Annotated in this window: 41 protein-coding genes, 1 tRNA gene, 18 pseudogenes and 1 riboswitch (1 of these 61 only partly in view); of the genes and pseudogenes, 13 read left to right on the top strand and 47 right to left on the bottom strand. The window is 54.5% G+C overall.

All coding sequences use genetic code 11. The annotated features are described in order from the left end of the window. Together A0V43_RS06260 and A0V43_RS06265 are read right to left on the bottom strand one after the other, a co-directional pair. A pseudogene (locus A0V43_RS06260) lies at positions 1-15 on the bottom strand (glutathione peroxidase); it reaches 461 nt to the left of the window's first position. A gap of 60 nt (positions 16-75) precedes the next feature. Next, positions 76-591: a hypothetical protein gene (locus A0V43_RS06265; RefSeq protein ID WP_033006157.1), complete on the bottom strand. Its 516-nt coding sequence runs from the start codon at positions 589-591 to the stop codon at positions 76-78. 118 nt (positions 592-709) lie between these two features. On the opposite strand from A0V43_RS06265, the gene metA reads away from it, so the two are divergent. The 3 genes from metA to A0V43_RS19735 all read left to right on the top strand — a co-directional run bounded on the left by metA (position 710) and on the right by A0V43_RS19735 (position 2,218). Beyond that, positions 710-1,618, top strand: coding sequence for a homoserine O-acetyltransferase MetA (metA, locus tag A0V43_RS06270; RefSeq protein WP_011231279.1), 909 nt, complete (start codon positions 710-712; stop codon positions 1,616-1,618). A gap of 167 nt (positions 1,619-1,785) precedes the next feature. Then, positions 1,786-1,884 (top strand): YjcZ family sporulation protein, encoded by a 99-nt coding sequence (locus tag A0V43_RS18760; protein ID WP_011231280.1) that lies wholly within the window; start codon positions 1,786-1,788, stop codon positions 1,882-1,884. A gap of 184 nt (positions 1,885-2,068) precedes the next feature. Then, the gene (locus tag A0V43_RS19735) at positions 2,069-2,218 is read left to right on the top strand and encodes a hypothetical protein (RefSeq protein WP_011231282.1); all 150 of its coding nucleotides are present in this window, start codon (positions 2,069-2,071) and stop codon (positions 2,216-2,218) included. A gap of 234 nt (positions 2,219-2,452) precedes the next feature. Here the strand turns inward: A0V43_RS19735 and cobO are convergent, their stop codons facing one another. The 21 genes and pseudogenes from cobO to A0V43_RS06375 form a co-directional block, all read right to left on the bottom strand. Then, the gene (gene cobO / locus A0V43_RS06275; protein WP_063192652.1) at positions 2,453-2,998 is read right to left on the bottom strand and encodes a cob(I)yrinic acid a,c-diamide adenosyltransferase; all 546 of its coding nucleotides are present in this window, start codon (positions 2,996-2,998) and stop codon (positions 2,453-2,455) included. Further along, a pseudogene (cobA, locus tag A0V43_RS06280) lies at positions 2,979-3,748 on the bottom strand (uroporphyrinogen-III C-methyltransferase). Before cobA ends, cobO begins: the two are co-directional and overlap by 20 nt. Further along, positions 3,745-4,803 (bottom strand): nicotinate-nucleotide--dimethylbenzimidazole phosphoribosyltransferase, encoded by a 1,059-nt coding sequence (gene cobT, locus A0V43_RS06285; protein ID WP_128577988.1) that lies wholly within the window; start codon positions 4,801-4,803, stop codon positions 3,745-3,747. Before cobT ends, cobA begins: the two are co-directional and overlap by 4 nt. 217 nt (positions 4,804-5,020) lie before the next feature. Next, on the bottom strand, positions 5,021-6,523 hold the full coding sequence (locus A0V43_RS06290) for a cobyric acid synthase (RefSeq protein ID WP_063192653.1): 1,503 nt from the start codon (positions 6,521-6,523) through the stop codon (positions 5,021-5,023). After that, positions 6,516-7,883, bottom strand: coding sequence for a cobyrinic acid a,c-diamide synthase CobB (locus A0V43_RS06295; RefSeq protein WP_063192654.1), 1,368 nt, complete (start codon positions 7,881-7,883; stop codon positions 6,516-6,518). The genes A0V43_RS06290 and A0V43_RS06295 overlap by 8 nt, the downstream gene beginning before the upstream one ends. Further along, positions 7,829-9,027, bottom strand: a pseudogene (locus tag A0V43_RS06300) (cobalt-precorrin 5A hydrolase). Before A0V43_RS06300 ends, A0V43_RS06295 begins: the two are co-directional and overlap by 55 nt. Before the next feature lie 9 nt (positions 9,028-9,036). Continuing rightward, positions 9,037-9,801 (bottom strand): annotated as a pseudogene (cobM, locus tag A0V43_RS06305) (precorrin-4 C(11)-methyltransferase); the annotation flags it as partial. Beyond that, positions 9,798-10,499: a precorrin-2 C(20)-methyltransferase gene (gene cobI / locus A0V43_RS06310; RefSeq protein WP_033025426.1), complete on the bottom strand. Its 702-nt coding sequence runs from the start codon at positions 10,497-10,499 to the stop codon at positions 9,798-9,800. The gene cobI and the pseudogene cobM, both read right to left, overlap by 4 nt. Then, positions 10,496-11,700 (bottom strand): annotated as a pseudogene (gene cbiE / locus A0V43_RS06315) (precorrin-6y C5,15-methyltransferase (decarboxylating) subunit CbiE). The gene cobI and the pseudogene cbiE overlap by 4 nt, the downstream one beginning before the upstream one ends. A gap of 343 nt (positions 11,701-12,043) precedes the next feature. After that, positions 12,044-12,783, bottom strand: a pseudogene (locus tag A0V43_RS06320) (cobalt-precorrin-5B (C(1))-methyltransferase); the annotation flags it as partial. Positions 12,784-12,789: 6 nt separating this feature from the next. Next, complete coding sequence (locus A0V43_RS06325) at positions 12,790-13,437, bottom strand: precorrin-8X methylmutase (protein WP_014195898.1); 648 nt, start codon at positions 13,435-13,437, stop codon at positions 12,790-12,792. Positions 13,438-13,595: 158 nt separating this feature from the next. Beyond that, entirely contained in the window at positions 13,596-14,372 is a 777-nt protein-coding gene (gene cobK / locus A0V43_RS06330; protein ID WP_063192655.1) for a precorrin-6A reductase, read from the bottom strand. A gap of 21 nt (positions 14,373-14,393) precedes the next feature. Next, positions 14,394-15,224 (bottom strand): sirohydrochlorin chelatase, encoded by an 831-nt coding sequence (locus tag A0V43_RS06335; RefSeq protein ID WP_063192656.1) that lies wholly within the window; start codon positions 15,222-15,224, stop codon positions 14,394-14,396. Between the two features lie 35 nt (positions 15,225-15,259). After that, on the bottom strand, positions 15,260-17,041 hold the full coding sequence (gene cobJ / locus A0V43_RS06340) for a precorrin-3B C(17)-methyltransferase (protein WP_063192657.1): 1,782 nt from the start codon (positions 17,039-17,041) through the stop codon (positions 15,260-15,262). A 64-nt stretch (positions 17,042-17,105) separates the two neighbouring features. Continuing rightward, entirely contained in the window at positions 17,106-17,903 is a 798-nt protein-coding gene (locus A0V43_RS06345) for an energy-coupling factor ABC transporter ATP-binding protein (RefSeq protein ID WP_033025435.1), read from the bottom strand. After that, positions 17,900-18,625 carry an energy-coupling factor transporter transmembrane component T family protein gene (locus A0V43_RS06350; RefSeq protein ID WP_033025438.1) on the bottom strand — a complete coding sequence of 242 codons (726 nt, stop codon included), beginning with the start codon at positions 18,623-18,625 and terminating at the stop codon, positions 17,900-17,902. The genes A0V43_RS06345 and A0V43_RS06350 overlap by 4 nt, the downstream gene beginning before the upstream one ends. Continuing rightward, positions 18,609-18,902 (bottom strand): energy-coupling factor ABC transporter substrate-binding protein, encoded by a 294-nt coding sequence (locus A0V43_RS06355; RefSeq protein WP_033025440.1) that lies wholly within the window; start codon positions 18,900-18,902, stop codon positions 18,609-18,611. The genes A0V43_RS06350 and A0V43_RS06355 overlap by 17 nt, the downstream gene beginning before the upstream one ends. Before the next feature lie 4 nt (positions 18,903-18,906). After that, a pseudogene (locus A0V43_RS06360) lies at positions 18,907-19,649 on the bottom strand (energy-coupling factor ABC transporter permease). Next, positions 19,650-20,048, bottom strand: coding sequence for a (2Fe-2S) ferredoxin domain-containing protein (locus A0V43_RS06365; RefSeq protein WP_063192658.1), 399 nt, complete (start codon positions 20,046-20,048; stop codon positions 19,650-19,652). Positions 20,049-20,232: 184 nt separating this feature from the next. Then, positions 20,233-20,426, bottom strand: a riboswitch (cobalamin riboswitch). A 58-nt stretch (positions 20,427-20,484) separates the two neighbouring features. After that, positions 20,485-20,969, bottom strand: a pseudogene (rraA, locus tag A0V43_RS06370) (ribonuclease E activity regulator RraA). Between the two features lie 236 nt (positions 20,970-21,205). After that, positions 21,206-21,277: transfer RNA gene (locus A0V43_RS06375), tRNA-Gln, on the bottom strand. Positions 21,278-21,504: 227 nt separating this feature from the next. On the opposite strand from A0V43_RS06375, the pseudogene A0V43_RS20890 reads away from it, so the two are divergent. The 3 genes and pseudogenes from A0V43_RS20890 to A0V43_RS06390 form a co-directional block, all read left to right on the top strand. After that, positions 21,505-21,699 (top strand): annotated as a pseudogene (locus A0V43_RS20890) (IS1634 family transposase); the annotation flags it as partial. Between the two features lie 26 nt (positions 21,700-21,725). Continuing rightward, on the top strand, positions 21,726-22,607 hold the full coding sequence (locus tag A0V43_RS06385; RefSeq protein ID WP_206501587.1) for a glycerophosphodiester phosphodiesterase family protein: 882 nt from the start codon (positions 21,726-21,728) through the stop codon (positions 22,605-22,607). A gap of 114 nt (positions 22,608-22,721) precedes the next feature. Next, positions 22,722-23,165, top strand: a complete 444-nt coding sequence (locus tag A0V43_RS06390; protein ID WP_063192661.1) for a GNAT family N-acetyltransferase — start codon at positions 22,722-22,724, stop codon at positions 23,163-23,165. Between the two features lie 68 nt (positions 23,166-23,233). Here the strand turns inward: A0V43_RS06390 and A0V43_RS20895 are convergent, their stop codons facing one another. Genes A0V43_RS20895 through A0V43_RS06400 form a run of 3 tightly spaced genes read right to left on the bottom strand, consistent with a single transcriptional unit; the run spans position 23,234 to position 26,292 of the window. Next, positions 23,234-23,467, bottom strand: a complete 234-nt coding sequence (locus A0V43_RS20895; protein ID WP_335339934.1) for a topoisomerase C-terminal repeat-containing protein — start codon at positions 23,465-23,467, stop codon at positions 23,234-23,236. Then, positions 23,362-25,389 carry a DNA topoisomerase III gene (locus A0V43_RS06395; RefSeq protein ID WP_236930968.1) on the bottom strand — a complete coding sequence of 676 codons (2,028 nt, stop codon included), beginning with the start codon at positions 25,387-25,389 and terminating at the stop codon, positions 23,362-23,364. Before A0V43_RS06395 ends, A0V43_RS20895 begins: the two co-directional genes overlap by 106 nt. Before the next feature lie 12 nt (positions 25,390-25,401). Further along, positions 25,402-26,292, bottom strand: coding sequence for an aldo/keto reductase (locus A0V43_RS06400; protein WP_063192662.1), 891 nt, complete (start codon positions 26,290-26,292; stop codon positions 25,402-25,404). Between the two features lie 89 nt (positions 26,293-26,381). On the opposite strand from A0V43_RS06400, the gene pepF reads away from it, so the two are divergent. Further along, entirely contained in the window at positions 26,382-28,238 is a 1,857-nt protein-coding gene (gene pepF, locus A0V43_RS06405) for an oligoendopeptidase F (protein ID WP_063192663.1), read from the top strand. Between the two features lie 143 nt (positions 28,239-28,381). Here pepF and A0V43_RS06410 read toward each other — a convergent pair. The 7 genes and pseudogenes from A0V43_RS06410 to A0V43_RS20900 all read right to left on the bottom strand — a co-directional run bounded on the left by A0V43_RS06410 (position 28,382) and on the right by A0V43_RS20900 (position 37,437). Then, positions 28,382-29,849, bottom strand: a pseudogene (locus A0V43_RS06410) (nicotinate phosphoribosyltransferase). 86 nt (positions 29,850-29,935) lie between these two features. Next, positions 29,936-30,487: a cysteine hydrolase family protein gene (locus tag A0V43_RS06415; protein ID WP_063192664.1), complete on the bottom strand. Its 552-nt coding sequence runs from the start codon at positions 30,485-30,487 to the stop codon at positions 29,936-29,938. Positions 30,488-30,652: 165 nt separating this feature from the next. After that, complete coding sequence (gene yidC / locus A0V43_RS06420) at positions 30,653-31,402, bottom strand: membrane protein insertase YidC (protein WP_013145258.1); 750 nt, start codon at positions 31,400-31,402, stop codon at positions 30,653-30,655. A 42-nt stretch (positions 31,403-31,444) separates the two neighbouring features. Then, on the bottom strand, positions 31,445-31,714 hold the full coding sequence (locus A0V43_RS06425) for a hypothetical protein (RefSeq protein ID WP_063192665.1): 270 nt from the start codon (positions 31,712-31,714) through the stop codon (positions 31,445-31,447). A gap of 84 nt (positions 31,715-31,798) precedes the next feature. Beyond that, a pseudogene (locus tag A0V43_RS06430) lies at positions 31,799-35,954 on the bottom strand (tetratricopeptide repeat protein). Positions 35,955-36,098: 144 nt separating this feature from the next. Beyond that, positions 36,099-36,849: pseudogene (locus tag A0V43_RS06435) on the bottom strand (alpha/beta hydrolase). A gap of 85 nt (positions 36,850-36,934) precedes the next feature. Beyond that, positions 36,935-37,437: pseudogene (locus A0V43_RS20900) on the bottom strand (metal-dependent hydrolase). A 171-nt stretch (positions 37,438-37,608) separates the two neighbouring features. On the opposite strand from A0V43_RS20900, the pseudogene A0V43_RS06445 reads away from it, so the two are divergent. Together A0V43_RS06445 and narI are read left to right on the top strand one after the other, a co-directional pair. Then, positions 37,609-38,661, top strand: a pseudogene (locus A0V43_RS06445) (molybdopterin-dependent oxidoreductase); the annotation flags it as partial. Positions 38,662-38,833: 172 nt separating this feature from the next. Continuing rightward, entirely contained in the window at positions 38,834-39,538 is a 705-nt protein-coding gene (narI, locus tag A0V43_RS06450; protein WP_015374920.1) for a respiratory nitrate reductase subunit gamma, read from the top strand. 176 nt (positions 39,539-39,714) lie between these two features. Here the strand turns inward: narI and A0V43_RS06455 are convergent, their stop codons facing one another. Then, complete coding sequence (locus tag A0V43_RS06455; RefSeq protein ID WP_236930970.1) at positions 39,715-40,236, bottom strand: hemerythrin domain-containing protein; 522 nt, start codon at positions 40,234-40,236, stop codon at positions 39,715-39,717. A 156-nt stretch (positions 40,237-40,392) separates the two neighbouring features. Between A0V43_RS06455 and A0V43_RS06460 the strand changes: the two are divergent. After that, positions 40,393-41,567, top strand: a pseudogene (locus A0V43_RS06460) (ISL3 family transposase). A gap of 195 nt (positions 41,568-41,762) precedes the next feature. Here the strand turns inward: A0V43_RS06460 and A0V43_RS06465 are convergent. From A0V43_RS06465 to A0V43_RS20355, 5 genes are all read right to left on the bottom strand, one after another. Further along, on the bottom strand, positions 41,763-42,566 hold the full coding sequence (locus tag A0V43_RS06465) for a uroporphyrinogen-III synthase (protein WP_063192667.1): 804 nt from the start codon (positions 42,564-42,566) through the stop codon (positions 41,763-41,765). A gap of 207 nt (positions 42,567-42,773) precedes the next feature. Next, the gene (locus A0V43_RS06470) at positions 42,774-43,019 is read right to left on the bottom strand and encodes a hypothetical protein (protein ID WP_013145247.1); all 246 of its coding nucleotides are present in this window, start codon (positions 43,017-43,019) and stop codon (positions 42,774-42,776) included. Between the two features lie 158 nt (positions 43,020-43,177). Then, positions 43,178-43,690 carry a M6 family metallopeptidase gene (locus A0V43_RS20345; RefSeq protein WP_236931021.1) on the bottom strand — a complete coding sequence of 171 codons (513 nt, stop codon included), beginning with the start codon at positions 43,688-43,690 and terminating at the stop codon, positions 43,178-43,180. Next, positions 43,690-43,941: an immune inhibitor A domain-containing protein gene (locus A0V43_RS20350; RefSeq protein ID WP_063192669.1), complete on the bottom strand. Its 252-nt coding sequence runs from the start codon at positions 43,939-43,941 to the stop codon at positions 43,690-43,692. Before A0V43_RS20350 ends, A0V43_RS20345 begins: the two co-directional genes overlap by 1 nt. Positions 43,942-43,974: 33 nt before the next feature. Next, positions 43,975-44,256, bottom strand: a complete 282-nt coding sequence (locus A0V43_RS20355) for a hypothetical protein (protein WP_063192670.1) — start codon at positions 44,254-44,256, stop codon at positions 43,975-43,977. Between the two features lie 264 nt (positions 44,257-44,520). Between A0V43_RS20355 and A0V43_RS06490 the strand changes: the two genes are divergently transcribed. Both A0V43_RS06490 and map read left to right on the top strand, forming a co-directional pair. Continuing rightward, the gene (locus tag A0V43_RS06490; protein ID WP_063192671.1) at positions 44,521-45,825 is read left to right on the top strand and encodes an ATP-binding protein; all 1,305 of its coding nucleotides are present in this window, start codon (positions 44,521-44,523) and stop codon (positions 45,823-45,825) included. 242 nt (positions 45,826-46,067) lie between these two features. Beyond that, a complete protein-coding gene (map, locus tag A0V43_RS06495; RefSeq protein WP_013145244.1) occupies positions 46,068-46,817 on the top strand; it encodes a type I methionyl aminopeptidase in 750 nt (249 codons plus the stop codon). 150 nt (positions 46,818-46,967) lie between these two features. Here map and A0V43_RS06500 read toward each other — a convergent pair whose 3' ends face one another. After that, on the bottom strand, positions 46,968-47,369 hold the full coding sequence (locus A0V43_RS06500; protein ID WP_063192672.1) for a secondary thiamine-phosphate synthase enzyme YjbQ: 402 nt from the start codon (positions 47,367-47,369) through the stop codon (positions 46,968-46,970). 90 nt (positions 47,370-47,459) lie between these two features. Here A0V43_RS06500 and A0V43_RS06505 point away from each other — a divergent pair, with 90 nt between their 5' ends. Further along, positions 47,460-48,467, top strand: coding sequence for an MBL fold metallo-hydrolase (locus tag A0V43_RS06505; RefSeq protein WP_013523837.1), 1,008 nt, complete (start codon positions 47,460-47,462; stop codon positions 48,465-48,467). 43 nt (positions 48,468-48,510) lie between these two features. On the opposite strand, the gene A0V43_RS06510 is transcribed toward A0V43_RS06505, so the two are convergent. From A0V43_RS06510 to A0V43_RS06540, 7 genes and pseudogenes are all read right to left on the bottom strand, one after another. Further along, on the bottom strand, positions 48,511-49,359 hold the full coding sequence (locus tag A0V43_RS06510; RefSeq protein ID WP_063192673.1) for a TIGR03943 family putative permease subunit: 849 nt from the start codon (positions 49,357-49,359) through the stop codon (positions 48,511-48,513). A gap of 15 nt (positions 49,360-49,374) precedes the next feature. Beyond that, a pseudogene (locus tag A0V43_RS06515) lies at positions 49,375-50,240 on the bottom strand (permease). A gap of 118 nt (positions 50,241-50,358) precedes the next feature. Further along, positions 50,359-52,226, bottom strand: a pseudogene (locus A0V43_RS06520) (PTS fructose transporter subunit IIABC). A 25-nt stretch (positions 52,227-52,251) separates the two neighbouring features. Continuing rightward, positions 52,252-53,163 carry a 1-phosphofructokinase gene (gene pfkB / locus A0V43_RS06525; RefSeq protein WP_063192674.1) on the bottom strand — a complete coding sequence of 304 codons (912 nt, stop codon included), beginning with the start codon at positions 53,161-53,163 and terminating at the stop codon, positions 52,252-52,254. Continuing rightward, the gene (locus A0V43_RS06530; RefSeq protein ID WP_063193824.1) at positions 53,160-53,912 is read right to left on the bottom strand and encodes a DeoR/GlpR family DNA-binding transcription regulator; all 753 of its coding nucleotides are present in this window, start codon (positions 53,910-53,912) and stop codon (positions 53,160-53,162) included. Before A0V43_RS06530 ends, pfkB begins: the two co-directional genes overlap by 4 nt. 332 nt (positions 53,913-54,244) lie before the next feature. Further along, positions 54,245-55,608: pseudogene (locus A0V43_RS06535) on the bottom strand (ISLre2 family transposase). Between the two features lie 197 nt (positions 55,609-55,805). Then, positions 55,806-57,659 (bottom strand): diguanylate cyclase, encoded by a 1,854-nt coding sequence (locus tag A0V43_RS06540; RefSeq protein WP_063192675.1) that lies wholly within the window; start codon positions 57,657-57,659, stop codon positions 55,806-55,808. Positions 57,660-57,671: the final 12 nt, after the last annotated feature.

A 57,671-nucleotide genomic window follows, 5' to 3' on the forward strand; every position in this document is an offset into this window, starting at 1 on the left:
TTCATATACACTCATGATTTTTCACCTCATCCCTATCATAGCGGATTTCACCGTTTGTTTCCACTTTTTGCGCCACTACTGCCCGGCGAACAGCTGCAATTGTTCAAGTGATGAAACCATATACGGCACCATCTCCGGCAAATCGGCGGCGTTTTCCTCATAAATGAGGCGTGCAAATTCGACCACGGCTTCATTTTCATACGGGCCGTGTTCATGCGGAAACGGAAAGCGGAGCGTTTGCCGGATGATTCGCTCCTTGCCCCAAATCGTCCGCAGCGTTCCTTCAATGAGCGCACAAACGGACGAGCGGCGAACCGGAAGGGTAAACAGAAGAGCGAGCCGGCAGCCGGCCCGGCCGTGATAGAGCCGCTCATTGACCAGCTCAGCAAAATCAAGCGAAAGCCGCGCGGTGCAGACGACGAGCGGATCGGGCGCATCATTCAGCCGAAATGAAATGGCGTACTCCCGGAACAAACGAGCCAAATCGACAAGGTCGCGGCGATCGACCACGGCAATGCGCCCTTGCAAGTCCGCGTCATATATCGCTCCTTCCAACACCGTTTTTAAATTGTCAAAGGCGGTCGGATCCAATCGGGATTCCCCTTTTTGTTCACAAGCTGTTTTAAGGTCAAAAAATCAATTGAAGAATGTTGACAAAGTTTTTATAATTAAGGTATTTAGTAACGAGACAGAAACGGAGGGGACACCATTGCCAATCAACATTCCAAAAGACTTGCCGGCGAAAGAAATACTCGAACAAGAAAACATTTTCGTGATGGACGAAGAACGGGCGTATTCGCAAGACATCCGTCCGCTCAACATCATCATTTTAAACTTGATGCCCGAAAAAGAAAAAGCAGAGACACAGTTGCTGCGGCTGCTTGGCAACTCGCCGCTGCAAGTGAACGTCACCTTTTTGCGCCCGGCGACCCATGAGCCGAAAACGACAAGCAAACATCATTTAGAACAATTTTACACGATTTTCCCGCACATTCGCCATCGCAAGTTCGACGGGATGATCATCACCGGAGCGCCGGTCGAGCAAATGCCGTTTGAAGAGGTCAACTATTGGGGAGAATTGACGGAAATTATGGAATGGACGAAAACGAACGTCACGTCAACGTTGCACATTTGTTGGGGGGCACAAGCTGGCTTATACTATCACTACGGCATTCCGAAATACCCATTGCCGGAAAAATGCTTCGGTGTGTTCAACCATACGGTGGAAGTGAAAAACGTAAAACTATTGCGCGGTTTTGACGATGTGTTCCGCATGCCGCACTCCCGCCATACAGACGTCAAGCGCGAAGACATCGAAAAAGTGCCGGATCTCACCATTTTGTCCATGTCTGACAAAGCCGGCGTTTGCCTCGTCGCATCGAACGACGGGCGCCGCATTTTCTTAACGGGCCATCCAGAATATGATGCGACAACGCTCAAAGAAGAATATGAACGCGACTTGGCGAAAGGGCTGCCGATTCACATCCCGGAATCATACTTTCCCAATGATGACCCAAGCCAGCCACCGCTGAACACATGGCGCTCGCATGCCAACTTGCTGTTTGTCAACTGGCTGAACTATTACGTGTATCAAGAAACGCCTTATGAATGGGAATGAAATCAATATATGCAATCATGTTGAACCATCCCGAAAAAACGCCTTGCTGAAACATATGCAAGGCGTTTTTCTCATTTTGGCCGATTGTTTTCGTGTTTCGACAATCGCCCTGTTCTTTTCGTTTTTTTGACATACAATACGATAGATTCCACCAGGAGGTGAACATGATGGGCGCTTGGCATGGAAACAGCTTTGCGTTGATTGTCGTTCTGTTTATTTTGTTGATTATTGTTGGATGTGCCTGCTTGGGCGGATATGCCTACTAACCGAAATCACTGATTGCCTTCATCCGGCCGCCGTGTTTGCCAGCATCCGGCCGGCTTGCAGCGGGAAAGCGGGAACACGAACGCTTCCCGCTTTTTTATGCTGGGCTGTAGACAACCATGCATAGGAATGAAGGCATCGTCCATGCTAAACGTATGACAACAGCAGCCAAAGGAGGTGGAGCTCATGACGAAACGCCCAAACAACGGCAGCCGCAATCAAAACGCGCCAACGCAAGATCCGATGGCCTTGCTTCGCGGCCCGGTTTCCGGCGATAACAGCAAAGGACGGCGGCAAAACAAAATCCAAAATGACAAAACCGATGAAAATGCCTAACCCACAAAAAGAAGAGGGTGTCCCAAAAGGATCGAGACACCCTTTCTCATTACCGTATATAGGTATAAAACAATCATTAAGAAACAATATGTTGTGTTTTGTTAAAGAAAATTACCCTTTTGGGTCAGCCCCTTTGCTTATTACTGTATATATACGCGCAAAATGCTGTCCGAAAACCATATATTGTACTTTATCGAAAGAAAACCAACCTTTTGAGACAGCCTCTTTTTGCTTCTAAAATTCAATCCCTTTCATCGCGGTTCTTCCTTGTTCATAGTCATGCTTGATGAGCTTCATTTCCGTCACGATATCGGCAGCCGCCATCAGCTCCGGGCGCGCCGCGCGCCCCGTGATGACAAGATGGAGCGACGGCGGGCGCGTGCGGATCAGCTCGAGCACCTCGCCGACTGATACGATATCTTCAATGGGAAAGCGGTCAATGGCCAACACATTGTTCAGTTCATCGAGCACAATCATGTCATACCGTCCGGAATACACATATTCTTTGGCCACCGCCCAGGCACGCTTCAATGCTTCGCGGTGGATGTCCGGCGTTTTCGTCCATGTGAAGCCGGCGCCGAGCTGACGGACGTCGACGCCAAGGCGCTCTAGGGCCAACTGCTCGCCGTATGTCCGTTCCGGCGATTTCACAAACTGCAAAATCGCGACGTTCATTCCCCGGCCAACGGCACGCAGGGCAAGCCCCAATGCGGCCGTCGTTTTTCCTTTTCCGTCGCCCGTATAAACGATGACACGCCCGCTATGACGAGGCGTCGGCATCGACCACGCCCCCTTGCCGCTCCGGAAACCATTGGAGCGTCTCACGCAGACGAACGACATCGCCGATGATGATGATGGCAGGATGGGAAATGCCCGCCTGTTCCGCCTCGTCTGACAGCGTCGAAAGCGTCGCCGCCACCGTGCGCTGCCGCTCGGTCGTCCCCATTCAATGATGGCCGCCGGCGTATCCGACGGCTTTCCGGCCGCCATCAACCGGCCGCAAATATCCGGCAAATTGGCCGCTCCCATGTAGACAATGATCGTATCGCATCCTCGAGTCAGCGCCTCCCAATCGATCCGCTCACTCCGATGCCCGCTGACGATCGCCACCGAGGCGGCGTAATCACGGTGGGTGACCGGAATGCCGGCGTACGCCGGCACAGCAATGCCGGATGTCACCCCTGGAACGATTTCAAACGGAATTCCGGCTTTCGCCAACACTTCCGCCTCTTCACCAACGCGGCCAAAAATGCACGGATCGCCGCCTTTTAAGCGGACGACCGTTTTTCCTTGTTGCGCATGCCAAACGAGCAGCTCATGAATTTGTTCTTGAACCGTGTCATGTTTTCCCGGCTCTTTGCCGCAGTAAAGAAGCTCAGCGTCCGGCTTCGCGTAGCGCAGCAGCTTCCGATTGATGAGCCGGTCGTAAATAATGACATCCGCCCGCTCTAGGCATTCGCGGCCGTAAACCGTGATGAGCTTTTCATCGCCCGGCCCGGCGCCGACTAAATACACTTTGCCGATGGTCATTTCCCGTTCTCTCCTTTCGCATCAGCGGTGGAAACGCCTGCCGAAGCGAATGTCGCCATTTCGTTCACCATCGCCGTTGCGGACACCAAGAGCGGAAACGCTACCGCCGCGCCGCTTCCTTCGCCAAGGCGCATGCCGAGATCCAAAAGCGGCTCCTTCTCTAGCAAACGAAGGGCTATACTGTGCCCCGGCTCTTCGGAACGATGGCCGGCAATCATATAGTCTGTGACGTTCACGGCAAACTGGCGGGCCACAAGGGCAGCCACCGTGCAAATAAAACCGTCAAGCAAAATCGGGATGCGCCGTTCGGCGGCTGCCAGCATCGCCCCGGCCATAGCAGCGATCTCCAACCCGCCGATTTTCGAAAGCCATTCAAGCGGCTTCGCCGGATCCGGTCGATGAAGCAAGAGCGCCCGTCGGATCACGTCCTGTTTATGGGCAAGCATTTCCTCCTTAATGCCGCTTCCTTTGCCAACGATGCGCTCAAGCGGCTCATCGGTCAACGTGGCCAATAAGGCGCTCGCGGCGGTCGTATTGCCGATGCCCATTTCGCCGACAATGAGCGTGCGGACGCCTTGTTCAATGATGGACGCCGCCTGTTCGTAACCGACATGAAGCGCCTGTTCAGCCTCGGACGGCGTCATCGCTTCCGTTTGGGCGAAATTGTTCGTTCCCGGGCGCACCTTTTTCTGAATGACGCGCTCATCAGCAATCGGCACGGCGACACCGACATCAATCACCTGAAGCAACGCGCCGATTTGCCGGCTGAAGGCGTTGATCGCCGCTCCGCCGTTGGCAAAGTTGTACACCATTTGCGCCGTCACTTCGGCCGGATAAGCAGACACCCCTTCTTCCGTGACGCCATGGTCGGCCGCAAACACGAGCACTCCGGGCGGAGTGACGCGTGGAAGCAGCTCCCCGGTCATGCCGGCAAGCGCAGCCGCCACTTCTTCAAGACGGCCGAGGCTGCCGGGCGGTTTCGTCAGCTGATTGATGTAATCACGCGCTTGTTCCACCATTTCACGGCGGATCGGTGGGATGGAAACATTCATCATGGGCGCACCATATCCCCATCAAGCGGGAATAGGCGCTTCCTCCTTTCTCGTCTATGATTGAGGGGCGAAAAAGCAGCTTTCCCCGTCACGATTTAGCGCAGAGGGAGGCCGGACGCCCCGCTTTACAGGAGGAATTCGCAGCCCCTAAACCGAGCCAATCGCTCGGAAAAAACGGGCCATATCGGCCGTTCCTCCGCACCACCATTTTCCATATCGATCACAGCCGCTGAAATTGACGCATCATCTGTTCGATCCGTCCGACGTCGACATGCTCGCGGACATGGGCGGCAAGCCGGTCAAACATCGCTTCCTTACGGGTGTGAAACGATACAGCGCCGTGCAACGGAGCTCCCTTTTCGCGGCGAATAACGTTCAAAAAAGCGGTGCGGAACGCATCGTTATGAAACAAATCGTGCATGTACGTGCCCAGCACCCGCTCATCACTGTGCTTCGCCCCTTCATGACGGCCGTCCGCCTCAATAAGCGGCGCATAGCCAGGAAGCGGCGCCGAGCGGCCCATATGAATCTCGTATCCTTGCACGGCAAATCGCTCTCCGCCCCATGTAAGCACTCCTTCGGAACGGATCGTGATTTTCGTCCGCTCAAGCGTCGTTTCAATCGGCAGCAAACCAAGCCCTTTTACTTCCGGGAGCGGCGTCTCGACTCCATACGGATCGCGGATGACGGCGCCAAGCATTTGGTAGCCGCCGCATAAGCCGACGACTCTCGCTTTTCCTTCATTGACAAGCGACACAATGCGGGAAGCGAGTCCTCTTTTCTTCATATAAATCAAGTCTTCGATCGTGTTTTTGCTGCCGGGAAGCACGATCACATCCGGCGCGCCAAGCTCATCGGCGTGCGTGACCAACCGGACGCGGCAGTCCGGTTCGGCCAAAAGCGGGTCGATGTCGGTGAAATTGGCGATTTTCGGACAGCGGATGACCGCGACATCAATCGCTTCCTCTCCCCCGACAGATGAAGCAAACCGCTCAAGCGACAGCGAATCTTCAGCATCGATCGCCAAATCAGGCAAATAGGGAACGACGCCAAGCACCGGCACGCCGGTGTGCTGCTCAAACCAATCAAGCCCCGGCTTAAGCAGCGCCACATCGCCGCGAAACTTGTTAATGATGACCCCAATGACCCGCTTTCGGTCCTCAGGCTCAAGCAGCGACAGCGTTCCAACGAGGCTCGCGAACACCCCGCCCCGCTCAATATCGCCGATCAACACGACCGGGGCGTTGGCGAGACGGGCGATGCGCATGTTGACGAGCTCGCGGTCGTTTAAGTTTACTTCCGCCGGGCTTCCCGCTCCTTCAATGACAATCCGGTCATACTCGTTCATCAACGTTTCGAGCGACTGACGGATGACGGCCAGCCCTTGGTGGAAAAACTCGTTCCGGTAAGCGAACGCCTGCATATTGCCGTACGGTTTGCCAAGCACAACGATTTGCGATTCATGCTCGCGGCTTGGCTTAATCAAAATCGGATTCATCTCGGCGCGCGCCGCCACTCCGGCCGCTTCGGCCTGAATTCCTTGCGCCCGCCCGATTTCGTTTCCGTCCGGCGTCACGTAGGAGTTTAACGACATGTTTTGCGACTTGAACGGCGCCGTCTTCCAGCCGTCTTGGGCGAACATGCGGCAAAACGCGGTGGCGATGACGCTTTTGCCGGCATCAGAATGGGTGCCTTGAAACATAATCGGCAGCGCCTTAGCCATTGATGGTCACCTTCTCGCATTCGGCGAGCCACCGCTCAACCATCGCCGGGGCGGACGCGAAATGAAAATGGACATAGCCGGCGACAAGCCGGTGCGCCAAATAACCGTCAGGCTTTGTTCCTTTCCGGCCGCTCGTTTCGTAGGCAAACGGCACCTCGCCCCGCGGTTCGTACACGGAATAGTGAAATTCATGCCCGCGCGCTGTTTCTCCTTCCGGCAATAGAAAATTCCCTTTCCGCCCGCGCACTTCGCGATACCCAAGCGCCGCGAGCTTCGTCTTCATCACGACCTTCCCCGGGATGACGCCCGCCATCTCATAGGCCGCACCGTCCGTCGCAACAAGCTGTTCGGTGAGAAACATAAACCCGCCGCATTCGGCCAACGTCGGCAACCCGTGTTCGATGGCGGCGCGGATCGACTGTTTGACCGCGGCTTGCCTGGCGAGCTCGGCGGCAAACTCTTCCGGAAACCCGCCGCCGATATACAATCCGTTCACCCCATCCGGAAGCGGCTCGCCGGCGAGCGGGGAGAAATAAACAAGTTCCGCGCCATAGGCGGCCAATATCTCCAAGTTTTCTGGATAGTAAAAGTGGAAGGCGGCATCCTTCGCCACCGCGATGCGAACCGGATACGTCCGGCTTGGCTGGACAAGCGGCGCAGGCGCCTCCAGAGGCGGAGCGGACTCGGCGATTTGAAGCAGCGCCTCCCAATCGACTGTTTCCGCTACTTTTTCCCCAAGGGCGGCAAAAAAAGCATCCAATTCGCCGCGCTCCACCGACGGTACGAGCCCTAAATGCCGCTCGGGCAACGTCAGAGCCTCGTCTTTTGGCAAATAACCGACCGCCGGGATGCCGCACATTTGCTCGATGGCCGCCTCAATCAGCCGGAAATGCCCTTCGCTGCCGACGCGGTTGGCAAATACGCCGGCGATGCGGACATCCGGGTGAAACGTTTGAAATCCGCGGACGATGGCGGCGGCGCTGCGGGCCATGCCAGCGGCGTCAATGACAAGCAGCACCGGGCTTTCCGTCAATGCCGCAATATCGGCTGTCGATCCTTCATCAGACAGCGGCTGCTTGCCGTCAAACAGCCCCATCACCCCCTCGATGATGGCGAGATCCGCTCCTTGGCAGCCGTTCGCCAACATTTGGCGCACGTTCGCACGGCCGGCCATCCAGCTGTCCAAGTTGCGCGCCGGCCGGCCGGTCACAGCCGTATGGTAAGTCGGGTCGATGTAGTCCGGACCGCATTTAAACCCTTGCACCGTATATCCTTGCTGCCTCATGGCCGCCATCAACCCAAGCGTCACAGTCGTTTTGCCGGCGCCGCTTCCCGGTGCGGCGATGACAAGCCGTCGCATGCCTCTTTCCCCTTTCCCTGCATGGTCGCTTTCTTTTGATGATCGATGAGCGCCACGGAAATCGTCACATTGCCGGACTTCTTTTTCACCAGCGCCAGCCGATCGGCCCCGCTGTACAATTTCGCCGCGGGCTCGCTCACCCCGTAGGCGCCGGTGTAGCGGAACACGGTCTCCGACGGCGCTTCGATGGACACCGTGTTTAGCTCTTCCGGCGTATACGCAACCAATTCCCATCGATATTTGTTGACTACCTCCAAAAGGCCTTGTTCATCCTTTTTCAAGTCAATGGTGCACACCGCTTTGACGCTTTTCATCGAAAAGCGCAGCTCATTGAGCGTCTCATGGATGACCGCTTCGATTTCGTCAGCCGATGTGCCGCGGTTGCAGCCGATGCCAAGGGCGATCACTTTCGGGCGATACAAGACGCCGTTTTGCAAAATCGCTTCTTCTTCCGGCGCAAGCAGCCGGTGAGTGACCACAAGCGCCGCCGTCGGGCGGGCAGCGAGCGCTTCCGCGATTGAGCCGTACACGGTGATGTTTTTCGGCAGCGTCCGGCCCTCCGGCCACCAATCGGGTTCCCCGACTCTTGCACGATCGCCACCGGCTCTTCATTCACGACCGCGGCGCTCACCGGTGTCAGCTTGTCGGCCGATTCCCATTCCCAGCCGAACTGGCGACCGAACAGATCGACGGCGATCGTCTGCTGCACGTCAGAAGCGGTCGTAATGACCGGGCGGGCGCCCAATATGGCGGCCACACGCCGCGTCAGTTCGTTCGCTCCGCCCAAATGGCCGGAAAGAACACTGATCACATGTTCAGCCTTATCATCGATCACCACGACCGCAGGATCGGTCTTTTTGTCTTTTAACAGCGGAGCGATCATCCGCACGACAGCGCCGAGCGAAATGATGCAAATGAGTCCGTCATAGCGGGCGAACAACTCCGGCAACAAGGCCCTGACGTTGCCGGAAAACAAGCGGATCCCGTGCTTGGCTTCATCGCCGCGGGCGAATTTATCCGTATAATAAACGTCCGCTCCCGCAAGAGCGCCTCCAAGGCGTCGGGCGATCTCGACCCCGTGTTTCGTAATGGCCACGACAGCATAGGCGCCGTGTCTTTCGTTGTTCGCGGCAGCAGCCCCCACCTTACTTCTCCCCTTTCGATATCCGTGCGTAAACGTGCGGTCGTACAGCTTCGAACGGTAGCCGCGCTCATGAATATGGGGATCGAGCGCCCAACCGGCCAACATGATCGCGTGTTTCGTCACACCATGGCGCCGCATATCGTCAGCCATTGTGGCAACGGTGGAACGAATCACAACTTCATCCGGCCATGTCGCCTTATAGACGATCGCGACAGGCGTATCACCGCTCCAGCCCGCTTCAAGGAGCGCCGCGCTTACTTTTTTGGCAAGCGTCGCGCTTAAAAAAAGAACGAGCGTGCAATGATGCTGCGCCAGCTCCTGCAATTTCTCACGCGGCGGCATCGGCGTCCGCCCCTCGGCGCGGGTGAAAATGACCGTCTGCGTCAATTCCGGAACGGTGAGCTCCGCCTGCACGGCGGCCGCAGCGGCAAACGCCGAACTGACGCCGGGGACGATTTCCACTTCAATTCCTTCTTCTTTCAACAAGGCGATTTGCTCGAGCGTCGCCCCGTAAATCGATGGATCACCGGTATGGACGCGCACGACGAGCCGGCCTTGTCTCACCTTGTCGGCCATCATCGCCACCATTTGCTCCAAATGCATGCCGGCCGTATGAAACACCTCCGCTTCCGGCTTCCGGTAGCGCTCGATCAATTCCGCGCTCACTAGCGAGTCTGTGTAAAAAATGGCGTCGGCAGCAGCGAGAAGCTCGGCGCCGCGAACCGTGATCAAATCCGGCGCTCCCGGCCCCGCTCCTACGATATACAGCTTCACTTTCTCACCACCATCAATGTCAAATATTCGAGCTCCGCTCCGTCGAGCTCCTCGACCTTCCACACGACTTCCTCACCGGACGTCACTTTCGTCACAACAGCGGCGCGATGAAGCAAATCGAGTTCCCGCAACAGACGAACCAGCAAATCGATCACTTTCGCCACTTTAAAAAAGACAACGCAATCGTGACGAAGAAGCACTGCTTTCATCGCCTCAACATCGTCGCGGGCGGGCACGATCGCCACAGTTTCATCACCATCCGCCAGCGGCAGACGAAGCCTAGCGGCAGCAGCGTTGGCCGAACTGACGCCGGGGACGACTTCAATCGGCGCTTCCGGATAGCGGCGCTCCATCACGTGCATCAAATGAATGAACGTGCTGTACAACAGCGGATCGCCTTCGGTCACAAACGCGACATCGCGCCCGGCCGACAGCTCCGCCCAAATGGCGTCCGCCGCCTCGTTCCACTTCGGCTCCAGCACGGCTCGGTCTTTTGTCATCGGAAAATGCAGGCCGAGCCGCCGTTTTTCCTCTGGCGCAAAATACGCATCAATAATTTGTTCCGCATAGCTTTTGCTTTGCCGCCCTTTTTTTGGATAGGCGATGACATCCGCTTCTTTTAGGCGGCGGTATGCTTTCACCGTCATGAGCTCCGGATCGCCCGGGCCAACACCGATGCCGTACAACGTGCCGGTCATTCGTCTCCCTCCCGCTTGGCTGTCATGATATACACCGGATTGAGCGCCTCAAAGCGCGTCAACTCTAAAATGGGCTTGCTTCGCGACACTTGCGCGAGCGTGATGTCAACATGAAAACCACGGCTGCGCAACTCCCGAGCCGCCTCAGCAAGCGTCTCAACCGTTGCCGCGTTGATGACGATGCGCCCGTTTCGTTTCAAGCGGCGGCAGCACACATCCAGCAATGGCGCCATCGCCCCTGACGTGCCACCGATAAAGATGGCGTCCGGGTCGGCAAATTCGTCGAGCCGATCGGGCGCCCTGCCGTGCACAAGCGTGATGTCAACGCGGAATTTGCGCAAGTTTTGCCGGCAGATCTCAAGGTCGTATTCATTTTTTTCAATCGCAAACACCGCCCGTCGCGGGCGATTTTCGCCGCTTCAATCGCCACCGAACCGGTGCACGTCCCAATGTCCCAGACGACGCTGTCCGGGCGCAAGCGCAAGGCGCTTACGCTTAAGACGCGAATTTCTTTCTTTGTAATCAGCCCTTTGTCCGGCTTGCGTTGGAAAAATTCATCATCGTCAATGCCGAGCGGCCAAACCGGACCGGGAGCGGTTTGCCGCAAAATGACTATATTTAATGGAAGAAACTCGGTTTCTGCCATTTCTTCTAGCTTGAAAAACCGGCATCGCTCGTTCGGCCCGCCGAGCTCCTCGCCGACAAACGCCTCATATTCCGTCATGCCGTACTCGAGCAAATAGCGGGCGATGGCGGCCGGCGAGTTCGTCTCATCGGTTAAGATGGCGACTTTGCGCCGCCCGTCGATCCGCTGAGCCAAGCCGGTGAGCGGCCGGCCATGGACGCTGACAAACGCCGCGTCTTGCCAAGACTCGCCCATTTTCGCAAACGCCCATTGCACCGAGCTGACGGCCGGATACACGTCGATCGGCAATTTGCCGGCCAAATAGCTGCCGATGCCGTAAAAGAGCGGATCGCCGGAAGCAAGCACGACCGTGTTGCGCGTCTCATGGCGGAGCCGCTCCACCAGCTCCGCCAGTCCGCGGCGGATGACCATCGTTTCTCCTTTGTATTCTGGAAACATCGCCAGCTGCCGTTCGCCGCCGACAAGCAACTCGCTTTCATCAATCCAGCGTCGATACAGCTCCGGAAGACTTGCTTGCCCATCAGCACCGACACCGATCAACTTCATCGTCCCCATCGGTCTGCACCGCCTTTCCTAATCGTTGTCCGTTCATGGTGTAAATGGACGTCGCCACCGTCAGGCCGCCTCCCACTTCGTGAAGCGCCGCCTGGCAGCACGCTTCGCACAACAGCTCGAAAAACTTCGTGCAACCAGCCTCTTGCATCATGTCGCCCACTTGCGCCGCCGTATTCGCGCCGCGCACCGCAGCCACCAGTTCTGGACCAGCACCTGCCTGCTCGGCGATGGCAGCCAAAAAGCCAAAGTCGACCGGGGCGCTTTTCGAGTGCACCATCATCACTCCTTGAGCGACTTTCGAAAATTTCCCCATCATCCCGACCATCGACACCATCTTGATGCCAAGCCGTTTGCATTGTTTCAGCGTAAAGCCGACAAAATCGCCCATTTCGATAAACGCTTCTTCCGGCAAATGTGGATATTCTTGCATGGCGTATTTCTCGCTCCGTCCCCGGTCGTGATGACAACATGGCGGCAGCCGTTCGCTTTCGCCACTTGAAGCGCCTGCACGATGCTCGCCCGGTAGGCGGCGGTGGAGAACGGAACGACGATGCCGCGCGTCCCCAAAATCGAAATGCCGCCAATGATGCCTAGTCTCGGGTTCAACGTTTTTTTGGCGATTTCCTCGCCGCCGGGCACAGAAATGACGACCTTCACCCCGCGATGTAGACCGTATTGCGTCAGCACTTCGTTGACTGCTTCGCGGATCATTTGCCGCGGCACTGGATTGATCGCCGCTTCCCCGACCGGCACCGGCAGCCCCGGTTTCGTGACGCGTCCGACCCCTTCACCGCCATCGATATGAACGCCCGGCGACGAGGTCCACGAGACAGTGGAAACGATGAGCGCGCCGTGCGTCGCATCTGGATCATCGCCGCCATCCTTCACGACCGAGGCCGTCGCCGTTTCGCCATCGAACGAACAAGAGGCGAGCGAAAAGGTCACCACCCGCCCGATCGGAAGCCGGATCGTCGCCTCCGCCTGCACTTGGCCAGTGATGAGCGCCGTGAGCGCGGCTTTCGTGGCCGCTGTCGCGCACGATCCGGTCGTATACCCTTCACGCAGCGTTTTTTTCGTTTCCATCGTTCGTCACGCCCGCTCGGCGAGCAGCGATAAAGCATTCAAGGCGGCGACAGTCACGGTGCTTCCTCCTTTGCGGCCGCGGTTGGTGATGAACGGCACATCGAGCTTCGCCAATTCTTCTTTCGATTCCGCCGCCGAGACGAATCCGACCGGCAAGCCGATCACCAATCCCGGCCGCGCCTCTCCTTCTTTGATGAGGCGAATGAGCTCCAATAATGCTGTCGGAGCGTTGCCGATGGCAAAAATGCCGCCTTCCGCTTCTTTCACCGCTTTGCGCATCGCCACAATCGCCCTCGTCGTATTCAACCGTTTCGCTTCCGCGATCACGTCTTCATCAGAAATATAGACGCGCACCGCGCTGCCGAACTTCGCAAGCCGCGCTTGATTGACGCCGGCTTGCACCATTTGCACATCGGCGACGACGAGCTTGCCGCTGCGAATGGCGTCAATGCCTGAGCGGATCGCATCCGGGTGGAAAATGAGGCTTTTGCCCAGCTCAAAATCAGCCGATGCATGGATGACGCGCTGAACGATTCGGTATTGTTCTTCCGTAAATGAATGCTCGCCGATCTCTTCATCAATGATTTGAAAGCTGCGCGCTTCAATTTGTTCCGGCTGCACCGTCGCCGGACGAAATGTTGTATGGAAGTCCATGACAATTCTCCTTTCTTCATGATCGCTTGCATGAGCGGCCGCTAGAAGCCCATTCCTTCCATCCGTGCGCTTCGCTTCCCGCATGAAGGCAACAAGCTCAGACGCATGGGACGCCATTGGCGCGAAAAACGTTTTGCTGTTTTTTCTGAAAACACGTTTTACACGGTTGGAAGCGGCGCATGTTGCTTCAACGCATCGAGCACGCCGGCAAAATCGTGATGCACGATGCCGTATGACAACCGTGGGCGGCGGATGACGATGACCTCGATGCCGAGCTCCTCGGCGGCAGCGATTTTCTCATCGACAAACCCGACTTTGCCGCTTTCTTTCGTGACGACGACCGTGACGCCGAAATGGCGGTATAGCGCCCGATCGAGCTCTTTCGTAAACGGCCCTTGCATCATGACGATCTGCTCTTGGGAAAACCCAAGACGCTCGCATTTGTCCAAATTGTCTTTTCGCGGGAGCATCCGGGCGATCACCTTCACGTTTGGGCGCCCGAGAAGCCGGGCGGCGAAAATGTCGATCGTTTTGCTGCCGGTCGTCAGCATCACGACGCCGCCTTTTTCCGCCGCCAAGTCAGCCGCTTCTTCATAGCTGTCGACAAATGTCACCTTCTCGGATGAAAACGAAGACGCCTGCCGCTCGTAGCGAATGTAGGGCAACCCGGCGTCTGCTGCCGCTTGCATGGCGTTTTTTGACGCCTCTTCAGCAAATGGATGGCTCGCGTCCACAATCGCTTTGGCCCCCTCGGCTTTGGCCAGATCGGCAAGCTGGGACGCATCCAAGCGGCCGACATAGGCGCGAATGCCGGCCGATCGGAGCTGTTCGGCCGCGTGATCGGTGACGACCGTCGCGGTTACGTTATAGCCGGCTTGTTGGATCATCACCGCCAATTCGCGGGCATCGCTCGTCCCTGCCAACATCAAAATCATCAGCGCTCCCCTTTTTGTTTTTTAGTGATGATGGTGATGGTGATGATGATGGTGAGAAACGTGCAGCCGGTATTGACAGACATCGCAGTTCATCGCCACCGTTTGATCGAGCACTTCTTGCAGGCGGTCAAGCACGATCTCCTCAAGCTTCGGATGAAATCCAAAATAGCCGGCAAGCGCAAACGAGATATGCGAGTGCTCAGCTTGGTATTGCGCCACTTGCTGCTCAAGCCGCTTAATCAGGATGCCGGTGAATAAAAAATACGGAAGAACAATGATCCGCCTAGCTCCGAGCATGAGACAGCGGCGGACAGCATCATCAAGCGACGGCGTCGTCACGCCCATAAACGCCGGCTCGATGAGCGCATAGCCGGTCTGTTCCCAAAAGAGGCGGGCGATTTTATACAAGTCGCTGTTCGCATCCGGATCGCTCCCGCCGCGGCCAAGCAAAATGACCGCTGTTCCGTCGTCCGGCTCTTCCGGCCGCTCGCCGATTTCTTGCAATCTCTCTTTTAAAATCGCAAACGTCTCTTCGTGAACACCGATCGGCCGTCCATATCGAAACGTGATGTGCGGATAGCGTTTTTTCGCGTCATCGATTTCCGCCGGGATGTGCAGCTTCGAATGCCCAGCCGGCAATAAAATGAGCGGAATGACCGCCACTTCCGCCGCTCCGGCCTCAACGCACCGCGCGATTCCTTCGCTGATCGATGGGCGGCCAAACTCTAGAAAACTCGTTTCAACATGGAAAGAAGCAGAAAGACGCGGCCGCAGGCGGTCGACAAACTGCTGTACTTGCTCATTTCCTTCCGGGTCGCGGCTTCCATGGCCGACAAACAAAATGGCTCTCATGTTCGTTCTCCTCTCTTATATCGCTCCATCCGAGGTTACTCACCGCATGCCGGCGTTTCGATCTTCGCCGCTGTCTTGGCCTCCTCATACGAAAAGCGGCCGATTTGTTTCACACGGGCAAAAAATTTATGAAATCGTTCGTTCGGATGAGCATGTTCTTTGTACTGTTCAATGATGTCCGCCACAATGGCCACCATCTCTTCCGGCGGGATGCCTTCCGCAACGAGCTGACCAGGATGGGCGTTGCGGCCGACCGTTTTTCCGCCTAAAAACAAGTCAAATTTCCCTTTCCGGTACACAAGCCCGATGTCTTCGCGCACCGCGCCGTAGCATGCCATGCCGCAGCCGTTGATGCCAAGCTTCAACTCTTTCGGCAGCGCCATGCCGCCAAATCGCCGCGCCAATTCCTCGGCATATGGAATCGCGTCTTTTTTCTCTCCATCGCAAAAGTCGCATGCCTTCACCGTCAGCACATCACCAACCGGCATCACCATCAGTCCGACAGCAGCGAGCCGATCGACAAGCCCTTTTGGATTCTCTGTCACCCGCTCGATTTTGATATAATGATCCGGCGTGTACGTCATTTTCCCGTCCGGTCCGACCGCTTCGGCGAGCGCGATGAGCTGTTCCGGGGTGAACTGCTTGTTGGCCACCCCTGGGCTCACTGCCGCTTCGAACAGCACGGCGGACGCCTTCTTTGTCGTTCTTCTTTCCAATGCTGCAAGCGCGTCCTCCGCTGTTTCTCTCACCCGATGCAACAGAGTGGATGACGGCCGGTTTTCCATTTGGGCGAATGGCTCCTCCGGCAGCGGAAAAGCGGAAGCTGCCGGTGCCAATCCAGCTTCCTTCGCCGCCGCGTCCACAGCTGGCGGCAAAACCGCAACGGCGGCAAAACCACGGTCTTTCTCGTCGTCGAAAGCGGAGGCAGCTGTAGCAAACGGCTGAAGCGCTCCTCCGTTCCCTTCATCCGGCTCTCTCAGCGGCTTCGTCTGGTCGAGCGCCCATGGCTCCGCCTCTTTGCGCAGCCGCTCATGCGGCTTGAGCGGCTGGACGGCGGCTGCTAGTTGATACTTGCGCTGGTAGCCGCGCGGCGTGATCATCACGCCGTCATGGACGAATGTCGTTGAGTTGCCGATAATCACCGTCGTCAACATGCCGATTTCATGGTCCAGCATATGCGCCAAGTCGGTGAGGACGATATGCTGCCGTTCGCGGTACGCACTTTTCACGAGTCCAACGGGCGTTGTCGGCGCACGATGGCGGAGCAGGATGCGTTGCGCCTCCACAATCTGCCGAGTGCGCCGCCCGCTTTTCGGATTGTACAACGCAATGACAAAATCGGCCGCCGCCGCGGCGTCAATCCGCTTTTCAATCAGCTCCCACGGCGTCAAATGGTCGCTCAAGCTGATCGTACAGGCATCGTGCATAATCGGCGCTCCAAGCAAAGCGGCGCACGAATGGATCGCGGAAATGCCGGGGATGACCTCGACTTCAATCGAGCTGTCTTTCGTCCACCCTTTTTCAATCAACACTTCATACACGAGCCCGGCCATGCCGTACAACCCGGCGTCGCCGCTGGAGATGACGGCGACCGTTTTGCCGCGCTCCGCCCACTTCACCGCCGCTTGGGCGCGGCTCACCTCTTCCGTCATGCCGGTGCTGATGATTTCCTTTCCGACAATCAGATCGCGCACAAGTTCGATGTACGTTTTGTAGCCGATGATGACGTCGCTTTCTTCAATCGCTTCCCGAGCCCGTTTCGTCATATGGTCGACGCTTCCCGGGCCAAAGCCGACAATGAGCAATTTGCCGCTCATCATGATCCCTCCTTTTGCCGCCTAGCCCCCATTTTTCACACCACATTCGCCGCTCATGTCCCTTTCACGGCGCAACACATCGGGGGACGATCTTTTCCTCTGGCCGCCACGCTTGCCAAAGCCGCACAAACAGCGGAACATCCAAGCGAATGTCCAGCAGCCGCTGGCGGTCGGCGAATACGTCCTCGGGCGCCCCCTGCATCACGATCCGCCCTTCGTGCATGACCGCGACGACATCCGCCCACTGCCAGACGAAATCCATGTCATGGGTGGCGATCAACACGGTCGTCCCCGCTCGGTGAATGGCATCAATTTGTTTGAGAAACTGCTTTGTCTGATGCTGATCCAAATAGGCGGTCGGTTCGTCCAATACGAGCAAGTCCGGTTTGGCCGCCATCGCACAGCAGAGCGTCAGCCATTTTTTCTGTCCCAGACTGAATTGATGGGTCGGGCGGTCCAGCCAAGATTGAAGATGGTATTCCGCCGTAATCGCGGCAAGCGCCTCCCCCATTTTTTCTCGATCGATTCCGGCATGGACTAAGCTGATCGCCAATTCATCACGCACGAGCGGGGCGAGGATTTGGTGCTCCGGGTTTTGGAAGACGATGCCGACTTCACGCCGCCATTGCGCCCAATCGGCGCCGCGTTCGTACATGTTGCGCCCTTTCCAATACACCGCTCCTTCCTGCGCCCGCAGCAGCCCGTTCAAATGAAGAAACAACGTCGTTTTGCCGCAGCCGTTTGGCCCGATCAAGGCGCATTTTTTTCGCTCTGGAATTTCCCAATCAATCCCATTCAGCACATACCGTTCTGCTTGATAAGCGTATTTCACTCGTTCCATCCGCAGCAGCAACGTTTTCACCCTTTCCACCATGTCCACCCAAGCAGCAAAGCCATGATGATGCCGGCCGCAACATCGACAAGAGGCACATGCGCTTTTTCCCGCTGATGCGTATGCCCGGCCGACGCGACGCCTCCACGCGCCGCAAGCGAACGGCTGAACGCTTCATACGACTGCCACGTTTTCACCCACAGTTGGTACATCAGCATCCCGCCATGCCGCCAATGCGTTCCTCCGCTGCGGGCCCGCAATGCCAGCATCAGCTCTGCGGCCGCCTGCTCGAGCAAAAAGATAAAGCGATACATAAGAAAACAAAGTTCCACGAGCGCCGCCGGCAGCCGCATTCGCCTCAGCACCGCAATCAAGTCCGGCGCCGGCGTCGTAATGAGAAGGAAAAACAAGCACGACCAGGCGGCAAGGGAGCGAACGGCGAGCTTTGCAGCCGGCTGCAGCTGGCTGTCGATGAAAGTTATTTGAAAAGGAACCGACACGGACACAACGAGCGTCAGCAGGCTGAGCCCTAAAAAAACGGAGGCGGCGAGCATCGCTTTTCCATACACGGAAAACGGCACTCGTGCACGAGCGACAATCCAATACGCCATTCCGATGAGCACAAGCCATTGTTCGCGCCAGCCGCCCATCATGACAACGGCAAGCATAACAAACGCCACGATCAGCTTCCACTCCGCCCGCCATGCCCGCAGCCGGTTGTCATACGCCCAACGGTCAAACTCGCGAATCATGGTTGTTTTTCCGCTCCGAACGCCCTTTGTACAACCCGACGACGTAGCCGATCACGCCGGCGCCAAGCGCGGCTTGCAGCGAGAACAGAAGCGTTTCGACTTCGCCGCCTGGAGGGGTGAAGATCGACTCAAACCACGGCCGGTAATGCGGGTTGAGCGTTTGAATGGCTTTTTCCGCCTGATCGTCCGTTCCACCGAATTCCGATCCGCGCGCCCACCAAAGCGGAATGATGACAAGCAAAGCAGCCAGCAACACGAGCAAGCCATTTTTCTTCATCGCATTACGCCCCCTTTTCCTTTTGGAACAGCGGAGAAGCTTGATAGGAGGAAAGCCAGTTCCAGACGATTACCGTTATGATGCCTTCCGTCACCGCCAACGGCACTTGAGTAATGGCAAAAATGCCGGCGAATTTCAAAAACGAGGCGGTGACTCCCCATCAGGAGACGGAAACGCCAAGGCAAGCTGCAGGGACGTCATGACATATGTAGCCAAATCAGACAAACAAGCGGCAAGAAACAAAGCCGCTCGATTGGATACCGCCCCTTTTCGGCACAGTTGATACACTCCGTACGCGACGAACGGGCCGACGATCGCCATCGACATCGCATTGGCCCCAAGCGTCGTCACTCCTCCGTGGGCAAGAAGCAGCGCTTGAAAGAGAAGAACGACTGTGCCGATCACCACCATCACCCATGGTCCAAACAAAACCGAGCCGAAGCCGATCCCGGTCGGATGCGAGCTGCTGCCGGTGACGGATGGAATTTTCAACGCCGACAATACAAATGTAAACGCGCCAGCTAACGCCATCAGAAGCTTATGTTCGGGGTGCTGCTTCAGCGTATGCACAAGCCGCCGCAATCCGAACACAAAGAACGGCAAAAACAGCAGCCACCAAAACAGCGCCCATTTGACAGGCAAAAATCCTTCCATAATATGCATGGCATACGCTTCATTTTCATTCGTCAACAAAAAATAGGAAACGAACAAAGCCGCCATTCCGCTCCATCGAACCGCTCTCTTCATTTATCCCTTCACTCCTTTCGCAGCATGTTCCGTTTTCCGTTTTCCGCTTGGCGCCTCCCGTTCGCCGGCCGGCGTCAACACCAATTGGCCTTCGTATTCATACGTCGCCCATTCCAAAAGAGGCAGCCCCTCATCCAAATGGGCGCGCACAACCTCCTTTGCCCGCTCCGGCGTCATCTGTCGATACCAAACGCCTTGTGGATAGACGATCATCACGCACGCGTCTTGACATCGTCCGTTGCAGCGCGTCCTTGTTGTATGGACAGCGTCGTCAAGCCCGAGGCGGGCGATCTCCTCGCGCACCGCCGTTGTCACGTCATCCCCGCCATGGCGGAGGCACGTCCCTCCGTTGCAAATGAGCACATGATGCTTCATTCCCCGCAAATCCCATGTCGCCACCGAATCCCCCTTTTTGGCTAGAATGATAGAATTTAGACGCAGACAGACGGGCAGGTTTTCGGCAAAAGAAAAAGCACCTCTACAGCAGAGGTGCAGAAAAATGTATACGAAAGCCGTAAACGGCCCAAACAGGCCCAATGCAGCCATCATTCTCCCGCACGTCTGCCTATAGTCCCGTAGGCATCCGTCCGATCCAAACAAGGCAGGTCTCCTGACTTAGGATCATCGCTTGGCGGCGTCTTCCCGAAGCATCCTTCAGTGACTTGCTGCCGCAAAGCTCCCCATCACAGTGGCGGGCACCGTGCCGGACTTTCACCGGGCTTCCCTTTTCACCCAAGCCTTTAAGCAGGCTTAGGCACCTTGTTTGTTTCTCGCCTATTGATCTTGTCATGGAACAAGCATCCGTTTTCATCGTAGTACAACTTGACGGCGGCCGTCAACCGTTTTTTGCCGACAAATCTTCGCGGGCGACGACAACGCCGTCGGCATCTGCGTACACGTATGCCCCGGCTCCCAGCGGACGCCGCCGAACTCAAGCACAACGTCGCGGGCGCCTTTTCCTTCTTTTTTGCTTTTCACTGGGCACGTGCCGATCGCCATGACCCCAAGCGGCATGCGGCCGATTTCCGCCGAATCGCGAATGCAGCCGTGGATGATGATGCCGGCAAGCCCCCGGTCGCAGGCGATTTGCGCCAACCGGTCGCCTAATAGCGCCACGCGGCGCGAGCCTTTTCCATCAACCACGAGCACCGTCCCCGGCGGCACCGTCTCGAGCGCTTCACGGACAAGGACGTTGTCCTCAAACACGTCGACCGTCGCGATCGGCCCGGAAAACGCCCGCTTTCCGCCGTACGATTGGAACGGCAGTTCGCATACTTGCAACTCGTCTAAAAATTGATCGCATAAATCAGCTGTTTTCATGATCCTCTCCCCTTTCGTTTTTTTCATTCGTCACCATTCGTCAAAATCCTGCCGACTCCACATTTTTTGCGGCGTTGCTTCTGTTCGGGCATCGGATGCGTGTCCTTGCGGGGCCGCTGAAAACGATAAAAAGATGTTCTCGTCCCCGCTTTCCGGCGAACGAAAAAACGGCCCCGCACAACATGGCGAAAGCCGTTTTGGCTGCCGGGACGAACGAGCCCCGTCCGGCGATTCAGCTGGGCTAGCTGGATTCGAACCAGCGCATCACGGAGTCAAAGTCCGTTGCCTTACCGCTTGGCTATAGCCCAACGTTTTGTTGTCGTTTACAGTATGCGGCATGATAACGCACTTTATGCATCAAACTGAATCCCGAGTTCGACAGTTTTGAAGTCATTTTAGGCAAATGGAAATGACCAAAATGCTGTTATATCAAGGGTTTCGTGATGTGGATCCTAGGAAAAAACGCTGGATTTCATAGGCACGCGATTTATTAATTTTTTTCTTTTAAAAATAAAGTATATGTTATAATATAGGCATGTACATACGACCAGTCACACGCAAAAACAAGGATGGAACAACCGTTGCTTATCTCCAGCTTGCTCACAATGAATGGGATCCAAAGGCCAAATAGGCGAAAGCGAAGGTGATGGATTCGTTCGGGCGCGAAGATGAAGTGGATCGCGCCGTCTTGGAACATCTGGCCAAAAGCATTTCGCGATTCCTTTCTCCTATGATACTGGAAGGGGAGAGATGTATATGCGCCCGATCACGGTTTTTCGCTTCTATCTTTGCGCATTGTTTTGGTTATCGCTGCCGATCGTCTTAGCGGCCACAGCTGCCTGGCAGCCATCCAGCCAGCCGAAAACCGCCGTCATCGCCCACCGCGGCGCGTCCGGATACGCGCCGGAGCATACGCTCTCATCCTACCGCCTCGCCGCCCGCATGAACGCCGACTATATCGAAGTCGATGTGCGGTCAACGAAAGACGGGAAGCTCGTTGCCCTGCATGATGCAACGCTCGCCCGGACGACAAATGTCGAAACAGTTTACCCGCACCGATCGCCATGGCGGGTCAGCGATTTTTCATTGCGTGAGCTCAAAAAATTGGATGCCGGATCGTGGTTCGATCCACGCTTTGCCGGCGAGCGCGTTCCGACGCTTGATGAGGTGGTTCGGATGCTGAAAGCGGAGCGTGTGGAAGCCCCGTTGTACATCGAAACGAAACAGCCCGGCATCGAAGAGGCGGTCGTCCATCTATTGAAAAAACACGGATTCCTGCAACAGCGCCGCGTCATGTTCCAATCGTTTCACCCGGAAAGCTTGCAAGCGCTCCGCCCGCTCATCCCGCGCGGCGTCCCGCTCATTCAATTGGTCGGCGAAAAGGAAGCGCACAGCGGCGGCGACGAGCTGCTGCAACAAATCGCCGTCTATGCCGATGGCATCGGCTTGCCGCTCTCAGCCGTCACCGAAGAGTGGGTGCGCGCCGCCCATGGCCGCGGGCTCATGGTTCACGTCTATACCGTCAATGAACCACACGATCTCGCTCGCCTATGCGCCATGGGCGTGGACGGTGTGTTTACCGACTACCCTGACCGCCCAGCCCGCATCGCTTCCTGCTACCGACCTGCCATTGACTAGCCTTTAGGGAGACGTCCGGGATTTTAGTTTACATAACATTATTATGGTTTAAAAGCAAAACCGTTTCCATTTGATCCGATTCGGTGTATCATTTGTGAAAAAGGAGGCCGGATCATGTGGACGATCGCCGACTACCAAAACGGACCGTTTACCGTCACGACGGACCGCAGCCGCGTTCAGCTTGAGCGCGTGTTTGGCTTCCTCGCCCGTTCGTACTGGGCGAACGGGCGCAGCCGCGAAACGATTGTCAAATCGCTCGACCATTCGCTTTGCTTTTCCCTTTTTCACGGCGACAGGCAAATTGGTCTGGCGCGCGCCATCACCGACAGAGCAACATTTGCCTACCTTTGCGACGTGTTCATCGATGAAGCGTACCGCGGGCAAGGTCTCGGGAAATGGCTGTTATCATGCGTGCTCGCCCATCCTGATGTCGCCGCTGTCCGCAAGGTGATGCTCGCGACCAAAGACGCGCACAGACTGTACAGGCAGTTCGGCTTTGCCGCGCCGAGCGAGCCGGAATGGTTGATGGAGCGGATTCAAAAGCCGCGCACGGAATAAACGGCAAAAGGCGGGCCGCATCGGTCCGCCTTTTGCCAAGCGCTCCATCTTTTTCTCCCCGCCCCTTGTCACCGCTTCGAAAATTGAAACGACAACTTCTTCTCATTCCCATCCCAAACAAGCGCAGCGTCAAACGTTTTCCCGCCTTTTTTGAATCCTTTGATGACATTCGTTTTTCCTTGGGAAAGCAGTTTTTTCACATTGGCTGTCGAAATCGATTTGCCGAGAATGCGTTTGGAGATCGTAAACGGGCATTTTGTTTTCGCGTACTGGTCGCAGCCGTACAACGTTCCCTTATCCACAACTGTCCCGCCGCAAAGCGGACATATCCCGAGTTTTTCGCCTGCTGTTTTTTTCGCCTTCCCCGCTGAATCGAAGCGGTATCGAGTCCGCTGAATTTCCAGCTTGGCGCGGCGGCGATGGCGTCAGCGACCACTTTTTGCGCCAACTTTTTCACTTGTTCCATAAAGGCGGCGGGAGAGGCGCTCCCTTCACCGATTTCGCTTAAGCGCTGCTCCCATTTCGCCGTCATTTCCGGCGAGGCGAGAATCGTGCCGCCGAGCGCCTCGATCAATACTTTCGCCTTATCGGTCGCATATACGAGGTTGTTTTTCACTTCAATATACTTCCGCTCTTTCAGCATGGTAATGATCGCCGCCCTTGTTGCTTCCGTGCCGAGCCCTTCCGTTTTGGCGAGCACTTTTTCCAGTTCCTCATCGTCCAAAAATTTTCCCGCCGTTTTCATCAAGGTGATGAGTTCGCCTTCTGTATACCGTTTCGGCGGCTCGGTTTTCCCTTCTTTCACCCTTACAGCGGCCGCTTCCCCCGCCTCCCCTCGCTCAAGGAGAGGCAGCGCAGCATCTTTCTCCTCCTCATGCGGACGGATGACCGCACGCCACCCCTCCTCGACGACCTGCCTTCCTTTCGAAACGAAGCGAGCCCGACCGTCAACGAGCGTCGTGACGGTCGTATAATCGATGACCGCCGCCCGGTGGTGGGCGGCAATCAAGCGGCGGACGACCAAATCATACACCTTCCGCTCGTCGTCCGACAGCTTCTCCGGGGCAACAACTTGTTCAGTCGGGATGATCGCGTAGTGGTCGGTGACTTTTTTCTCGTTTACATAACGTTTATTCTGTAAAATCGACGGCTGTGGCAGCGGAAAATACGGCGCGTACGCTGGAAACGATGACAACTTTTGCAAAATGGCAGGGAACGTTTCCGCTTCCCCTTTCGTCACATGCATCGAATCGGAGCGCGGGTACGAAACGATCCCTTTTTGGTAGAGCGATTGCAGCACATCAAGCGTCTTTTTCGGTGAGAAGCGGTACAGCTTGTTCGCCGTCGCCTGCAGCGTCGATAAGTTGAACAACAAGGGCGGCTGATACGTTTTCCGCTCCGTGCGGACGTCGGCGACTTCCGCTCGTTTTCCTTGGCAAAAGACAGCGATTCTTTTCGCCATCTCCTCGTCCTTGAGGCGCGTTTGCCCGTTTTCGTCCGTCCATTTTCCTTCGTAGCGCTTGTCGCCAATGGCAAACGAGGCGACCACCTCCCAAAACGGCTCAGGGCGGAACTGCTCAATTTCCCGCTCACGCCGGACGATCAGCGCCAATGTCGGCGTCTGCACGCGTCCGACGGAAAACACATCATTCATCCCGCGCTCTTTCAGCAACAGGCTGTACACGCGCGAGGCGTTCATGCCGACGAGCCAATCCGCGCAGGCGCGGGCGTACGCTTCTTCATAGAGCGGTCGCGTCGTCTGCTCATCGAGCAGGCGGCGGAACCCTTCCTCGATCGCCTTCGGGGTTAACGATGACAACCAAAGCCGCTTGATCGGCTTGTTCACGCCGCTTAGGCGGATGAGGTTGCGCACAATGAGCTCCCCTTCGCGCCCCGCGTCGCCGGCATGGATGATTTCCGTCACTTCCGGCTTTCGCAACAGTTCCTTGACCACTTGAAACTGTTTCGCCTTCGCTTTTTCGATCTCATACTCAAACCGTTCCGGGATGATCGGCAACGTGTTGAGCGTCCATCGCTTCCACTCCGGCCGATACCGCTCCGGCGGGGCGAGCTGGAACAAATGCCCGATCGCCCATGTCATATACGCCCCGTCGGGAAACAAGTCATTCGGCAAAATTTCGATATAGCCTTGCCGTTTTTTCGTCCGAAAAATCGAGGCGAGCGTCGCCCCTTGGTCCGGCTTTTCCGCGATAATGACTTTCATCGCCCTTTCCCCTTACGGCACATCATGCCCCATGGAGCTTTGTAAGATAGCGAACCATTGCTCGCGGGAAAGCGGAAGCGACAACGCCCGCACCGCCCGCTCGATGCGTTCTCGTTTTCCCGAGCCGACAATCGGCATCATCCGCGCTGGATGAACGAGAAGCCACGCGTACAACACTTCGTCGATCGTCTCGGCACCGAGTTCCTCTTGCACTTGTTCAAGCGTCCCGCGCAACCGCACCGCCCGGTCATCGTCAGCGGAAAAAATCGCTCCACCGGCGAGCGGCGACCATACCATTGGCGGAATGCGCTTCTCAAGGCAAAGGTCAACGGTGCCGTCTTCAAGATTTTCCAACCGATACGCCGATACTTCGATTTGGTTGGTCACGAGCGGAAACGGCAAATACGACTGAAGCATTTCCCACTGCGAACGTTTAAAGTTGGAAACGCCAAAATAGCGCACTTTTCCATCCTGCTTGAGTTGGAGAAACGCCTCGGCCACCTCTTCCGGGTTCATAAACGGATCCGGGCGGTGGATAAGCAATACATCAATATAATCGGTATGGAAGTGTCGAAGGGATTGCTCAACCGAAGCGATGATATGATTTTGGCTTGTATCGTATAATTTCATCCCGTACTTCGATGGCAGCTTGATGCCGCATTTCGTCACGATCTCGATCTGACCGCGCAAGCTTGGCTTTAACGCCAGTGCTTCGCCAAAGCGCGATTCACACGTATAGTCGCCGTAAATATCAGCATGGTCAAACGTCGTAATGCCGCGCTCAAGACAAAATTCAATGAGCGACAGCAGCTGCTCGCGCGAATAGCCCCAGTCCGCAAGCCGCCAACAGCCGTGAATGAGGCGGGAAAACGTCAAATCGTCCGCCAACCGAATTCGTTCCATTGATTGTCTCCCTTTCTTTATTTTTGGCTAAAATCGTTCCGCTTGCGCATACTACCAACAAGAGGAAAAAACGGAAAGGACGTGATGATATGAAGCGCTGGCTTCTTGGGCTCGCCGTTGTGCTTCTTTTCGCCTCCCCATGGCCGGCATCAGCCGCCGAAACTGCATACGAATGGAATGTGGCCGACATTTACCCATCCGAACACGAATGGATGCGCGACTACAAGGCGGTGAAAAACGCCTTGCCGAAACTGGCGGCGTTTGAAGGAAAACTCGATGATGCAAAGACGATCGCCAAACTGTTCGCCCTCAACGAACAAACGGCCCGCAAGCTCGAAAAACTGTCGCTTTACGCCCATTTAAAACGCGATATCAACATTGAAGATGAAACGGCGGCCCGGCTCGGGGCAAAAGTGGAAGCGCTCGCCGCCCAATATGCGGCGAAAACAGCGTTTATCGAGCCGGAACTGCTCGCCCTACCCGAGCGGACGCTCAAGAAGCTCCAAACGAGCAAAGAGCTGAAAGCGTACCGCTATTACTTCCATGAGTTGCGCGAGCAAAAGCCGCATACGCTTACGAAACGCGAAGAACGACTGCTCGCGAAACTATCGCCGGCGCTCGGCGAGGCGGAGAACATTTATGACCACGCCGCCCGCGGCGATTACGAGCCGCCGTCTGTCACGATGCCGAATGGAAAAACAGTGACATTGACCGACGACCAATACGCCGCCATGCTCGAGCACCCGGACCGCCGCTATCGAAAGGCGGCGTTTGAAGCGAAAGCCAAAAGTTATGAAGCCATGGAACAAACCGCAGCCGCGACGCTGTACGCCTCGGTCAAAGCGGATGAATTGTATGCGAACGTGCGCCGCTATCCATCCGGCCTGGCCGCCGCGCTGGCCGCCGACGATGTCCCGAAGGAAGTGTTCGACAACTTAATCGCCGTCACCCGCCGCCACTTGCCGGCGCTTCACCGCTATGTCGAACTGCGGCAGCGCGCGCTCGGGCTTGACCGCGTTCACAGCTATGATTTGTACGTGCCGCTTGTCGGCGAAACAATGAAACCGATTCCGGTCGAAACGGCGAAGACGCTCATAGTGGAAGGACTCAAGCCGCTCGGCGCCGACTATATCAAACAGGTGCACCGAGCGTTTCAAGAACGATGGTTGGATGTCTACCCGCGCCCAAAAAAATATACGGGCGGCTATAACACCGGAGCGTATGACACCCATCCGTTCATCTTGCTCAATTACAACGGTTCGCTTGACAGCTTGTTGACGATGGCCCACGAACTCGGGCACGCCATGCATTCCGTGTACACGAACCGCGCGCAGCCGTACCATTATTCCGGCCATTCAATTTTCACCGCGGAAGTGGCATCAACGGCGAACGAATGGCTGATGCTCGATTACTTGTATGCCCAGGCAAAAACAAAAGAAGAAAAACTCCGCTTGCTCATCGAACAAATCGAGCAAATCCGCGGCACGTTGTACACGCAAGTGATGTATTCCGAATTTGAACAGATGATTCATGACAAAGTGCGCCAAGGCGGCAGTCTGACAGCGGACGAACTGAACCATCTTTGGCTTGGCCTGCTGAAAACGTATTACGGCCCGGCGTACGCCGCCGATCCCGGCGCCGCGCACGGCTGGCTGCGCATCCCGCATTTTTATGACGCCTTTTATGTATACAAATATGCCACTTCGCTCGCGGCGTCGTACACCATTGTGAGCGACATCCAAACCGATACAAGCGGCAAGGCGGTGAAGCGGTACAAACAATTTTTGCGCTCCGGCGCATCCGATGATCCGATCCGTCTGCTCAAGCGAGCCGGAGTGGATATGACAAGCCCCGAACCGATCGAGCGGGTCTTAGGTCATTTCGCCGAACTCGTTGACGAACTCGATCGACAGCTGCCAAGCCAAAACCGTCAGCGGTCTACATGAAAGAGGTGTCCCGTGCCGTTCGGGACACCTTTGTTATTGCGGCGGAAAAAAGAATATCGCTTTGCGCTGCAACGCGCCGGACCGGTTAAGGCGGTCGATCGCGCGCAAAGCGACACCATGCGCTTGCCCCGCAGCCAAGGCGGTTATTCACTTAAAGATGCGCCGGCAATTTTTTCTTTCACCTTGCGGATGTTTTCCATCTTATTGTCCCAGCACGCTTGGCTCAAATCGACGGGATATTGCTCGGGATTGAGCGTCCGTTTGTACTCCTCCCAAAACAAGCGCAAGCTTTCTTTCGCATACGCTTGAATGTCCGAAAGCGGCGGCGACGTATACACCAGCCGGCCGTTGTCGAAGATCGTCACATGCAAGTCACGCGCTTCGAAATTGGTGACGAATTTGCTGATGAACGTGTACACTGGATGGAACATTTTCAGCCGCTCTTCTTGCTGCGGGTTTTCGCTCTCTAAGGCGATGTAGTCGCCTTCCGCTTTATGGTTGATTTTGTTGACGATGCGGTACACCCGCTTCAGCCCCGGCGTCGTCACTTTTTCTGGATTGCCGCTGATTTTGATTGTATCGACCATCTCACCGCGTTCGTTTTCGATCGCCACCATTTTGTACACGGCGCCGAGCGCCGGCTGATCGTACGCCGTAATGAGCTTTGTGCCGATCCCCCACACATCGATTTTCGCCCCTTGCGACTTCAAGTTTAAAATCGTATCTTCATCCAAATCGTTCGAGGCGAAAATTTTCGCGTTCGGAAATCCGGCTTCATCGAGCATTTTCCGCGCTTCCTTCGACAAATAGGCGAGATCGCCGCTGTCGATGCGGATGCCGATAAAGTTGATTTGGTCGCCCAGCTCCTTCGCGACGCGAATGGCGTTTGGCACCCCGGACTTTAACGTATCGTACGTATCGACGAGAAATACGCAGTCTTTATGACGGCGTGCATACTTCAAAAAGGCCGTGTATTCATCCTGATACGCTTGAATCATCGAATGGGCGTGCGTTCCGGCGACCGGAATGCCAAACAGCTTCCCGGCGCGCACGTTCGATGTCGCCTCAATCCCGCCGATATACGCTGCGCGCGCCCCCAAAGCGCCGCATCCATCTCCTGCGCCCGCCGGCTGCCGAACTCCAAAGCCGGTTCGTCCCCGAGAATATGCTTAATGCGCGACGCTTTCGTGGCGATGAGCGTCTGGAAATTGATGATGTTTAAAATAGCCGTTTCGATGAGCTGCGCCTCGGCGAGCGGCGCCTCAATGCGCATAATCGGTTCGTTGGCAAACACCACTTCCCTTCGCGCATCGAACGGACCGTGCCGGTGAAGCGAAGCGTCCGCAAATAGTCTAAAAAATCGTCGCGGTAACCAAGTTCTTGGCGCAAATAGTCGATGTCGCTGTCAGAGAATCGGAACTGTTGCAAAAACTGAATGACGCGCTCCAACCCAGCGAACACCGCATAGCCGTTGCCAAACGGCAGCTTGCGGAAAAACACTTCAAACACAGCGCGGCGCTCATGCATACGATCTTCCCAATACGTCTCGACCATGTTGATTTGATATAAGTCCGTATGAAGCATCAAACTGTCATCAGCATATGTCTTCATGAATGTGCAACCTCCAACACACGAATGACGGCGCCGCCGAATGGAGAAAAAGAACATTCATCGTCTATTTTATCATGTTTTCTCCATTATTCCACTATTTCTGCGCCTAGCGTATGGCGAAAATGGCGGAGCGCCCATTCGTGTCCCGCCGCGTCGAAGCTCGCGACCGCCCGCCGGTGGACGACGATGCGAAAGCCTTTATTGTATGCATCGACCGCCGTATGAAGGACGCAAATATCGGTGCAGCAGCCGACCAAATGCACTTCCGTGATGCCTCTTTCCCGCAATTTCAGCTCCAAATCGGTCCCGGCGAACGCGCTGTAGCGCGTTTTGTCCATCCAATACACATTGTCTTTATGCTTATTTGCTTGATACACCTCTTCGAGCTTCCCGTACAGCTTTCGTCCCTCCGTCCCTTCAATGTTATGCGGCGGAAACAGCTTCGTTTCCGGATGATAGTCGTCTCCCGCCACATGCTTGTCAATGGCAAAGACGACAAAATCACCGTTGTCAATAAACTGTTTCGTCACCCGCACGAGCTCTTTTTCAATCGCCTGCCCCGGTTTCCCGCATGTAAGCGCGCCATGATCGGCGATGAAATCGACGGTGTAGTCGATGTTAATGAGCGCCTTGTTCATTCCCGTTCACTCCTTTTCCTCTTCCTGCATGGTCGGGTTGCTGTTTTTTCATCCCGCCTACATCTTGTTGGGCTTTTCTACCATTATACCATAGCAATATGGACAGCAGACAAGACAACAAATCCCCTGCCTGCTCGAAGCGGACAGGGGATTGTCGATGTGGTTTCAGCTGTTTTCCGCCGTTTTCGCCGCTTTCAGCTGACTGCGCAAAATGAGCGACTGGATGATCGAGAAGCAGCCGCCAACCACCCAGTAAAGCGACAGCGCCGATGGGACGGAGCTGGCGCCGATAAAGATCATGACCGGCATGATGTACGACATCATCGCCATTTGCGGCATTTGTTCTTCGGCCATCGACGGCGAGAGGCGGAGCGAGATGAACGTCGTCAACGCCGCCAAAACGGGCAAAATGAAATACGGATCGCGGTGGCCAAGCTCGACCCATAGGAACGAGTGGGTTTTAATTTCTTGCGTCCGCGAAATCGCGTAATAAAGCGCCATAAAAATCGGCATTTGAATTAACACCGGCAGGCAGCCGCTCGCCGGATTGACGCCGTGCTTTTGGTACAGCTGCATCATTTCTTGTTGGAGCTTGCGCTGCGTTTCCGGGTCTTTGCTTTTATATTTTTCTTGCAGCTTCAACAATTCCGGGCGCAGCTTTTGCATGGCGAGTGATGCGCGGAACTGCTTCAAAATGAGCGGCAGCAAGCAAAAACGGACGATGAGCGTCAGCACGATAATGGCGATGCCGTAGTTGTCGCCAAACCAGTGCCCAAGCGTCAAAAGGAGCTTCGACATCGGGTAGACAAAATAATGGTTCCAAATGCCTTGGCTATGTTCATTGATCGGTTCGTTGCGGTTGCAGCCGGAAAGAAGCAAAACGGCGCCAAGCAGCACCAATACCCATTTTTTCATGAAAAGCCCTCCTTCAATATCATGTTGCAAAATCATGCCGTTTCAACATAAAGGAAAGGGCCTTCCATCCTCATCCGTTCGGCTTGTCCGTTCCCGAACGGGAATTTTCCGCCGTTGCGGCAAAAACAGCGGGCGCCATGGAAGCGCCGCTCGTTCGGCGCCTCCTCCCGCCTCCCGCTCGCGAACCGAGGCCAACGCCGGTTCATAAAACAGCGAGCCTGCCATCCGGCGCGCGCTCATATGTCCTTTCATGATGATCCATAACGCGCCGACAAGCGACATATACACAAGCAAATCAATAGGCGCTTCCATGCGTCCCGTCCACCCCTTTTGCCCCGTCCATCTTCTCTTCTCATACAATAGCAAACTTTCCATCAAAAGAAAAGCAACAATTGATCACATCTGCTCCAAGCGGTGAAATGCCGGCTCGTCAGCTGCCAACAGGGCGAGCTCCCCGCTTTCATCAGTCGAAAATGCCGCCTCAAGCTCTTGCTTCGCCTCATCGAAGCGTCCAAGCAGCGCAAGATAGCGGGCTCGTTCGTAGCGAAGTCGGGCATCTTTGGCTATATGGGCGCACCGTTCAATGGCAGCCAACGCCCGCTCAATGTGCCCTGCCGCTTCATAAGCAGCCGCGAGCTGCATATTCAGCTCTTCATCCTCAGGATACCAATCGGCGTAGCGCTCCCAAAGCGCCGCCGCTTCCTGATAGCGGCCCGTTTCCATATACTGTTCGCCAAGCAACATGAGCGCCTCACGGGCGAGTGGTTCTTCCGCCACGATCGCCTCCAGCTGCCGCTCGGCTTTCTCGTGCTGCCCTTCTTGAAGCCAAACGACCGCCTGCAACACGCGCAGTTCGACATCGTCCGGGTCATCAGCCAGCAGCCGCTCCAGCCAGCGCTTCGCTTCCTCGCGTTTTCTTTCCTCATCGGCGGCCAATAAATATTCCACAAATTCCTGCGCCAAAGACGGATCCCAAACGCGGGCGAGCGCTTTGCGCCACGTTTTCACGGCGTCGCTGTCCAATTCGAGCGCGGCATATAAGCGGGCGAGCCGCCCATAGGCTTCCGCATCGCTGCGGTTGAGGCGAATCGCTTCGTCGTATAAATCGGTCACAATCGAAAACAAGACAACGGTGCCGACCCATTCTTTCGCTTTTGTCCACCATCGCACCGGTGCGTCATGCTCCCCTGCTCCTCGCCAAAATACGGGAAAAGAGCCGAGGCGGTGTTCCGATACATCACGCTTTTCGCCTCGCGGCTTGCCTTCAGCCGCTCGAGTCGATGGCGCAGCTTCCCTAAGCCGCGCATCGTTTTCGGAAAGAGAGCCACATACAACGGGTACAACGATTCATCGTCCGGATGGCGCACCATCAACTGTTCGAGCAGTTTCGCCGCCTCTTTTTGGCTTCCTTCCGCGATCAGCACCATCGCCCAATGGCGGAGCACTTCAGGATGGTCCGGGTCAAGAGCAAGCGCCTTCTCGACCACCGCCTTTTCTTGATCGCGGCGTCCGAGCGCTCCATAGACATATCCAAGGCTGTCGTAATACCACGCCTCCCCTGCATGCGGACGGGCATCAGCCAAAGCGCGGAGAAGCGCTGAAGGCTCCGCGATCGCGGCAAGCTGCTCCATATCGACGCGCTTCGGGGCGAGACGGACCGCCTGAAGCAAATGCGTATGCTGCCGCTCTTCGTTTCCTTCTGCCTCATAGAGCGCAGCTAAGCGAAAATGGCAGAGGACAAACGATGGATCGGCTTTGAGACACGTCTCATACTGTTGTTTCGCCTCTTCGTGGCGTCCAAGTGAGGCGCACAGCTCCGCCAGCCGGAAGAGTGAAAGCGCATGGTCCATGGCGGCGGCTTCGCGGTACAAATCCATAGCCTTCGACGGCCGTCCTTGCCGTTCATAAAGGGCGCCGAGAGCGGAATGGGCCGAAGCGAGTGTCGGGCGAGCTGAGACAAGCTGTTCTAAAAACGCCCGGCCGCGTTCGAAAAGAGTCGGCGTTGTCAACAGCTCAAGATAAAACTCATACGCTTCTTCGGCATCAAACTCAGCAAGGCGCAGCCCTTCCTCCAACCACGACAGCGCCGTCTCGCGTCCTTCCCCTCATCAGCGAAACCGTGGGCGATGAGCCATTTGCCTGCATTGAGCCAATATTCGCTGTTGTTGGCAAAACGGGCGCGCTGCTCGATCACATATCGACGCGCTTCATCCATATCCCCGCGTTCTGCAAGGGCGGCCGCCAAGCCGAGATGGGCGAACACGTCATCGCTGTCATGACGGATCGCCTCTTCGTAGCACGAAACCGCTTGTTCCGCCTCTCCTTCCTCCATATAGAGATCGCCAAGGCGGACGTAAAGCGGCGCCAAACGCCAAGCAACAGCCAGCCCCTCTTCCAGCACCGCTTTCGCTTTTTCCCGATCGCCGTCGTCATCATACAAGTCAGCCAACATCAAATACGGGTGCGGTTCCTGCGGGTCGAGCGCTTTCGCGACGCAAAAGCCGCGTTCCGCCTTGCGCCGGCGGCCAAGCTCCATGTCGCAGCGGGCCCGCTCATACCAAAGCTGGGCATCCTGCCGCTCGCGGCGCACAAGACGGTCAAACCATTCGCGCGCTTCGGCGAACCGCTTCGCGTGGAACAACAGCACACCGTGGTTCGTTTCGATAAACAAATCGCCCGGATACAGGCTGACCGCCACGCGCGAAGAGATGAGCCCTTTTTCGATATGACCGGCGTACGCCGAGGCGAGCCCGAAATAGCTCCACACTTCCGGCTGATCTGGGTCCAACTGGAGCGAGGTGCGAAAATAGCGTGCCGCCTCTTCGTAGCGGCTGGCAAAAAAGGCAATGCGGCCGCGCAAATAATGGTAGAGCGGGCTTTGCGCCTTTCCTTTCACCCGTTTGAGAACGTCTTCGGCCTTCTCCATTTCTTGCGTGTAGACGTACGCTTTCGCCGCCATCAGCAGCAAGTCGTTATGTTCGGGATACTCGCTCAAGACGCGCCCGGTGTAATCCAACACAAGCGGCTTCGCCTCATCGCTGCTAAAATGCTTCATGACATACAGCCATGTGTACGGGATGTGCTCATGCTTGCGCAAAAAGGCGACAAACACGGCGAAATGCGCCTGCTCGTCCTCATCCATCTTTTCGGCCAACGCATGCAATTCGCGGAAATAGCGGTCTTCCTCTTCGGGGAGCTCGGCGGCGAGCGCCGCTTTTTCCCGGGGAAGCGCCACAATCGACAAATAATGCGTCCCTGCATACCATTTGGCAAGCTCGTCCTCGGAAACAACAAACGGATCAAATAGATTCGGGTCTTGCACGTACAACGCCCCAAGCCGCTCGTCATAGCCAAACAACACCTGCACGTGCGATGACTGTTCATAATCGACGCTTAACAGCACCGGAACGCCCTCATCAATCAGCCGCTTCCAGCGCGTCGGCGAGCCGACGAAAAAGCGGCAAACAAAGCCAAGCTCTTCCAAATAATGAACCGTCGTCGACAATTTCGATCCGCGCACATCAAAAATATGTTGGGCCACTTCATCCTGCGTGCGGGGGAAGCCAAGCAATCGAAGCATCATTTCCAAACTCGCCGGCACGCAATAGTTATGCTTTTGCACGACCGGCACAAGCGGCAGCACCACCGACCGTTTCCTTTGCCGACCAAGCGCTCGGGCGTACGGCGTTTTTTCAAGCTGCGGCTCCGCTTTCACAAGCGATTCAAGCTTCTCCCATTCGTCAAGCTGGTAATACAGTTCGGCGCGCAAATGGGCGAAATAACGGCGATGCATATGAAGCGGATTCAGGCGGTCCAGCTCCTCCATCGCCATAAGCGCCTCCCGGTAAGCGCGCACATCGCGCAAGCGGCGCACGCGCTCAGCGTAAAACGCCAGCACTTGGGGAAAACGCTGCCCTCCTTCCTCCAGAACGGCAAGCGCCTCGTGGTGGCGGCCGTCAAGCGCGTACAAATCCGAAAGCAGCAAATAGCACATATCGCCGCGCTCCGGGTCGTCGAGACCGGCGCGAACCGCCTGTTCGGCGTTCTTCCGGTCGCCGGTTTCGATATAAAAATAGCCCCACTTGTCATGCATCGGCACCGTCTCATAGCGGGCAACCACATCCATCCATTCCCGCGCCTCATCGATCCGCTGCATATCCAATAAAGCGCGCACCAACGCAAACGCCGCCCGGGCGATCGCTTCCTTCGGCTCCTCCACCCGGCCTTCGAGCGCTTCTGTAAGACGCGGGGTGAGCGCCTCTTCCACATCGAGCGGCCGGCGGTTCTCGAGCCACTCATCGCACACCCAAGCGAGCGTCTGCAGCGTGTTGAACTTCCGGTGGGCGTACCGCGCGACAAGCCCGCTATGCCGGTACATGAGCGCATAATCGAACAGGCGGATGAGCGTCCGAAACGGTTCGATCTCGTCCCACGAAGCCATGAGCGGCCGCCACTGAAACAATCCTACGTTTTCCAAATACGGTTTTACTTTGTTTAGAGCCTCTATAATTCTCTTTTCTTGAACGAGCAACGAAATTTGTTCTATCATCATGCAACAGAAAGCCCCTTTATCATTTTTCACTATCACTAGTTTAGAACAAGCTGACGAAAACAGCCACCTATTTTTTTAGAAAAATAACGACAACAAAAATTGCCCTGCCCTGTTTTGACAGGACAAGGCTCAGAACAGACGCGCTCAATCCGCATGCTTGGCGAAAAATTCGAGCGATCGTTCGATAATGACGGATTGATCATAGTCAAGCGTCGCCACATGGTAGCTGTTTCGGAGGCGAACGATTTCTTTGTCCGCCGACCGAATGCCGCGGAAAATCACGTCAGCGTTCTCAGGCGGCACGACATGGTCTTCGTTCGAGACGAAAATTAAAATCGGGCATGTCACACGTTCCAGTTCGCCTTTCACTTGCTCCATCAGCCTAGCCAGCTGAAGAAGCGAAGCCGTCGGCGTTTTCTCGTACGCCAGCTCTTTCACATCCGGATTTTTCAAATCCGAACCGATCGAATCGAGATATCTTGGCAGCTCACCCCGGCCGCCATCCCAGCGCGAATGGCCGGAATGTCAATCGCCGCATTGATCAAGACGATGCCGCGGATGGACGGATAACGTTCCGCCATGTAAAGCGTCAGCGTTCCCCCATCGACAGCCCAGTGACAAAAATCGTCCCGCACCGTTCCCTCAGCCATTCGTATCCTTCCTCGACCGAATCAATCCAATCATGGAACGTCGTCCCTTCCATCTCTTCATAATGCGTCCCATGGCCTTTTAAACGCGGCAGACAAACGGTATACCCCGCTTTCGCATACGCCTCAGCGAGCGGGCGCATGCTGTGGGGCGTGCCCGTGAATCCGTGCACGAGCAGCACCCCGACCGGCCCGTTTTCGGCGTAAAACGGCTCGGCGCCAGGGAGCACCGGGTATTGTTCGCTCATCTTCCTCTCCCCTTATCTAGTCAATTCGTTTCTTTCACCATATTCGCCGCCGCGCCTCTTTTTTCCTTTTTTTTATCGGGCGCCGTTACCACATCGACAACCATGACCGCCACCATTCGTGAAACAAGCCGTTGAATCCAAAATAGACGAACGCGATCCAAGCGATGCCAACCAATGCTTTTTCCATCCCCTTTCCCGTCCGATAGAGCGGCACTTTCCACCGCTTGGACGAAAACGGCCAAAACAGCGGCACTCCCTGGACGGAAAAAAAGTCTTCCACAATGTGAAACAAGTAGCCGAGCACGAGCCCCGCGGCAAACGGCGACGCCGAATCTCGCCAGACGAGGGCGGCAAGCACCCCCAGACGATGAGCGAATGCGTCATGCCGCGATGGCCGAACGCTTCTTTCACTTTGCCGGCGACGCCGAACGAACGGCGGCCGACATACGACGACGGCTCATCAATGTCTGGAAGCAAGCTGCCGATGGCAAGCCCTATCGTATAGGCGGCGGTAAACGGCAGCTTTGTATGCGCGGCCGCCGCCGCGCCGAGGCATAATGTGGCAATGACATGGCTGGAGTATCGCAACGAAATCCCCTCAAACTTTTATCGTTTTCCCCATTATACCACAGAAAAGAATATTTGTTCGTTTCTTTGACGAATTTGTGACAATGCCGCGAAGTGTGACAAAGTTAACATCGTGTTATTGGCATCATGGTTATCGTTAAAAGTACAGAACGCGTAAAGGAGTTGAACAAAATGAAACGAAAACGATCCCCGCTTGCCAACCGTTTCAAATATATTCGGCCGATTGAGCGCCAAGCCGACGGCCACAGTGAAACCACTTACGGCGACCGCGCCTGGGAAGACGCCTACCGCCGCCGCTGGCAGCACGACAAAGTCGTCCGCTCGACTCACGGCGTCAACTGCACAGGATCGTGCAGCTGGAACATTTATGTCAAAAACGGCATCGTCACGTGGGAAGGGCAGCAGCTTGACTACCCGTCAACCGGGCCGGATATGCCGGATTTTGAACCGCGCGGCTGTCCGCGCGGCGCGAGCTTCTCATGGTACATGTACAGCCCGTTGCGCGTCAAATACCCGTACGTGCGCGGCGTTTTGCTTGACATGTGGCGCGAGGCGCTCGCAGCTCATCCGAACAATCCGCTTGAAGCGTGGAAAAGCATCGTCGAAGACCGCGACAAAGCAAAGCGCTACAAACAGGCGCGCGGAAAAGGCGGGTTTGTCCGCGTCAGCTGGGACGAAGCGTTGACGCTTGTCGCCGCTTCCTTATTGTATACGGTTGTGAAATACGGACCGGACCGCAACATCGGCTTCTCGCCGATTCCGGCGATGTCGATGGTCAGCCATGCCGCCGGGTCGCGGTTTATGCAGCTGATGGGCGGGCCGATGTTAAGCTTTTACGACTGGTACGCCGACTTGCCGCCAGCCTCGCCGCAAATTTGGGGCGACCAAACGGACGTACCGGAGTCAAGCGACTGGTACAACGCCGGCTACATCATCACCTGGGGCTCGAACGTCCCGCTCACCCGGACTCCGGACGCTCACTTTTTAGCCGAAGTGCGCTACCGCGGCACGAAAGTCGTCTCCGTCAGCCCGGATTACGCCGAGTCGACAAAATTCGCCGACGATTGGCTGTCGGTGAAACAACGAACGGACGGCGCCTTGGCAATGGCGATGGGGCACGTCATTTTAAACGAATATTATGTCAAACGGACCGTCCCGTATTTTGAACAATATGCGAAAACGTATACCGATTTTCCATTTGTCGTCACTTTAAAACAAGAGGGGCTCTTCACCACAAAGTGTACTTGACAAAGAAAGACGATTATGATAGAGAAAATCAAAACAGCATTTTTCCTTTTTATACCACACATCTCTTTGAGCAACATTGCTATCATGTTTGTCTTTAAAAGTCAAGTACATCTTTTGGTGATGAACCACAAGAGGGAGGTGCAACGGCATGGCCAGCCAATTTCTCTGGGTGATTGTTCCGTATTTGGCGCTTGTCCTATTTGTCGCCGGCCATATTTGGCGCTACCAGCGCGACCAGTTTGGCTGGACATCAAAATCAAGCGAACTGCTCGAAAAACGGCAGTTGCGCCTTGGAAGCCTTCTGTTCCACTGGGGCATTTTGTTCGTGTTTGTCGGCCACGTGATGGGCATTCTCATTCCCGAGCCGTTTTACGAAGCGCTTGGCGTGACAGAAGAGATGTACCACGCCCTCGCCTTGGCAGGCGGCATTCCGGCTGGCTTGGCGGCGCTCGCTGGTTTCGTGATCCTTTTTCGCCGCCGCTTGACGGTCAAGCGCGTACGGGTGACAAGCAGCACCGGCGACTGGGTCGCGCTCGGATTTTTGCTTGTCGTGATCACCAGCGGGTTATCATCGACATTGCTGAACGTCAACTCACATGGCTTTGACTACCGAACGACGATCGGTCCATGGTTCCGCGGCCTTCTCACATTCCGCCCGGACCCGGTTTATATGGAAACGGTGCCGCTTTGGTTCAAAATCCATATTCTCGCCGCGTTCGGCTTGTTCGCCGTCTGGCCGTTCACCCGTCTCGTTCACGTATTCAGCTTTCCGCTCCGCTACTTGCAGCGCAGCTACGTCGTCTACCGGAAGCGGATGCCCAAATCCGTCGACTCGCTTGACCGCGCCCAGTAAGCGGATGTCAGGCAGCATAAAGTCCGCAACCAAGACCGTTATCACGGAAAACGGGATGCCGTTCATCCGCCTCCCGTCCCTCTCCGTCACGGACCGGCGCCAACCCGACTCATCCGCGTGCCATGAAGAAAACGGGATGCTTCATACAAAGAAGCGTCTCGTTTTCCATTCCATCGTCACTCGTTCATGCGTGCAAACAGCTCCTCTTTCTCCCCGTCCGACAACAGCCGCTCGGCCATCGGGAAGAGCACGTTTTCTTCTTTCATGAAATGCTCATCCAAAATATGATGCGCCTCAATGACCGCACCGGCGAGCGTTAACGCCTGTCCCTTGTCGATGTTCTCCGGCAGCTGGGCAGTTTTTTCTAAAAACATGGCAAGGCGCGCTTTCGCCTGTTCATGTTCGTATTCCATGACGGCGATGGGGCCGGTCGTTCGCCCGATGTACTTGGCCATCATCGGGAACAATACGCCTTCTTCCCGCTCCGAATGAGGATCTAAAACGGCGACGAACGATTTCGTCCATCTTCGTTCGACTTCCTCTTCCAACTCGCGCAGCAAATCTTCGTTTTCTTTCCGCAGCAAATGTTTCGTTTTCCCCATGTACTTCAACCATTCACTTAGCGGGACGCGGCGCCCTTTCGCTTCCGACTCAAAGCGGATCTCAAAAAAGCCTTGTTCATTTGTCTTAGGCAACATCGTCATCCCCCTCCCAATCCAAAAATACGGCTCTTCACCACAAGTTGTACTTGAGATTTTAAGATAGGTATGCATAGGGAAAATAGAGGATACAAAAAATGCGAATTTTCCTGTATGGTAAAGGTGTCCAAACCAAACCATTGGAGGAAAATTCGCATGTACGCTCAGTTTATCAAAGAACTCATCGATTTACCAGATGTTTTGATTCAAAAGGTGCGAAAAGAAGAAGAACGTTGGATTTTCGAACTTTCTCTTCCCGAACAATGCCCGTTATGTCCTGTTTGCTTGAAACGCACGATCAAAATGACAGGAAAAAAGAAGCAATGGATGCATGGGTATGCTCAACGGATCGGCATCTTTTGGGTGGAACTCCCTGTGGAGCGTAGACGTTGTTGTACATGTGGCATGACATTCAGCACGTCTTATCCCGGAATTTCCCCTCGAAGTGCAGCGACGGATGCGTTTCAGCAATGGGTGGCGCAATCTTGCATCGGAACATCCATTCAGGCGGTGGCTCGTATGCTCAAGCTTCCGTACACGACCGTTGAACGCTGGTTTTATACCCATGCCCCTTCCTTCCTATCGAATGACATCCAACCAAAGGCAGTTTGTGTCGATGAGTTTGCGTTTCGAAAAGGACATGATTACGGAGTGGCAGTCATGGATGCCGAAACGGGAGAAGTGTATGCCGTTGAAGCAGGAAAGAACGAGGAAGCCATTGGACGTGTGTTGGCTCCTGTGTCTGGTTCTGTTCAGTATGTCGTGAGTGATTTGGCTCCAGCGATGAAAAAAGCCATTCAAGGGGTGTGTCCGGAAGCGAAGCATGTGGTCGATTATTTTCATGTGATTCAATTGTTTACGGAAGCGTTGGATCGATGCCGCCAATCCTTCGGAAAAGGGAACAAGAAACATGGGCATGTTCGGTATGTTTGCCGCTTATTGACCCAGTGCCCCGAGAAACTCACCGAGGAGGAGCGCCAAACGGTGCGGGAGTGGCAGAAAGAGAGCGATTCCTTGCAGGCTGTCTATCAATCCCTTCAACATTTTCGTTATGTATCCAAAAGCCAAAGCGAGCGACAAGCGAAACGTCGTTTGAACGCCTGGGTTCATCGGTATTTGTTTTGTCCTTGTTCTGCTGTTCGCGCCATCGCAAAATCACTCGTCAAACGAACAGACGAAATCATATCGTGCATTTTATCCCTTATTCAAATGGGAAAATGGAGGGAACAAATAACAAGATCAAGCTGATGAAACGTCGGGGATACGGATACAGAAATATCCAGCGTTTTGCATTGCGGGTTCGGCTAGAAACAGCTAACATACTTTCATGACAGGTGCAAGTACAACTTTTGGTGATGAACCAAAAATACATCCCCCATTTTCATGATAAACGAAAAAGGGTTGGAAAACTGTGACAAAAAAATAAACAGTTTCAATTTTTTATTAAACAGGGTAATATAACACGTTAAAATAAAGGATTTTTTTATATAACAGGATAAACAATTTATATAAAACAAAAAAGCCCCCTAAAGGGCTTGGGCATCAAAATACCGAGCGAGCGTCACGATCATCGCTCCCATCCGCTCATGTTCCGGGGCGATGACGCGATCGACTCCCTCTTCTTCCAATGCTTCTTTTGTCACTTTGCCAACGGCGCAGGCCACGACATCGGTGCGAAACGCGTCAAGCAGCGGTGCGATCTCTTTTTTCTCGCGGGCGAACGAAAAGAAAAAGCGGACTTGCATCGCCGATGTAAAACAGACGGCATCGACCTCACAACCGACAACTTCATTGTATAGCGTCTCAAGCGTCTTCTCATCCGGAGCGACATGCCGGTATGGAAGTAGTTCCGTATAGGACGCGCCACGCTCAAGGAAAAATTGCCGAAGCCTTGACGCAGTGTCGCCATACAGCTGTACAACAACGTTTTTTTCCGCAAAGTCGTGCCCATAAAGAGCAGCAATCAACCCTTTCGTCGTCCCGTCCTCGCTTACTGCCACCGGAGTGACGCCGATTTGTTTCAACGCCGTCACCGTTTTATAGCCGCGGGCAGCCACGTTCGCTTCCTTGATCGTTCGATGCCATTGGGCAGCCATTCCCTCCCGGTCGGCCGCCTCCAACAGCGCCTCAAAGCCGATTCCCGTCGTAAATACGATCCAGTCCGGCCGCATGGCGATGACGGTTCGCATTTCCTCTCCCAGTTCGCTTCCCTTTGAAAAGACAGTCCCTTGCGCCGGACGAATGATGGCCGTTCCTCCTTGCTTTTCAATAAGCGTTGTCATTTCGTCCAGTTTGCGTGACGCGCACAAGGCAATCCGTTTGCCATGCATGTCCCTTCCCCTTATGGTCAGTCGTTCGTCCTTTCCATTCTAAAAGATGGTCTTTGCCTATGCAACAAAAACCATTCCGCTTCCTGGCACATCGCAACGCGAATGCCGCCTTCATTGGGTATAGCGCCCAGCGCAACAGAACAGACCGCAGGCAGAAACAGCCGACCACCATCAAAAAACACGCGCCCAAAGACGCGTGCCCTCCGTTCAACGAGTATGTACCATGGCCTCTTCTCCCCGACGGTCAAAGGAACCGATGATGCGCGTCGGCTCGACGGAAATGATCCGGTCCAACGGAATATTCATCAGCCGCATTTGACGGTTGTAAACGAACAATTTGCGCGTGTCCTGATACAGCTTAACCGGCAGCACGACCACTTCCCCTTGATAGGTTTTTACACGCACCGGCTGCTTCTCGGCAATCCACGCCGACAGCTGTTCATACCATTCCATTCTGTTTGTTCCCCTTCTCATCCAATCCTACTTATGATTATAAACGGAAAAAGCGGAAAAAAGGGGGAAAGAAAAATCAACAAATTCGACGAAGGGATGACAAACCGTGTCAACAAATGCTCGGCGCACGGAAATGTTCCGTGCGCCTTTGGAGGTTGTCAGCGGTAGATCAACACGCGCGCTGCCGTGCGGTCAGCGCTTTCACCGATGACGCGGATTTTTAGGCCATAGTTGGGCACGTTCCGGCCGGCGTCAACGGCCCCTTTATTGTCATACGACCGGCTGTCGTCAAACACCGGCGTCGGCGATGTATCGTTGTCGATCAGCTGTGAGCCATTGATTGCCACGCGGAATGAGGCTCCTTTTTGCAGGCTGAACGCCGCATCGTGCACTTGATAGCGAGTCGACGCTGTCGTGTTGCCCGACCATTTCAATGTATGCTGGTCGGCATCCACAACGCCAAGAAACCCTTCGCCCGGATGGACGCCCGTCCAGTTGTTGTCATAGCCTTCATCTACATACCAGACGACAAGACCTGGATCGTACGAAAGGAGCCGGCCGCCGCGCGAAATATGGGCGAGCCCTTCATCGACGCCGCGGTGGTTGCGCCATTCAAGCAAATAGTAATGATCCGAGTATCGCTTACCATTACTCTTTTCAAAGCCGGTCATCACAAAGGAGCTGTCCCTTCGGCGCCGTCGGCAAGCACAGCTGCGCCATCTGCCGTCATATCCGTTTCAGTTGGCTGAATGTTGTTATGCGGAAAGTCCGGATATTCGATGAGCAAAACGAGTACACGGTCGACCCGCTTGCCGCCGTTCCATGGCTCCGGCTTGACGGATGGCACGGAAGCCGTTTTCAATTGTCCGAGCTTTTTCCCTTTCCCGTTCAGCACGCCATTTGTCTGCTGTCCGTCCTGCATCGCCTCGGCGCGCTTTGCCTCTTTATCGTATAATTATCCTTTTCCTCGCGGCATATGAATCGCCTTTTGCCGCAAATAGTCGCGCACTGCTTGTTCCACCTCAGCAGGAGTCGCATCAGCGCGAAGCTTTCCGCTCCGTTTCAACATTTCCGCCAGCTTTTCCTCATTGGCAATCGCAAAATCGACCGGTCCCCCTTGCTTCACAGCCGGAATGCCGGGGGCGTTAGCCGCTTTCGGCGCTTCCGCCGGAGATGCCCACAGCCCGATGCCGAGCGACAGCGCGGCAACGAGTGAAGTGATCGAACGCTTAGACAAAAAAACCCCTCCTTCACTATGATAGAATATATATACAATTAAAATATCACAAAATAGTTTGATAATAATAAATCGCTACTTTACTAAATAAACAAAAAATAGTTCTTTTTTCCTGCTCTTGTCGAAAAAACAAGATTTATATCAAAAAAAGGCTATGAATTCGACCTTAACATGCGGGTCGGTTTCCGGTTACAATGTAATATATTCGCAGTTTTTGTAGAAATTCTGGTTATGTAGCTTGACGATGGGAAAGAAGGTGCCGCGATGCTGAATATTTTCAAAGACTTTTTGCTCAACTTGTTTTTCATCCTTCTGCCGGTGTTCCTCGTTCCCCTCTGTACGGAGCAGGAGAAGAGGCCAAAACGATTCCGCCTTTATTTGCCGACCATTTGTTACGCCGTCGTGATCATGTTATGCATCACCCTCCCGGTCGGAACAGAGAATGACTTTATCTTCGACTTGCGGCAAATTCCTCTATGGCTTGGCGGTTTGTACGGCGGAGCGGGGGCGGCGACGGTTTTAGCATTGACATCGATCGCCTACCGCTCGCTGTTCGGCGGAGCTGGCGTCTTCGTCACCGTCGTCGTTTCCATCGCCATCGCTGCAACAAGCAGTTTATTGACAAAACGGTTTGTCGAGCTGCCAACCAAACAGCGCACGCTGTTCGCTGCATCGCTCAGCTTCGGCTCTGGCCTATTGACCGTCGCCATAGCGGAGTGGATGGCTGCTGCGGTTTCTCCTCCGCCTTCCGTTGCGCTTATCTTTTTGTTTGTACAGCCCATCAGCATGCTCATCGTTTGTTCGTTTCAGGAAATGGTGCACCATAACATCGCGTTGCGCAAACGAGTGATTCGGGCCGAGAAAATGGAAGCCATCACCCATTTAGCTGCTTCCATCTCCCATGAAATTCGCAATCCACTCACCGCGGCGCGTGGGTTTATCCAACTGATCGAAGAGCAGCCGCTCGCTGCCGACAAACGCCGCCAGTATGCGCGCATCGCCATTGAGGAGCTTGACCGAGCTGAAGCGATCATCACCGATTACTTGACGTTTGCCAAGCCGGCGCCCGAGACGCCGGAAAAGCTGAACGTGAAACTCGAAATCGAGCGAGTCATTGACATCCTCCGCCCGCTCGCCAATATGAGCTGCGTCGATATTCAAGCGACGCTTGCCCCATTTTCCGTCATCGGTGAGCGCGAAAAATTCCGTCAATGTTTGCTCAACGTAATGAAAAACGCCATCGAAGCGATGCCTAACGGCGGGACGTTGCAAGTATACGTCTCCATTGACAACGGACGCGTGCTCATCCGCATCGCCGATACCGGCGTTGGCATGACGAAAGAACAGCTCGAACGGCTTGGCGAACCGTATTTTACGACGAAAGGCGTCAAAGGCACGGGGCTCGGGATGATGGTCGTCTACCGCATCATTGAATCGATGAACGGAACGATTCGCATCGAAAGCGAAATACATAAAGGAACGACGGTGTCGATTTATTTGCCGCTCGCACCGTCTCCTTCTTCCTCAACGATTTCTGATAAAGAAAAACAGCTGTTTGCCGCCTTTTGACATAGCAGAGGCGAGCTGGAAAAGCTTTTTGCAGGCAAGGATCAATCACTCGAAATTCTGTATGCCCCATCAAAGGGCCTTTCTTTTTCCTGAGCATCTTCGCCTCTTTCGCATCCTATTTTGAGGTGAAATCTTGGAATCGATCCGCAGTTCAGAATGGATTGCCGCGGTTTCACATCACCGTTCTTTTTGCTACAATACTTATCGAAGCGAAACACATCGAGGGAAAAGGAGACAGTTGCATGATTCACGTCAAAACGGAACGGGAAATTCAATTGATGCGCGAGGCGGGGAAACTCTTGGCCGCCTGTCATCAAGAGATCGCCAAACGCATCGGACCGGGCGTCACAACGATGGAAATCGACCGGTTCGTTGAAACGTTTTTGGCCAAATACGGCGCCAAACCGGAACAAAAAGGATACCGCGGCTATCCGTATGCGACATGCGCTTCCATTAACGATGAAATTTGCCACGGGTTTCCGCGCAACGAGCCGCTGAAAGAAGGCGATATCGTCACGATCGACTTTGTCGTCAATTTGCGCGGAGCGCTCGCCGATTCCGCCTGGACGTACGCCATCGGCGACGTCGGTGAAGACGTGCAAAAACTGCTTAACGTCACCGAGCAGTCGCTCTATAAAGGAATCGAGCAAGCCGTTCTCGGCAATCGGATCGGCGACATCGGCCACGCCATTCAAACGTACGTCGAAGCGCACGGCTTTTCCGTCGTTCGCGATTTCACCGGACACGGCATCGGCCCGACGATCCACGAAGAACCGTATGTCCCCCACTTCGGTGAAAAAGGAAAAGGGATGCGTTTAAAGGAAGGGATGGTCATCACGATCGAACCGATGGTCAACATGGGGGCATGGCAAAGCAAAATGGATCCGAACGGCTGGACGGCGCGAACGATCGACGGCTCGTATTCAGCGCAATATGAACATACGATCGCCATTACGAAAAACGGACCGCTCATTTTAACGACGCCGGCGTAAGGGCAACGGCGCCAGCCGGCTTTTTGCCAATAGAAAAACCCGGGCAAACGATTCGCCCGGGTCTTTTCTATGCTTTTCCCCATTTGCTGACGGTATGATTCAGCCATCGTCTTTCCTTATGTTTAATATTCACATAATATCATTATGGTTTCATCCTCCAATGACTTTCACGTAAAACGTCCGGCGGCGCGGCCCATCGTACTCGCAAAAATAGACGCCTTGCCACCGCCCAAGGAGCAGACGGCCTTCATGAATGATGACGTGCTGCGAGGCACCAACCGTGCTCGCTTTCATATGGGCGGCTGTGTTTCCCTCCATATGGCGGTCAAGCGGATGCTCCCACGGATATGTTTCATCAAAGCGTCGCATCATATCGCGCTTCACATCCGGATCCGCGTTTTCGTTTATCGTGATGCCAGCCGTTGTATGCGGACAATAAACGACAGCGATCCCTTCCGTCACGTTAGCCTGGCGCACCGTCTCCTCGACGAATGAAGTAATGTCGATCATTTCATCCCGCTTTGCCGTGCGGATTGTAAACGAACGAAGCATACATTCCACCACCTGGGCAAACATTTTGTACTTCGCAAAAAAGGTTTGCTACTCTAAATAATATAACACAAAAAATGGAGTGAGAAATCGTTGGCCAAGCGCTATGAAAACTTAGACGGCGTCTCGACGCACAAAACATGGGCTGATTTCCGCCGCTGGCAGCGGGAGCGGAAACAAAAACAAAAAGATTTGTCCTACGTCGTGCCGCATGTTTCACCGCCTCAATACGAGAGGCTTCAGGAGCCGAATGGCAGGCCGCAGCTCTGTTGGGTCGGCCATTCGACCTTTGTCGTTCAACTCAATGGCATCACCATCGTCACCGATCCCGTCTGGGCGAATTGGATGGGCGCGGCCAAACGCTTGACGGCTCCCGGTGTTCCGCTTGACAAGATGCCGCCCGTGGACGTTGTGCTCATCTCCCACGGCCACTACGACCATTTGCATTTCGGCAGCCTCCGCCGCTTAAAAGGCGATCCGCACGTGTTCGTGCCGGTCGGCCTCGGCCGCTTGTTCCGCCGCCGCGGCTACCGCCATGTCACCGAACTGTCATGGTGGGAAACGGTCGTCTTCCGTGATGTGTCGCTGACGTTTGTTCCATCCCAGCATTGGACGCGGCGGACGCTGTGGGACACGAACACGTCGCATTGGGGCGGATGGGTGATCACATCAAACGGCGCGCCCACCATCTACTTCGCCGGCGACAGCGGCTACTTCCGCGGCTTTCGCGACATCGGCGAACGCTTTTCCATCGACTATGCGCTCTTGCCGATCGGCGCGTACGAACCGGAATGGTTCATGGGGCCGCAGCACACCACACCCGAAGAAGCGGTGCAGGCGTTTTTGGACTGCCGCTCCCGGCTGTTTGTGCCGATGCATTACGGGGCGTTCCGCCTCGCGGACGATACGCCGAAAGAAGCGCTTGACCGCCTATGGGCTGAATGGCGGCGGCGCGGATTGGAAGAGGAGCGCTTGCTTTGCTTGAAACTCGGCGAAGTGATCGATGCCGCCCAAGCGTTGACGGCCCTTTCCCCATTCGACAATTCGTTCAGCCAAACAAGCGCAATCACCATGGTGAAACAAGCGCGGCAAAAGGAATGAGCGCAAATTTATCCAAAAGAGCGAGCCAGTCGGCGGCTCGCTCTTATTCATTGAATTGGCGGTATACGTACGGCTCCTTCGGTTTGGCCACCCTCTCCCATGACGTCACTTTTACATACGGAAGCGTCATATGAAACGGCTGGTAATACATGGTGGATAGCGTACCTTTCACATGAATCCATTCATCATTTTGAAGCGGCGCCGTCTTTGGAAACTGAAGGAGCAGCCCGTACACCCCTGAATCCGCAACACAATGAATGATTCCAAAGCGAAGGAGAAACGCCTCATTGGCGCGCGCCGTTTCTTCACGGTAGACAAACCCGGTGAATTCAATGTCGCGGGCGGCAAATTCGCCAGGAAACTGATAAATCGTTTCCATGGCATTTAAATAATTTTGATCATTCAACTCCAAGCGAGGGAGACGGCTGTATTTTTTCCGCTCTTTTTCCATGGCATTTTGATAATCATCCCGCCCATAATACATGCTCGTATCCGGACGCAAAAACTGCCGCTGGGCAAACGGATCGCTGCTGTCAGCCGCCATCCCAGGAACATGAATCCCTTTCGCCTTTACGACTTCAGAATCCAGCGTCGCAACGGGAAACAAGAAGGCGGAAACAAGCGGAAAAACAAAAATAAGGTAATTCACCGCCCGCTTCCAGCGCGCGGACGGTTCATGATGGTGATGACCGCAGCATTCTTCCCCATGATCGTGCGGTTCCTCGTTGCGGCTTGCCAGCACAAATTGCACGATCGTTAAAAAAGCAAACACAAACATCGCACTAAACGAAATATACGAATACCGCATATTAATGTATTTGCTCAACTCTCCAGTAATATATAAATGAAAAAACAAAAACGCAAACCCAAGCAAAATATACATGCGAATCATGCCGCCACCTCCTTGCTAGATCAATAGCGATCCGGCAAACACAAACAACGTGATATAGGAAATCAGTTTCCACACAAACCGGGCGCGGAATGACTGAAACAACATGAGCGTATTTTTCACATCGAGCATCGGCCCGTAAACGAGAAACGCTGCCAGCGCGTGAAACGGAAATGTGCTTTGAAACGACGAGGCGATAAAGGCGTCCGCCTCGGAACAGAGCGACAGCACGAAGGCGAGCGCCATCATGACCAAAGAGGCCGCCACTTTCCCATTGCCGATCGACACAAGCGCCGACGTTTTCACATACGTTTGCATCGCCGAAGCAATGAACGCCCCAATGATCAAATACTTCCCGGTCGCAAAAAATTCATCGATCGTATGGCGCAGGGTGCCGACGATTTTCTCTTTCCAAGTACGGGGCATCATCGGCATCTCGCGCCGTTCATGGCGCAACTCGCTGCCTTCATGCCGAATCGCTATCACGGCACCGACAGCGACGGCGACGGCGCAAGCGAACAGCGCCCGGCACAATACCATCGTCCAACTGCTTCCGAAGGCGATATATGTCGAAAACAGAACAACCGGATTGATGACGGGCGCCGTTAACATAAACGGCACGGCCGCGTAAAGCGGCACCCCTTGGCGACGAGACGGCGGGTGATCGGCACGATGCTGCATTCGCATGAAGGGAAAAACACCCCGATCAACGCCGCATAAACAATTGCCAAAAAGCGATTTTTCGGCACCCACCGTTGTACGGTCTCTTCACTGACAAACATTTGAATGACTCCGGAAACAAACACCCCAAGCACGACGAACGGCAACGATTCAATCAATATACTGATAAAAATCGTATTCAGCTGCAAAAACGTGTTCATCATGGGTTCTCCTCTCATTTACAATCGTTCATTTTACCATGAGAAATGGCCATTGTCATGAAAATTTGGCAAGAAAAAATCAAAAAGGCGCTTCGCCTTTGGCGAAACGCCTCTTCTTCTATTATTCTTCCACTTCTTTTTTCCACAACCCGACCATCAATGCGGTCACAATGGAACCAATCAAAATAGCCAATATATAAAGCCATGCGCTGCCTTTGACGATCGGGATGACGAAAATTCCGCCGTGCGGCGCCGGCAGCCCGATATGGAACCACATCGTCAACGCTCCGGCTACAGCCGAGCCGACGATAATCGATGGAATAACCCGCACCGGGTCAGCCGCGGCAAACGGAATCGCCCCTTCGGTAATGAACGAAGCGCCCATGATATAGCACGTTTTTCCGGCTTCCCGCTCGGCTTTCGTGAATTTCTTTTTAAAGAACGTTGTCGCCAGCGCCAATCCGAGCGGCGGCACCATCCCGCCAGCCATAATCGCTGCATGCGGCGCAAAGTTGCCAGCTTCAATCATCGCCAACCCAAACGTATACGCCGCTTTGTTGATTGGTCCGCCCATATCGACCGCCATCATGCCGCCCAACACCGCACCAAGCAGCACTAAGTTCGCTGTTCCCATGCCGGAAAGCCAATGTTTCAACCCTTCATTCAACGCTTTGACAGGATCGATGACCACATACATCATGATGACGCCGGTGAGAAAAATGCCGAATACCGGATAGAGCAGCACCGGTTTAATCCCCTCAAGCGACTGCGGCAAGCGGCTGAACAGTTTCCGCAGCCCGACGACTAAATACCCGGCCAAAAAGCCGGCGATCAATCCGCCCAAAAACCCAGCGCCGCCGTTCGCCGCCAGAAAGCCGCCGACCATCCCCGGCGCAAACCCCGGCCGGTCGGCAATGCTCATGGCGATGAATGCAGCCAGTACAGGGACCATTAACGCGAACGCATTGCCGCCGCCAATGTCCATTAACAGTTTGGCAAACGGATGATACGACGGATCTTTCGGATCAAACGCCTTAATGCCGAACGTGAAGGAAAGCGCAATCAAAATCCCGCCGCCGACGACAAACGGCAGCATATTCGATACGCCGTTCATCAAATGCTTGTAAAAACCGGTTCGCGGTTTCGCCGCTCCCACGCTGCCCCGTGCCGCACCGCTTGCCCGATAAATCGGCGCGTCTTGGCGCAGCGCCTGCTCGATGAGCTTCTCTGGCTCACGGATCGCCTGGGCGACCGGCACTTGAATGACATGTTTGCCGTCAAAACGGTCCATCTCGACTTGTTTATCGGCCGCCACAATGATCGCCGTTGCTTCTTCAATCTCCTTCGCCGTCAGAGCGTTTTTCACTCCATCGGAACCGTTTGTCTCGACTTTGATGGATACCCCATTTCGGCTGCTTTCGCCTTCAGTGCATCAGCGGCCATATACGTATGAGCGATTCCTGTCGGACAAGCGGTTACTGCCAACACTTTCCGCCCGTTCCCTGCCCGCACCGCTTGTTGTGGAGCTTCTTGCTCGCTTTCTTTCGCGGCAACCAAACGGATAATCTCCTCCTCGCTTGAAGCGGTTTCAAGCTGAACACGGAACGATGCATCCATCAACATCGACGACAAGCGGGCGAGCGCCTCAAGGTGCGTCTGCTCCCCGCCTTCTGGCGCGGCGATCATGAAAAACAAATGGCTTGGCTTGCCATCGAGCGACTCATAATCAATGCCTTCCACTGAACGGCCGAACGCCACCGCCGGGCGCTTGACCGCCGCCGTTTTGGCGTGCGGAATGGCGATGCCGTCGCCAACGCCGGTCGTGCTTTGTTTTTCCCGCGCCCAAATGGCTTGCTTAAACGCTTCCACATCGCTGACCGCTCCCGCTTCGGCAAGTTTTTCAGCCAGTTCATCAATGACTTCGCCCTTTGTCTTCGCTTGAAGCGAGAGAATCATCGTTTCTTTTGTCAACAAATCTGTAATCTTCATTGGCCCAATCCCCTTTATTTTCAATTTATAAATGCACGATATGGACGCGGTCGACGAGCGCTTCCACTTCCTCTTTCGTACACAAATCTTCCGAAAACGCGGTCGCGCTTCCAGCGGCGACACTGTAAGCGAATGCTTCCTCAATTGATTTCCCATCCGCTTGAGCGGCCAAAAATCCAGCGACCATCGAATCGCCCGCCCCGACCGAATTTTTCACCGTTCCTTTTGGCGCTTCGGCAAACAGCGCTGTTTCCTCGTTGAAGTAAAACGCCCCGTCGCCGCCCATTGACACAATGAGATGTTCCACTCCCTTTTCCACCAGTCGTCGGCCATACAACACGATGTCTTCTCTTGTCACCATCGCAACACCAAACAGTTCGGCCAGCTCATGATGGTTCGGCTTAGCCAAAAACGGGCGGCACGCAAGCAGCGCCTCGAGCGCCGGACCGCTCGTGTCGACAACAAGGCGAACACGCCGTTTCACCGCCCGAGCCGCCAATCGCTCGTACATGTCCGCCGGCAGCGACGTCGGCGCGCTTCCGGCGAGAACAAGCACATCACCGGCCGAAAGCGCTCCGACCTTCGCGATCAATTGCGCGGCATCGTCATCGGCAATCATCGGGCCTTCGCCGTTAATTTCCGTCTCCCGCCCCGCTTTCAGTTTGACGTTAATGCGCGTTTGCCCTGGGACATGAACAAAATCGCAAGCAATGCCTTCTTTCCGAAGCTCGCTTTCAATGAACCCGCCGGTGAACCCGCCGACGAATCCAAGCGCCGTGCTGTCAACACCGAAACGCTTCAACACGCGCGATACGTTGATCCCTTTCCCACCTGGAAATGTGAACGTTTTCACCGAACGATTCAGTTCGCCAACATGAAGCTCATCGAGGTGAACGATATAATCCACAGATGGATTCAATGTACATGTGTAAATCATGGAGCCACAACCTCTACTGTTGTTTTTGTTCGGTACAAATCTTTCCACTCTTCGTCCAATTCATCGGTGATCAACACCGCTTCATGCAAATCCGCAATTTTCGCAAACGAGCTTTCATTCAACTTCGAATGGTCCGCAAGCACATACGCACGTTGCGCCAGCTGCATCGCCGTATATTTCACCAGCGCTTCTTCCGGATCCGGCGTCGTATAGCCGTAGTCGTAATGAACACCATTGGCGCCGATGAAACATTGGTCGAAGCGGTACTGCCGCAGCGACTCGATGGCGCCGCGCCCGATCAACGCCTTCGTTTTCGGCTTGATCATGCCGCCGACCAAATACGTCGTGACGTTATGCTCAAGCAGCCGCTCGACATGCATCACGCCGTTCGTGACCACGATGACCTCTTTGCCAGCCAAGTGCGGAATCATTTCCCACGTTGTCGTTCCCGCGTCCAAATAGATGCAGTTTCCTTTTTGCACCAAACTGGCCGCATACGCGGCGATCCGCCGCTTTTCTTCGATATATTTCAGCGATTTTTCCGACACGCTTAATTCTTCGCGTTTCTGCTGCAACAAGGCCGCCCCGCCGTGCACGCGGCGCAGTTTCTTTTCGGTCTCAAGCTGCGTCAAATCGCGGCGAATCGTCGACTCCGACGCCCCGGTCGCCTCCACGAGCTCCTGCAGCTTGATGACTCCTTTTTGCGCCAACAGCTCCAAAATGAGGCGGTGGCGTTCTTCGGTCAGCACACTCCCACCTCCGATCATCGGGGATATCGCTTACAACTCTATCATATCCCAAGACAACGAAAAAATCAATCAAAAACATTTATTTTCTATCAATATAATTCAATAAAGGAGAAAAATCATTCAAAAACATTCAAAACCAAAATAAAAAACACTTGCCATCGGCAAGTGCCTTCTTTCACTTGAGTCAGTCAAGACTTTGTGGAGAACATTTTTTCGATTCACTACGAGCGTTGTCAATCACTAGTTAGCGAACCATTTTCAGGAATTCATATCGTAAGCGCTTTCGGACTCTCATCCCTCATCTTGAGGCGATGATACGATATTCCATTTTTTTACACCCAACCACCATCCCGGAGCGCCGACAACGCTTGATGGATCGGCGTCCCGGATGACTGTTGCAGACACGGTATATTCTGACGCACCACATCCGCCCACAACTGTCCGGCCTTCCGTTTGGCCTGTTCGATCCGCTTGGACTTTGTTGAGGCCGAGACGGCCGACTGGAGCTCTTCTGCCTCCAACGGCCCCTTTCTCCACCGGATCCCGTCGATTCGGGCTGCCATCGCCTTCAGAAACGCCCGAAGCCCTTGGTCTTTCCAGCTGCGGCGGGATTTCACCCGATGCGCAAACCGGCTCATCACACTCTCCGCATGGCCCATCGGACGCATGCCGGTCGTCTCCACCCCTTGCTCCGACAGCCACCCCCGATAGTCCCGGATGCATCCCGGCATCGACTCGATCCGGCGGATCATGGCAGCCAGCTGCTTCTCTTTCGCTTCGTCCTCCAACGTGCCGACCGCGCTGTTCAGCTCCACGAGAAGCCCTTCTTCATCTTGTTTCGCCAGCTTCTTCCGCACCTCCCGCCAACGCGGATGGCCGGACAGACACTGACGCAGCTCCCGCGCCACATGAAATCGATCCAGCTGAAAGCACGCCCGCTTCCCAAAATACTCCCGGCAGGCCGTGATCCACGACGCCGCGTCGCCGTTGATGACCAATAGGTCTCGGCACGGATCATAGGCATATTCCTTCATCAGCCACTCCTCAAACCGTTCCCACACGTCCCCGTCCCTTCATGGAGATAGTGGCGCCGGTTCACCAGCTCAAGCTGCGACCCGTTTCGTTTCCATCCTTCGTGAACCGCCAGGATTTTCTCTTCTTTCGCCCGTTTCCCTTTCCCCTGGCGGGAAATAAACAGTCCATCGGCCTCCACAAACAGCACCCGGCCGTGCCGTTTGGAAACAGGGTGATGCAGCGAGACAGGGGCCTCCAGCACCAGTTGGCGAATCGCCTCGTGGCTGAGGACCGCATACCCCACGATCGACTCCAGCGTGCGAGCCGCTTTGCGGTAGGAAGAGCACTCGACGGCCAACTCGACCGCCGTTTCCTCGAGGCAAGGGCTGATCGACTGCGCTCCATCAAAGCCCAGTTCGGCATCCAGCAAGAACGTATACGCCCCCGTTTGTCGATCATAGTAGTAGTTCCGGCGGAACGTCACTTCCCCAAACAGCGTTTGGATCGTAGTCGGCCGTTTGTCTTTCAGCTGATACCGGCGCTTGTCCCGCGCTTCCGCCAGTTGTTGATCGATCTCCTCCAAAAGGGCCGCCAACAAGACAGCGAACACCTTTTGAAGGGTTCTCAACAATTGCTCCTCCAACTCTTTTAATAAAGGCCATTCTGTGGTAAGATGTTTCATGGACTCTCTCCCTCCTGTTTTCGGTTGATGTTGACAATCACCATCATAGCAGGGAGAGAGTCCTTTTTGCATGACATTTGCTTGTTCTACCGCGCTTCGCTTGGTGGCCCCGACGAGCGTCGCGAACAAAAGTTCGCAACCCTCGTCGGGGATCATTTCGAAATGTCACCCACAAATATTTTACTCACACCTTTCACTTAATTCAGTTGCTCCATCTCGGCAAGCGGCAAATAATGCTTCCGCACAAACGCGACAAACTTCGCCGCATAGACCGGATCAAACTGCGTTCCTGCGCAACGTTCGATTTCCTCAAGCGCCTCTTCAAACGTTTTCGTCGGCTGGTACGGCCGCTCAGTTGTCATCGCATCAAACGAGTCGATAATACACAAAATGCGGGCCAGTTTCGGGATTTCTTCCCCTTTCAGCCCGTACGGATACCCTTTCCCATCATATCGTTCGTGGTGCAGCTCGACAAGCGGAAGCAACTCATCGAATCGCTTCTCCGCCGCCACAATCTCGCGCCCCCACGTCACATGCTTTTTGATGATCTCCCATTCGTGCTTTTCCAATTTTCCGGACTTATTTAAAATATCCCGGGGCACTTCGATTTTTCCAATGTCATGAATGATCGCTCCCAGGGCAAGCGTCTGCCGCTCATGATCGGTCAACTCATCAAGACGGCTGCCAAATTCAAGTGCATATTTAAACACCCGTTTGCTATGGCGGTATGTATAGACATCTTTGGAAAGAAAAAATTTCACTTGCTGCTCGAGCGCTTCCAAATCTTGCTTAAACTTAATCTCATCCAAGCACATATTATGTTTATCATACAACTGCACGTTGTTTTTCCCTTGCGCCTTCGCGTAATAAAGCGCCTGATCGGCGCGGTGGATGAGCTCATCGCTTTCATGCATATCCTTTTCCATCTCGGCAATGCCGCACGAAAACGACAGGCAACGGTACGGAATATACTCAACGCCTTCAAAATATGTATCGTTCACTTCTTTGCGCAGTCGGTTTAAAAACGCGTACGCGTCTTCTTTCGTCGTGTTGGGCATTAAAATGGCAAACTCTTCCCCGCCATAGCGGGCGACCGTAAAGTTCGTCCCTTCCACCGCTTGTTGCAGCAGCTTCCCAAAAAAAGCCAACAAACGGTCGCCTTGCAAATGGCCATTCCGGTCATTGTATTTTTTAAAATCGTCCAAATCCAGAAATGCCAAGGTCAACGGCTGTTTCAACAGCTTGCAGTCGGAAAACTGCTCCTTGAGCGTTTCTTTGAAAAAACCGTGGTTGTAAAGACCGGTGAGGTGGTCGCGATTTACTCGATTAGATGCTTCTTGATACAAATACAAAAGTTTTTTAAATGCTATGGATAGCATCACTATTAAAATAGTAAACAAAAAAACACCAAAATACTTTTCGGTTTTTAGCAAAACAAACAGTACCAATGATAAAATTAATGTTATAGAATAGGTCATTCCTACTTCTCTTACTAAACCAAAATTAAGTACTCCTTTAAACGGCTCATTATACATAAAAAGGAAATAAAAGTATAATAATGTAATATTAACCCCAAAATATACAATTAAAGAAATTATATATGGAAAAATATTTTGTATACCTGTTGTACCAACTGATCCTCCAGCTTCAAGAAAAGTGTAATAGGTACTTATAATCATGAAATTATACATTGAAAAATTATATAAGTGCTTCCACCACTCTATCCTCTTTCGATACAAAGCATATATAAGACTAAATATTCCAAGAATAAGCAACGTACTAGGCAAGCCAAACATGAACAAGGACGCTAAATAAATCGACGAATCCATCGAAATCGAATTGCCTTTTGGAGGGAGATAAATTAAAAAGTGGTTTACTATCAGCACAGATGCTATCAACACATAAATCATAACCCAATGTTTCAAAGGTAAAACTAAGAAATCGACATGGAATAAATAAATTATTATTCCTACTGTATTTATTAAAAAAATATAAGCTTTAAAAGTATAAGAACTGTTGCTAAAAGATGACGCTTTGTTTTTATTCAACATAAATAATCACTC

The organism is Geobacillus sp. JS12 (assembly GCF_001592395.1).
GTDB classification, from domain to species: domain Bacteria; phylum Bacillota; class Bacilli; order Bacillales; family Anoxybacillaceae; genus Geobacillus; species Geobacillus zalihae.

Bases quoted from the DNA above. Each gene is read 5' to 3' on its own strand.
- A0V43_RS18760 (WP_011231280.1), top strand. From the start codon at position 1,786: ATGGGCGCTTGGCATGGAAACAGCTTTGCGTTGATTGTCGTTCTGTTT.
- A0V43_RS19735 (WP_011231282.1), top strand. From the start codon at position 2,069: ATGACGAAACGCCCAAACAACGGCAGCCGCAATCAAAACGCGCCAACG.
- cobO (WP_063192652.1), bottom strand. From the start codon at position 2,998: ATGCCGACGCCTCGTCATAGCGGGCGTGTCATCGTTTATACGGGCGAC.
- cobT (WP_128577988.1), bottom strand. From the start codon at position 4,803: ATGATGAATGTTTCCATCCCACCGATCCGCCGTGAAATGGTGGAACAA.
- A0V43_RS06290 (WP_063192653.1), bottom strand. From the start codon at position 6,523: ATGGCTAAGGCGCTGCCGATTATGTTTCAAGGCACCCATTCTGATGCC.
- A0V43_RS06295 (WP_063192654.1), bottom strand. From the start codon at position 7,883: ATGCGACGGCTTGTCATCGCCGCACCGGGAAGCGGCGCCGGCAAAACG.
- cobI (WP_033025426.1), bottom strand. From the start codon at position 10,499: ATGACCGGCACGTTGTACGGCATCGGTGTTGGCCCGGGCGATCCGGAG.
- A0V43_RS06325 (WP_014195898.1), bottom strand. From the start codon at position 13,437: ATGGACTTCCATACAACATTTCGTCCGGCGACGGTGCAGCCGGAACAA.
- cobK (WP_063192655.1), bottom strand. From the start codon at position 14,372: ATGATTTTGATGTTGGCAGGGACGAGCGATGCCCGCGAATTGGCGGTG.
- A0V43_RS06335 (WP_063192656.1), bottom strand. From the start codon at position 15,224: ATGAGAGCCATTTTGTTTGTCGGCCATGGAAGCCGCGACCCGGAAGGA.
- cobJ (WP_063192657.1), bottom strand. From the start codon at position 17,041: ATGAGCGGCAAATTGCTCATTGTCGGCTTTGGCCCGGGAAGCGTCGAC.
- A0V43_RS06350 (WP_033025438.1), bottom strand. From the start codon at position 18,625: ATGATTCGCGAGTTTGACCGTTGGGCGTATGACAACCGGCTGCGGGCA.
- A0V43_RS06355 (WP_033025440.1), bottom strand. From the start codon at position 18,902: ATGAAGAAAAATGGCTTGCTCGTGTTGCTGGCTGCTTTGCTTGTCATC.
- A0V43_RS06385 (WP_206501587.1), top strand. From the start codon at position 21,726: ATGCGCCCGATCACGGTTTTTCGCTTCTATCTTTGCGCATTGTTTTGG.
- A0V43_RS06390 (WP_063192661.1), top strand. From the start codon at position 22,722: ATGTGGACGATCGCCGACTACCAAAACGGACCGTTTACCGTCACGACG.
- A0V43_RS06395 (WP_236930968.1), bottom strand. From the start codon at position 25,389: ATGAAAGTCATTATCGCGGAAAAGCCGGACCAAGGGGCGACGCTCGCC.
- A0V43_RS06400 (WP_063192662.1), bottom strand. From the start codon at position 26,292: ATGGAACGAATTCGGTTGGCGGACGATTTGACGTTTTCCCGCCTCATT.
- pepF (WP_063192663.1), top strand. From the start codon at position 26,382: ATGAAGCGCTGGCTTCTTGGGCTCGCCGTTGTGCTTCTTTTCGCCTCC.
- A0V43_RS06415 (WP_063192664.1), bottom strand. From the start codon at position 30,487: ATGAACAAGGCGCTCATTAACATCGACTACACCGTCGATTTCATCGCC.
- yidC (WP_013145258.1), bottom strand. From the start codon at position 31,402: ATGAAAAAATGGGTATTGGTGCTGCTTGGCGCCGTTTTGCTTCTTTCC.
- A0V43_RS06425 (WP_063192665.1), bottom strand. From the start codon at position 31,714: ATGGAAGCGCCTATTGATTTGCTTGTGTATATGTCGCTTGTCGGCGCG.
- narI (WP_015374920.1), top strand. From the start codon at position 38,834: ATGGCCAGCCAATTTCTCTGGGTGATTGTTCCGTATTTGGCGCTTGTC.
- A0V43_RS06455 (WP_236930970.1), bottom strand. From the start codon at position 40,236: ATGTTGCCTAAGACAAATGAACAAGGCTTTTTTGAGATCCGCTTTGAG.
- A0V43_RS06465 (WP_063192667.1), bottom strand. From the start codon at position 42,566: ATGCATGGCAAACGGATTGCCTTGTGCGCGTCACGCAAACTGGACGAA.
- A0V43_RS06470 (WP_013145247.1), bottom strand. From the start codon at position 43,019: ATGGAATGGTATGAACAGCTGTCGGCGTGGATTGCCGAGAAGCAGCCG.
- A0V43_RS20345 (WP_236931021.1), bottom strand. From the start codon at position 43,690: ATGACCGGCTTTGAAAAGAGTAATGGTAAGCGATACTCGGATCATTAC.
- A0V43_RS20350 (WP_063192669.1), bottom strand. From the start codon at position 43,941: ATGCAGGACGGACAGCAGACAAATGGCGTGCTGAACGGGAAAGGGAAA.
- A0V43_RS06490 (WP_063192671.1), top strand. From the start codon at position 44,521: ATGCTGAATATTTTCAAAGACTTTTTGCTCAACTTGTTTTTCATCCTT.
- map (WP_013145244.1), top strand. From the start codon at position 46,068: ATGATTCACGTCAAAACGGAACGGGAAATTCAATTGATGCGCGAGGCG.
- A0V43_RS06500 (WP_063192672.1), bottom strand. From the start codon at position 47,369: ATGCTTCGTTCGTTTACAATCCGCACGGCAAAGCGGGATGAAATGATC.
- A0V43_RS06510 (WP_063192673.1), bottom strand. From the start codon at position 49,359: ATGATTCGCATGTATATTTTGCTTGGGTTTGCGTTTTTGTTTTTTCAT.
- pfkB (WP_063192674.1), bottom strand. From the start codon at position 53,163: ATGATTTACACATGTACATTGAATCCATCTGTGGATTATATCGTTCAC.
- A0V43_RS06540 (WP_063192675.1), bottom strand. From the start codon at position 57,659: ATGTTGAATAAAAACAAAGCGTCATCTTTTAGCAACAGTTCTTATACT.